This window comes from Pseudomonas sp. R3.Fl (genome assembly GCF_023516765.1).
Taxonomy (GTDB): domain Bacteria; phylum Pseudomonadota; class Gammaproteobacteria; order Pseudomonadales; family Pseudomonadaceae; genus Pseudomonas; species Pseudomonas citronellolis.
The window spans coordinates 1,308,441-1,362,464 of record NZ_JAMGSO010000001.1 but is presented as its reverse complement, the minus strand read 5'-3'; the positions used below and the strand labels follow the sequence as shown (position 1 = coordinate 1,362,464).

The 54,024-nt window shown below is 66.7% G+C and carries 54 protein-coding genes and 7 tRNA genes (2 of these 61 running past the window's edge); 37 read left to right on the top strand and 24 right to left on the bottom strand.

The features are described 5' to 3' along the window. The 5 genes in view from M8R19_RS05615 to M8R19_RS05595 are tightly spaced (at most 13 nt apart) and all read left to right on the top strand, a layout consistent with a single transcriptional unit that may run on beyond the window. On the top strand, nt 1–604 hold the 3' end of the coding sequence (locus M8R19_RS05615; RefSeq protein WP_249917262.1) for a nitrate reductase subunit alpha. The gene continues 3,161 nt to the left of window position 1, outside the view; the window shows 604 of its 3,765 coding nt (coding positions 3,162–3,765); its start codon lies beyond the left edge, outside the window; it ends in the stop codon at nt 602–604. Further along, nucleotides 601–2,157 (top strand): nitrate reductase subunit beta, encoded by a 1,557-nt coding sequence (gene narH / locus M8R19_RS05610; protein ID WP_249917261.1) that lies wholly within the window; start codon nt 601–603, stop codon nt 2,155–2,157. The genes M8R19_RS05615 and narH overlap by 4 nt, the downstream gene beginning before the upstream one ends. Next, complete coding sequence (narJ, locus tag M8R19_RS05605) at nt 2,150–2,911, top strand: nitrate reductase molybdenum cofactor assembly chaperone (RefSeq protein WP_249917260.1); 762 nt, start codon at nt 2,150–2,152, stop codon at nt 2,909–2,911. The genes narH and narJ overlap by 8 nt, the downstream gene beginning before the upstream one ends. 13 nt (nt 2,912–2,924) lie before the next feature. Continuing rightward, nucleotides 2,925–3,608 carry a respiratory nitrate reductase subunit gamma gene (gene narI / locus M8R19_RS05600; protein ID WP_249917259.1) on the top strand — a complete coding sequence of 228 codons (684 nt, stop codon included), beginning with the start codon at nt 2,925–2,927 and terminating at the stop codon, nt 3,606–3,608. A gap of 11 nt (nt 3,609–3,619) precedes the next feature. Next, nucleotides 3,620–4,441 (top strand): peptidylprolyl isomerase, encoded by an 822-nt coding sequence (locus tag M8R19_RS05595; protein ID WP_249917258.1) that lies wholly within the window; start codon nt 3,620–3,622, stop codon nt 4,439–4,441. 284 nt (nt 4,442–4,725) lie between these two features. Here M8R19_RS05595 and greB read toward each other — a convergent pair whose 3' ends face one another. From greB to M8R19_RS05580, 3 genes are read right to left on the bottom strand one after another with little or no spacing between them, the layout of a single operon-like run. Further along, nucleotides 4,726–5,223 carry a transcription elongation factor GreB gene (gene greB / locus M8R19_RS05590; RefSeq protein WP_074976940.1) on the bottom strand — a complete coding sequence of 166 codons (498 nt, stop codon included), beginning with the start codon at nt 5,221–5,223 and terminating at the stop codon, nt 4,726–4,728. A 37-nt stretch (nt 5,224–5,260) separates the two neighbouring features. After that, on the bottom strand, nt 5,261–7,753 hold the full coding sequence (locus tag M8R19_RS05585) for an ABC transporter permease (RefSeq protein WP_116423855.1): 2,493 nt from the start codon (nt 7,751–7,753) through the stop codon (nt 5,261–5,263). Between the two features lie 13 nt (nt 7,754–7,766). Continuing rightward, nucleotides 7,767–8,450: an ABC transporter ATP-binding protein gene (locus M8R19_RS05580; protein ID WP_009623509.1), complete on the bottom strand. Its 684-nt coding sequence runs from the start codon at nt 8,448–8,450 to the stop codon at nt 7,767–7,769. Nucleotides 8,451–8,460: 10 nt separating this feature from the next. Between M8R19_RS05580 and M8R19_RS05575 the strand changes: the two genes are divergently transcribed. From M8R19_RS05575 to M8R19_RS05565, 3 genes are all read left to right on the top strand, one after another. Beyond that, a complete protein-coding gene (locus tag M8R19_RS05575) occupies nt 8,461–9,066 on the top strand; it encodes an arylesterase (RefSeq protein ID WP_074976933.1) in 606 nt (201 codons plus the stop codon). 71 nt (nt 9,067–9,137) lie between these two features. After that, complete coding sequence (locus M8R19_RS05570) at nt 9,138–9,416, top strand: hypothetical protein (RefSeq protein WP_009623507.1); 279 nt, start codon at nt 9,138–9,140, stop codon at nt 9,414–9,416. 76 nt (nt 9,417–9,492) lie between these two features. Beyond that, nucleotides 9,493–10,467 carry a L,D-transpeptidase family protein gene (locus M8R19_RS05565; protein WP_009623505.1) on the top strand — a complete coding sequence of 325 codons (975 nt, stop codon included), beginning with the start codon at nt 9,493–9,495 and terminating at the stop codon, nt 10,465–10,467. A gap of 127 nt (nt 10,468–10,594) precedes the next feature. On the opposite strand, the gene oprI is transcribed toward M8R19_RS05565, so the two are convergent. Both oprI and M8R19_RS05555 read right to left on the bottom strand, forming a co-directional pair. After that, nucleotides 10,595–10,846: an outer membrane lipoprotei OprI gene (gene oprI / locus M8R19_RS05560; RefSeq protein WP_024128796.1), complete on the bottom strand. Its 252-nt coding sequence runs from the start codon at nt 10,844–10,846 to the stop codon at nt 10,595–10,597. Nucleotides 10,847–11,254: 408 nt separating this feature from the next. Beyond that, nucleotides 11,255–11,344, bottom strand: a tRNA-Ser gene (locus tag M8R19_RS05555). 161 nt (nt 11,345–11,505) lie between these two features. Here M8R19_RS05555 and earP point away from each other — a divergent pair. Then, nucleotides 11,506–12,636 (top strand): elongation factor P maturation arginine rhamnosyltransferase EarP, encoded by a 1,131-nt coding sequence (gene earP, locus M8R19_RS05550; protein ID WP_249917257.1) that lies wholly within the window; start codon nt 11,506–11,508, stop codon nt 12,634–12,636. 43 nt (nt 12,637–12,679) lie between these two features. Beyond that, nucleotides 12,680–13,246 (top strand): elongation factor P, encoded by a 567-nt coding sequence (efp, locus tag M8R19_RS05545; protein WP_009623501.1) that lies wholly within the window; start codon nt 12,680–12,682, stop codon nt 13,244–13,246. Nucleotides 13,247–13,832: 586 nt separating this feature from the next. Here efp and M8R19_RS05540 read toward each other — a convergent pair. From M8R19_RS05540 to M8R19_RS05525, 4 genes are all read right to left on the bottom strand, one after another. Then, entirely contained in the window at nt 13,833–14,852 is a 1,020-nt protein-coding gene (locus M8R19_RS05540) for an alpha/beta hydrolase (RefSeq protein WP_249917256.1), read from the bottom strand. 27 nt (nt 14,853–14,879) lie between these two features. Continuing rightward, complete coding sequence (locus M8R19_RS05535; RefSeq protein WP_116423655.1) at nt 14,880–15,308, bottom strand: organic hydroperoxide resistance protein; 429 nt, start codon at nt 15,306–15,308, stop codon at nt 14,880–14,882. 147 nt (nt 15,309–15,455) lie between these two features. Beyond that, on the bottom strand, nt 15,456–15,908 hold the full coding sequence (locus tag M8R19_RS05530; protein ID WP_249917255.1) for a MarR family winged helix-turn-helix transcriptional regulator: 453 nt from the start codon (nt 15,906–15,908) through the stop codon (nt 15,456–15,458). Between the two features lie 45 nt (nt 15,909–15,953). After that, nucleotides 15,954–16,925, bottom strand: a complete 972-nt coding sequence (locus M8R19_RS05525; protein ID WP_249917254.1) for a LysR family transcriptional regulator — start codon at nt 16,923–16,925, stop codon at nt 15,954–15,956. Nucleotides 16,926–17,027: 102 nt separating this feature from the next. Here M8R19_RS05525 and M8R19_RS05520 point away from each other — a divergent pair, with 102 nt between their 5' ends. Then, nucleotides 17,028–17,768: a sulfite exporter TauE/SafE family protein gene (locus M8R19_RS05520; protein WP_249917253.1), complete on the top strand. Its 741-nt coding sequence runs from the start codon at nt 17,028–17,030 to the stop codon at nt 17,766–17,768. A 6-nt stretch (nt 17,769–17,774) separates the two neighbouring features. On the opposite strand, the gene M8R19_RS05515 is transcribed toward M8R19_RS05520, so the two are convergent. After that, the gene (locus tag M8R19_RS05515) at nt 17,775–18,629 is read right to left on the bottom strand and encodes a LysR substrate-binding domain-containing protein (RefSeq protein ID WP_058070973.1); all 855 of its coding nucleotides are present in this window, start codon (nt 18,627–18,629) and stop codon (nt 17,775–17,777) included. Between the two features lie 97 nt (nt 18,630–18,726). Here M8R19_RS05515 and M8R19_RS05510 point away from each other — a divergent pair, with 97 nt between their 5' ends. The 3 genes from M8R19_RS05510 to M8R19_RS05500 all read left to right on the top strand — a co-directional run bounded on the left by M8R19_RS05510 (nt 18,727) and on the right by M8R19_RS05500 (nt 20,754). Continuing rightward, the gene (locus tag M8R19_RS05510; RefSeq protein WP_043267170.1) at nt 18,727–18,960 is read left to right on the top strand and encodes a DUF1127 domain-containing protein; all 234 of its coding nucleotides are present in this window, start codon (nt 18,727–18,729) and stop codon (nt 18,958–18,960) included. Between the two features lie 36 nt (nt 18,961–18,996). Then, a complete protein-coding gene (locus tag M8R19_RS05505) occupies nt 18,997–19,467 on the top strand; it encodes a DUF3291 domain-containing protein (protein ID WP_116423660.1) in 471 nt (156 codons plus the stop codon). 63 nt (nt 19,468–19,530) lie between these two features. Continuing rightward, the gene (locus M8R19_RS05500) at nt 19,531–20,754 is read left to right on the top strand and encodes a winged helix-turn-helix domain-containing protein (protein WP_074976917.1); all 1,224 of its coding nucleotides are present in this window, start codon (nt 19,531–19,533) and stop codon (nt 20,752–20,754) included. Nucleotides 20,755–20,757: 3 nt separating this feature from the next. Here M8R19_RS05500 and uspL read toward each other — a convergent pair whose 3' ends face one another. After that, nucleotides 20,758–21,621 carry a universal stress protein UspL gene (uspL, locus tag M8R19_RS05495; protein ID WP_009623480.1) on the bottom strand — a complete coding sequence of 288 codons (864 nt, stop codon included), beginning with the start codon at nt 21,619–21,621 and terminating at the stop codon, nt 20,758–20,760. 179 nt (nt 21,622–21,800) lie between these two features. On the opposite strand from uspL, the gene M8R19_RS05490 reads away from it, so the two are divergent. Next, nucleotides 21,801–22,406, top strand: a complete 606-nt coding sequence (locus M8R19_RS05490; RefSeq protein WP_249917252.1) for a MiaE family protein — start codon at nt 21,801–21,803, stop codon at nt 22,404–22,406. Nucleotides 22,407–22,838: 432 nt separating this feature from the next. Here M8R19_RS05490 and M8R19_RS05485 read toward each other — a convergent pair whose 3' ends face one another. From M8R19_RS05485 to M8R19_RS05475, 3 genes are all read right to left on the bottom strand, one after another. After that, nucleotides 22,839–23,048 (bottom strand): YgdI/YgdR family lipoprotein, encoded by a 210-nt coding sequence (locus tag M8R19_RS05485; protein ID WP_043267162.1) that lies wholly within the window; start codon nt 23,046–23,048, stop codon nt 22,839–22,841. A 73-nt stretch (nt 23,049–23,121) separates the two neighbouring features. Continuing rightward, the gene (gene lpxH, locus M8R19_RS05480) at nt 23,122–23,865 is read right to left on the bottom strand and encodes a UDP-2,3-diacylglucosamine diphosphatase (RefSeq protein WP_249917251.1); all 744 of its coding nucleotides are present in this window, start codon (nt 23,863–23,865) and stop codon (nt 23,122–23,124) included. 4 nt (nt 23,866–23,869) lie between these two features. Continuing rightward, nucleotides 23,870–24,364, bottom strand: coding sequence for a peptidylprolyl isomerase (locus tag M8R19_RS05475; RefSeq protein ID WP_009623469.1), 495 nt, complete (start codon nt 24,362–24,364; stop codon nt 23,870–23,872). 123 nt (nt 24,365–24,487) lie between these two features. On the opposite strand from M8R19_RS05475, the gene M8R19_RS05470 reads away from it, so the two are divergent. Together M8R19_RS05470 and cysS are read left to right on the top strand one after the other, a co-directional pair. After that, nucleotides 24,488–26,170 carry a glutamine--tRNA ligase/YqeY domain fusion protein gene (locus M8R19_RS05470; RefSeq protein ID WP_249917250.1) on the top strand — a complete coding sequence of 561 codons (1,683 nt, stop codon included), beginning with the start codon at nt 24,488–24,490 and terminating at the stop codon, nt 26,168–26,170. Continuing rightward, nucleotides 26,171–27,556, top strand: a complete 1,386-nt coding sequence (gene cysS, locus M8R19_RS05465; RefSeq protein WP_249917249.1) for a cysteine--tRNA ligase — start codon at nt 26,171–26,173, stop codon at nt 27,554–27,556. A gap of 342 nt (nt 27,557–27,898) precedes the next feature. Here the strand turns inward: cysS and folD are convergent, their stop codons facing one another. After that, complete coding sequence (folD, locus tag M8R19_RS05460) at nt 27,899–28,753, bottom strand: bifunctional methylenetetrahydrofolate dehydrogenase/methenyltetrahydrofolate cyclohydrolase FolD (protein WP_249917248.1); 855 nt, start codon at nt 28,751–28,753, stop codon at nt 27,899–27,901. A gap of 264 nt (nt 28,754–29,017) precedes the next feature. On the opposite strand from folD, the gene M8R19_RS05455 reads away from it, so the two are divergent. The 9 genes from M8R19_RS05455 (at nt 29,018) to M8R19_RS05415 (ending at nt 37,953) form a co-directional block, all read left to right on the top strand. Beyond that, nucleotides 29,018–29,094 (top strand) — tRNA-Arg (locus tag M8R19_RS05455). A 29-nt stretch (nt 29,095–29,123) separates the two neighbouring features. Then, a tRNA-His gene (locus tag M8R19_RS05450) sits at nt 29,124–29,199 on the top strand. Nucleotides 29,200–29,251: 52 nt separating this feature from the next. Beyond that, a tRNA-Leu gene (locus M8R19_RS05445) sits at nt 29,252–29,336 on the top strand. Between the two features lie 142 nt (nt 29,337–29,478). Further along, entirely contained in the window at nt 29,479–30,789 is a 1,311-nt protein-coding gene (gene tig / locus M8R19_RS05440) for a trigger factor (RefSeq protein ID WP_116423664.1), read from the top strand. A gap of 91 nt (nt 30,790–30,880) precedes the next feature. Continuing rightward, nucleotides 30,881–31,519, top strand: a complete 639-nt coding sequence (clpP, locus tag M8R19_RS05435; protein ID WP_009623460.1) for an ATP-dependent Clp endopeptidase proteolytic subunit ClpP — start codon at nt 30,881–30,883, stop codon at nt 31,517–31,519. A gap of 106 nt (nt 31,520–31,625) precedes the next feature. Further along, entirely contained in the window at nt 31,626–32,906 is a 1,281-nt protein-coding gene (clpX, locus tag M8R19_RS05430) for an ATP-dependent Clp protease ATP-binding subunit ClpX (RefSeq protein WP_009623458.1), read from the top strand. A 134-nt stretch (nt 32,907–33,040) separates the two neighbouring features. Next, the gene (gene lon / locus M8R19_RS05425; protein ID WP_069866442.1) at nt 33,041–35,437 is read left to right on the top strand and encodes an endopeptidase La; all 2,397 of its coding nucleotides are present in this window, start codon (nt 33,041–33,043) and stop codon (nt 35,435–35,437) included. A gap of 136 nt (nt 35,438–35,573) precedes the next feature. After that, nucleotides 35,574–35,846 carry a nucleoid-associated protein HU-beta gene (gene hupB / locus M8R19_RS05420; RefSeq protein WP_003087931.1) on the top strand — a complete coding sequence of 91 codons (273 nt, stop codon included), beginning with the start codon at nt 35,574–35,576 and terminating at the stop codon, nt 35,844–35,846. A gap of 229 nt (nt 35,847–36,075) precedes the next feature. Further along, nucleotides 36,076–37,953, top strand: coding sequence for a SurA N-terminal domain-containing protein (locus tag M8R19_RS05415; protein ID WP_074976905.1), 1,878 nt, complete (start codon nt 36,076–36,078; stop codon nt 37,951–37,953). A 523-nt stretch (nt 37,954–38,476) separates the two neighbouring features. On the opposite strand, the gene M8R19_RS05410 is transcribed toward M8R19_RS05415, so the two are convergent. Next, on the bottom strand, nt 38,477–39,247 hold the full coding sequence (locus M8R19_RS05410; protein WP_249917247.1) for a DODA-type extradiol aromatic ring-opening family dioxygenase: 771 nt from the start codon (nt 39,245–39,247) through the stop codon (nt 38,477–38,479). Nucleotides 39,248–39,583: 336 nt separating this feature from the next. On the opposite strand from M8R19_RS05410, the gene M8R19_RS05405 reads away from it, so the two are divergent. Both M8R19_RS05405 and M8R19_RS05400 read left to right on the top strand, forming a co-directional pair. Further along, nucleotides 39,584–39,775 carry a hypothetical protein gene (locus M8R19_RS05405; RefSeq protein ID WP_074976901.1) on the top strand — a complete coding sequence of 64 codons (192 nt, stop codon included), beginning with the start codon at nt 39,584–39,586 and terminating at the stop codon, nt 39,773–39,775. 98 nt (nt 39,776–39,873) lie between these two features. Then, a complete protein-coding gene (locus M8R19_RS05400; protein WP_249917246.1) occupies nt 39,874–40,527 on the top strand; it encodes a thiopurine S-methyltransferase in 654 nt (217 codons plus the stop codon). Between the two features lie 36 nt (nt 40,528–40,563). On the opposite strand, the gene htpX is transcribed toward M8R19_RS05400, so the two are convergent. From htpX to M8R19_RS05385, 3 genes are all read right to left on the bottom strand, one after another. Further along, a complete protein-coding gene (gene htpX / locus M8R19_RS05395; protein WP_009623413.1) occupies nt 40,564–41,451 on the bottom strand; it encodes a protease HtpX in 888 nt (295 codons plus the stop codon). A 144-nt stretch (nt 41,452–41,595) separates the two neighbouring features. Then, nucleotides 41,596–42,039: a hypothetical protein gene (locus tag M8R19_RS05390; RefSeq protein ID WP_249917245.1), complete on the bottom strand. Its 444-nt coding sequence runs from the start codon at nt 42,037–42,039 to the stop codon at nt 41,596–41,598. A 2-nt stretch (nt 42,040–42,041) separates the two neighbouring features. Then, the gene (locus M8R19_RS05385; RefSeq protein WP_009623409.1) at nt 42,042–43,253 is read right to left on the bottom strand and encodes a pyridoxal phosphate-dependent aminotransferase; all 1,212 of its coding nucleotides are present in this window, start codon (nt 43,251–43,253) and stop codon (nt 42,042–42,044) included. A gap of 302 nt (nt 43,254–43,555) precedes the next feature. Here M8R19_RS05385 and msrB point away from each other — a divergent pair, with 302 nt between their 5' ends. The 3 genes from msrB (at nt 43,556) to M8R19_RS05370 (ending at nt 45,017) form a co-directional block, all read left to right on the top strand. Beyond that, nucleotides 43,556–43,957 carry a peptide-methionine (R)-S-oxide reductase MsrB gene (gene msrB / locus M8R19_RS05380; RefSeq protein WP_043267144.1) on the top strand — a complete coding sequence of 134 codons (402 nt, stop codon included), beginning with the start codon at nt 43,556–43,558 and terminating at the stop codon, nt 43,955–43,957. 110 nt (nt 43,958–44,067) lie between these two features. Further along, nucleotides 44,068–44,553, top strand: a complete 486-nt coding sequence (locus M8R19_RS05375; RefSeq protein ID WP_074976895.1) for a glutathione peroxidase — start codon at nt 44,068–44,070, stop codon at nt 44,551–44,553. Then, nucleotides 44,550–45,017, top strand: coding sequence for a MarR family winged helix-turn-helix transcriptional regulator (locus M8R19_RS05370; RefSeq protein ID WP_043267141.1), 468 nt, complete (start codon nt 44,550–44,552; stop codon nt 45,015–45,017). The genes M8R19_RS05375 and M8R19_RS05370 overlap by 4 nt, the downstream gene beginning before the upstream one ends. 13 nt (nt 45,018–45,030) lie before the next feature. Here M8R19_RS05370 and M8R19_RS05365 read toward each other — a convergent pair whose 3' ends face one another. After that, on the bottom strand, nt 45,031–47,355 hold the full coding sequence (locus M8R19_RS05365) for a hybrid sensor histidine kinase/response regulator (RefSeq protein ID WP_074976893.1): 2,325 nt from the start codon (nt 47,353–47,355) through the stop codon (nt 45,031–45,033). Between the two features lie 141 nt (nt 47,356–47,496). Here M8R19_RS05365 and M8R19_RS05360 point away from each other — a divergent pair, with 141 nt between their 5' ends. Next, nucleotides 47,497–48,390: an ATP-binding protein gene (locus M8R19_RS05360; protein WP_009623402.1), complete on the top strand. Its 894-nt coding sequence runs from the start codon at nt 47,497–47,499 to the stop codon at nt 48,388–48,390. Further along, nucleotides 48,387–48,869, top strand: coding sequence for a free L-methionine (R)-S-oxide reductase MsrC (gene msrC / locus M8R19_RS05355; RefSeq protein WP_249917244.1), 483 nt, complete (start codon nt 48,387–48,389; stop codon nt 48,867–48,869). Before M8R19_RS05360 ends, msrC begins: the two co-directional genes overlap by 4 nt. A gap of 192 nt (nt 48,870–49,061) precedes the next feature. Here msrC and M8R19_RS05350 read toward each other — a convergent pair whose 3' ends face one another. Together M8R19_RS05350 and M8R19_RS05345 are read right to left on the bottom strand one after the other, a co-directional pair. After that, the gene (locus tag M8R19_RS05350) at nt 49,062–49,739 is read right to left on the bottom strand and encodes a glutathione S-transferase family protein (RefSeq protein WP_074976891.1); all 678 of its coding nucleotides are present in this window, start codon (nt 49,737–49,739) and stop codon (nt 49,062–49,064) included. A 10-nt stretch (nt 49,740–49,749) separates the two neighbouring features. Then, nucleotides 49,750–50,517 carry a hypothetical protein gene (locus tag M8R19_RS05345; protein ID WP_249917243.1) on the bottom strand — a complete coding sequence of 256 codons (768 nt, stop codon included), beginning with the start codon at nt 50,515–50,517 and terminating at the stop codon, nt 49,750–49,752. A 217-nt stretch (nt 50,518–50,734) separates the two neighbouring features. Between M8R19_RS05345 and M8R19_RS05340 the strand changes: the two genes are divergently transcribed. The 3 genes from M8R19_RS05340 to M8R19_RS05330 all read left to right on the top strand — a co-directional run bounded on the left by M8R19_RS05340 (nt 50,735) and on the right by M8R19_RS05330 (nt 51,049). Next, nucleotides 50,735–50,810 (top strand) — tRNA-Glu (locus M8R19_RS05340). Nucleotides 50,811–50,812: 2 nt separating this feature from the next. Continuing rightward, nucleotides 50,813–50,888: transfer RNA gene (locus tag M8R19_RS05335), tRNA-Gly, on the top strand. An 85-nt stretch (nt 50,889–50,973) separates the two neighbouring features. Then, nucleotides 50,974–51,049 (top strand) — tRNA-Gly (locus M8R19_RS05330). Nucleotides 51,050–51,091: 42 nt separating this feature from the next. Here M8R19_RS05330 and M8R19_RS05325 read toward each other — a convergent pair. Further along, nucleotides 51,092–51,688, bottom strand: a complete 597-nt coding sequence (locus M8R19_RS05325; protein WP_249917242.1) for a hypothetical protein — start codon at nt 51,686–51,688, stop codon at nt 51,092–51,094. A 290-nt stretch (nt 51,689–51,978) separates the two neighbouring features. Here M8R19_RS05325 and M8R19_RS05320 point away from each other — a divergent pair, with 290 nt between their 5' ends. Then, a complete protein-coding gene (locus M8R19_RS05320) occupies nt 51,979–53,340 on the top strand; it encodes an OmpA family protein (RefSeq protein ID WP_249917241.1) in 1,362 nt (453 codons plus the stop codon). A gap of 27 nt (nt 53,341–53,367) precedes the next feature. Here M8R19_RS05320 and ocd read toward each other — a convergent pair whose 3' ends face one another. Next, nucleotides 53,368–54,024, bottom strand: the 3' portion of a protein-coding gene (ocd, locus tag M8R19_RS05315; RefSeq protein ID WP_249917240.1) for an ornithine cyclodeaminase. It continues 390 nt past the right edge of the window; 657 of the gene's 1,047 nt are visible here — the last part of the coding sequence; the start codon falls outside the window, past its right edge; the stop codon is at nt 53,368–53,370.

Sequence of the window (54,024 nt, the reverse complement as noted above, 5' to 3'; positions counted from 1 at the left end):
GGACCACCCCTGGATGCGCGCCTTCGGCGAGAGCCTGATGGTCTACCGTCCGCCCATCGACACCAAGGCCGCGGCCAGCGTCGCCGAGCCGCGCGGCAACGGCAACCCGGAGATCGCCCTGAACTGGCTGACGCCGCACCAGAAGTGGGGCATCCACTCCACCTACAGCGACAACCTGCTGATGCAGACGCTGTCGCGCGGCGGGCCCATCGTCTGGATCAGCGAGGACGACGCGCGCGCCATCGGCGTGGTCGATAACGACTGGATCGAGCTCTACAACGCCAACGGCGCCATCGCCGCGCGGGCGGTGGTCAGCCAGCGGGTGCGCCCGGGCATGGCGATGATGTACCACGCCCAGGAGCGCATCCTGAACGTGCCCGGCTCCGAAGTGACGGGCACGCGCGGCGGCATCCACAACTCGGTGACGCGGGTGTGTCCCAAGCCGACCCACATGATCGGCGGCTACGCGCAGCTGTCCTACGGCTTCAACTACTACGGCACCGTCGGCTCCAACCGCGACGAGTTCGTCATCGTGCGCAAGATGAAGCGCATCGACTGGCTCGACGGCGAAGGCAACGACTACCAGCAGGAGGCGGTGAAATGAAGATCCGTTCCCAGGTCGGCATGGTCCTCAACCTCGACAAGTGCATCGGCTGCCACACCTGCTCGGTCACCTGCAAGAACGTCTGGACTAGCCGCGAAGGCATCGAGTACGCCTGGTACAACAACGTCGAGACCAAGCCCGGCATCGGCTACCCCAAGGAATGGGAGAACCAGAAGAAATGGAACGGCGGCTGGGTGCGCAATGCCGACGGTTCCATCAATCCGCGCATCGGCGGCAAGTGGCGGGTGCTGGCGAACATCTTCGCCAACCCCGACCTGCCGCAGATCGACGACTACTACGAACCCTTCACCTTCGACTACCAGCACCTGCACAGCGCCGCCCAGGGCGAGCACCAGCCGGTGGCGCGGCCGCGCTCGCTGATCAGCGGGCTGCGCATGGACAAGGTGGAGTGGGGGCCGAACTGGGAAGAACTGCTGGGCACCGAGTTCGCCAAGCGGCGCAAGGACATCAACTTCGAGCAGGTCCAGGCCGACATCTACGGGCAGTTCGAAAACACCTTCATGATGTACCTGCCGCGCCTGTGCGAGCACTGCCTGAACCCGGCGTGCGTGGCCTCGTGCCCCAGCGGCGCCATCTACAAGCGCGAGGAAGACGGCATCGTCCTGATCGACCAGGACAAGTGCCGCGGCTGGCGCATGTGCATCAGCGGCTGCCCGTACAAGAAGATCTACTACAACTGGAAGAGCGGCAAATCCGAGAAGTGCATCTTCTGCTACCCGCGCATCGAGACCGGCCAGCCGACGGTGTGCTCGGAGACCTGCGTGGGCCGCATCCGCTACCTCGGCGTGCTGCTCTACGATGCCGATCGCATCGAGGAAGTGGCCGCCTCGGCCGATGACCGCGACCTCTACCACCGCCAGTGCGAAATCTTCCTCGACCCCCACGACCCGCAAGTGATCGAGCAGGCGCGCAAGGACGGCGTGCCCGACAGCGTCATCGCCGCGGCCCAGGCCTCGCCCGTGTACAAGCTGGCCATCGACTGGCAGCTGGCGCTGCCGCTGCACCCGGAATACCGCACGCTGCCGATGGTCTGGTATGTGCCGCCGCTGTCGCCCATCCAGTCCGCCGCCGAGGCCGGCCACGTGGAATTCGACGGCGTGCTGCCGAAGATCGAATCGCTGCGCATCCCCGTGCGCTACCTGGCCAACATGCTCACCGCCGGCGAAGAGGCGCCGGTGGTGCTGGCCCTCAAGCGGCTGATGGCCATGCGCGTGTACATGCGCGCCAAGCATGTGGACGGCACCCTCGACAGCGAAGTGCTGCAGCAGGTCGGCCTGAGCCAGCGCCAGGTGGAAGAGATGTACCGCTACCTGGCCATCGCCAACTACGAGGACCGCTTCGTCATCCCCACCGGCCACCGCGAGGCCCTGCCCGACGCCTACGCCGAGCGCAGCGGCTGCGGCTTCAGCTTCGGCAACGGCTGCCACGGCGGCAACAGCGAGGTCAGCCTGTTCGGCGGCAGCAAGCAGACCACCACCCTGGTCAAGCCGGTGCAGACCTTCGACCCGGTCGAGGACAGCCGCCATGGATGAGCGCCAGCCCCAGGGCCTGCTGAGCCTGCGCGTGCTGGCCCGGCTGCTCGACTACCCCTGCGCCGAGCTGCAGGCGGCGGCCGGCGAACTGGCCGCCATCCTCGACGACGAGATGCGCCTGCCCGAGCCCCTGCGCAAGCGCCTGGGCCAGTGGTGCCAACGCCTGGCGCAGAGCGACCTGCTGGACCTGCAGGAAGCCTACGTCGAACTCTTCGACCGCGGCCGCTCGGTCTCGCTGCTGCTGTTCGAGCACGTCCACGGCGAATCCCGCGACCGCGGCCAGGCCATGGTCGACCTGCTGGCCGAGTACGAGGCCGCCGGCTTCCAGCTCGACGCCCGCGAGTTGCCCGACCACCTGCCGCTGTTCCTCGAATACCTCTCCACCCGCAGCCACGCCGAGATCGGCCAGTGGCTGGGCGACATCCAGCACATCCTCGCGCTGCTCGCCGCGCGCCTGGAAGAGCGCGGCGCCGACCACGCGCTGGTGCCCCACGCGCTGCTGGCGCTGATCGGCCGCAGCGAGCTGATCCAGCAGCAGCGCCCGGCGGTCGAGGGGGAAGCGCCGGATCACACCCCGCAGGCCCTGGACGCGGTGTGGGAAGAGGAAATCGTCCGCTTCAACGCCGAGACCGACCAGGACTGCAGCCTGCAGTCCGCCGAGGGCCGGCGCCTGGCCGAGCGCAAGTACCAGGCGGTGCCTCAGGTCGTCCAGGTCCTGCCCGCCACCCCGTCCCCCCTGGCGGACGGCCAATGAACGGAGGCTCACCATGTTAGAAGACTACGTTCTGCACCTGCTCTACGGTTACTACCCCTACCTGGCCGGCACCGTGTTCCTGCTCGGCAGCCTGCTGCGTTACGACTACGGCCAGTACACCTGGAAGACCGGCTCCAGCCAGCTGCTCTCCAGCCGCCACATGCGTCTGGCCAGCAACCTGTTCCACATCGGCATCCTGGCGATCTTCTTCGGCCACCTGGTCGGCCTGCTGACGCCGCACTGGGTCTACGAGCCGTTCCTCTCCGCCGGCCACAAGCAGCTCATGGCCATCCTCTTCGGCGGCGCGGCCGGGGTGCTCTGCGTGATCGGCGGCGGCATGCTGCTCTGGCGCCGGTTGTTCAACCCCAGGGTGCGCGCCTCGTCCAGCTTCATGGACAACCTGATCATCGCCCTGCTGCTGTTGCAGGCGAGCCTGGGGCTGATCACCATCTTCTTCTCGCTGCACCACCTGGACGGCGAAATGATGCTGGCCCTGGCCGGCTGGGCGCAGTCCATCGTGTTCTTCCGCGGTGATGCGGCCAGCTTCCTGATCGGTACGCCGCTGATCTTCAAGATCCACATCTTCATCGGCCTGACCATCATCCTGCTGTTCCCCTTCACACGCCTGGTGCACGTCTGGAGCATCCCCCTGGGCTACTTCGGGCGTAACTACCAGATCGTCCGCCGGCGCGGCTGAGGAGCGAAGCCATGGCCCAAATGATCGCCGTCGAGAACCTGCCGGCCGAACCCGCCGCGGTCATCCGCGTCGGCAGCGCCCGGCTCAGCGAAGCCGACATCGCCCGGGAAACCCCCTTCCACCCGGCCGCCTCCCTGGCCGAGGCGCAACTGCAGGCGGCCCGCGCCCTGGTGGTGCGCGAACTGCTCGGGCAAAGGGCCGCCAGCCTCGGCCTGCTGCCCGCGGGCGAACTGGCGGAGGAGGGCGCCGACCAGGCCGTGGCGGCGCTGCTGGAGCGCGAACTGCAAGTCCCCGAGCCAAACGAGGACGCCTGCCGGCGCTACTTCGAAGCCCACCGCGAACGCTTCGCCGAGCCGGCCAGGATCAAGGTCCGCCACATCCTCCTGCCCGCCGCCCCGGACGACGCCAGCGCCCGTGACGCCCACTATCACCTGGGCGAAAAACTGCTGCGCGAACTGCACCGCGACCCGCAACGCTTCACCGAACTCGCCCAACGCCACTCGGCCTGCCCGTCGAAAGAAGAAGGCGGCGACCTGGGCTGGCTGCGCGCCGGGCAGACCGTCGCCGAACTCGACCAGGCCCTGCACCGCCTGCCCCTGGGCCTGCATGACCGCCCCCTGGCCTCGCGCTACGGCTGGCACCTGGTCAGCATCGACCAACGCCAGGAAAGCCTCCCGCTGCCCTACGCCCAGGTCAGCACCCGCGTCCGCCACAGCCTGCGCGAAGAATCCACCCGCCAGGCCCTGCGCCAGTACCTGCTGGCGCTGGAGAAGGAAATCGGAGTGCAAGGCATCACCCTGGACGACAGCCCCGAGCATGGCGCCCGGTCGTGACGTGAGCGCCACCCGCACCATTCACCTGTAGGAGCGCGCCCTGCGCGCGAAATCGCGGGCAGGGCCCGCTCCTACAGGTTGCACGGTATTCCTCCCCCCGTAGGAGCAACTGTCTTGCGCCGAGGTGCTCTTTGTAGGATGGGTTGAGCACTTGCGAAACCCATGCGGTTGCGGTGATGGGTATCGCTTCGCTCAACGCCATCCTACGAAAAGCCGTGCTTCCTGGGACCGTAGGAGAGGGCCTTGTCCGCGATTGCGCCGGCAGGCGCTGCGCGGGGCAGCGCTCAGGGATAGTCGATCTCGACCACGAACCAGAGCTTCTCGCCCGCCGGCGTGCGCACCATGACTTCGGCGTCCAGCTCCTTGCCCACCAGGGCGCGGGCCAGGGGCGAGTCGATGCTGATCTGGTTGCTGCGCAGGTCCAGCTCGTCCGGGCCGACGATGCGGTAGCGGGCCTGTTCGCCGTCCTCGTCCTCCAGCGTCACCCAGGCGCCGAAGTAGACCTTGTGCGGGTCGCCCGGGCGGTCGCGCACCACCTTGAGGTTCTCCAGGCGCTTGCGCAGGAAGCGCACGCGGCTGTCGATCTCGCGCAGCATCTTCTTGCCGTAGATGTACTCGGCGTTCTCCGAGCGGTCGCCGAGCGCGGCCGCCTCGCTCACCGCCTGGGTCACCTGGGGGCGGCGCACGTTCCACAGTTCGTGCAGTTCGGCGCGCAGGCGCGCCTCGCCTTCGGGGGTGATCAACGGGGTTCCGGCGGTGCGCGGCGGGCGATAACGGCTCATGGGGTTCCGGCTGTGGCTGGGCGGGCCCTGGAGTCTATCAGCCTTCGCGGAGCAGGCGCAGCGGGCTCAGGGTCAGCGCCCGGCGCGTGCCGAACAGCCCGGCGCCGCCCACCAGCAACGCGCCCAGCAGCGGCAGGCCGAGCAGCCAGGGGTGCGGATGCCAGGGCAGCTGGAACACCAGGCTGTAGAGCAGGTAGCTGATCAGCTCGCAGCCCAGGGCCGCCAGCACGCCGCTGACCGCGCCGAGCAGGGCGAACTCGCTGCGCCGGGTGCGTTGCAGCAGCTCGCGCTCGGCGCCCAGGGCGCGCAGCAGGGCGCCCTGGCGCAGGCGCTCGTCGAGGGTGGCCTGCAGACCGGCGAAGAGCACTACGAAGCCGGCGGCGAGGACGAACACCAGCACGTATTCCACCGCCAGGGTGACCTGGTCGAGGATGCTGCGCAGCTGCGCCAGCAGCACGTCCACCGGCAGCAGGGTGACGGTGGGGAAGGCGCGGGCCAGCTCGATGGCGCTGCGCTGGTCGCTGGCGGGCAGGTAGAAGCTGGTCAGGTAGGTCACCGGCAGGTCGGCGAGGGTGCCGGGCTGGAAGACCATGAAGAAGTTCGGCTGGAAGTTGTCCCACTTCACCGAGCGCAGGCTCTGCACCTGCACCTCGCGGGTCTGCCCGGCGACGTTGAAGCTCAGGCGGTCGCCGAGCTTGATGCCGAGGTTGCCGGCGAGCTTTTCCTCCACCGAGACGCCGGGTAGTTCGCCGGCTGGCGCGTCGCCCCACCAACGCCCGGCCACCAGCTGGTTGCCGGCGGGCAGCTTCTGCGACCAGGTCAGGCCAAGGTCGCGCTGCAGGGCGCGCTCGCTGCGCACGTCTTCGCTGAGCGTCTGCACCGGCTGGCCGTTCACCGCCACCAGGCGCCCGGGGACCATGGGGAACAGCCCTTCGGCGTTGGGCGAGACCTTGCGCACGCGGGCTTCGAAGGCGTCCTTTTCCGCCGGCAGGATGTTCAGGGCGAAATAGTTGGGCGCGTTGGCCGGCAACTGGGCGTGCCAGGTGTCCAGCAGCTCGCCGCGCAGCAGGGCGATCAGCGCCATGGCCAGCAGGATCAGGCCGAAGGCCAGGCTCTGCCCGGCGGCGGCCAGCGGGTGGCGCAGCAACTGGCCCAGGCCCAGGCGCCAGGGCAGGCTGGCGCGCGACAGCAGGCGGCGCAGGCCGTTCAGGGCGAGCAGCAGCAGGGCGCCGAGGATGGCCGCGGCGACCACGCCGCCGCCCAGCAGGGCCAGGGTCAGGCGCAGGTCCAGGCTCAGCCGCCACATGATCAGGCCCAGCGCCAGCAGCGCGCAGCCGTAGGCCAGCCAACTGCGCATGGGCACCGGCAGCAGGTCGCTGCGCAGCACCCGCAACGGCGGCACCCGGCCCAGGGCGGCCAGCGGCGGCAGGGCGAAACCGGCGAGGGCGACCAGGCCGGTGGCCACGCCGGCCAGCGCCGGCACCGGCCCGGCCGGCGGAATCTGTGGCGGCAGCAGGTCGCCCAGCAGCGTCACCAGGCCGAGCTGCGCCAGGTAGCCGAGCAGCGCGCCGAGCAGGCTGGCGGCCAGGCCCAGGCTGAACAGCTGCAGGCCATAAAGAAGCAGTGCTTCGCGGCGCGTCAGGCCCAGGCAGCGGAGCAGGGCGCTGGCGTCGAAGCGGCGGGCGGCGAAGCGGTTGGCCGAGAGCGCCACCGCCACGCCGGCGAGGAGAATGGCCGCCAGGCTGGCGAGGTTCAGGTAGCGCTCGGCGCGCTCCAGGGCGTCGCCGATCTGGCGGTTGCCGTGGTGCGCGTCGAGCAGCCGTTGGTTCGCCGCAAGCCCCGGCTCCACCGCGCGGCGGTAGGCCTGCAGGGCCTGGCCGTCGCCTTCCCAGAGGTCGCGGTAGCGCACCCGGCTGCCGGGCTGGACCACGCCGGTGGCCTGCAGGTCGTGCAGGTTCATCATTACCCGCGGGGTGAGGCTGTAGAAGTCGCCGGCGCGGTCCGGCTCGTAGGTCAGCACGCGGGCGATGCGCAGGTCCTGGCGGCCGATCTCGATGCTGTCGCCGACCTTCAGGTCGAGGCTGGTGAGCAGCCGCGTCTCGACCCAGACTTCGCCGGGTTGCGGCCGGCCGCCGGCGCGTTCCGGCTCCAGGGGCGCCGCCGCGCTCTTCAGCTCGCCGCGCAGCGGGTAGCTGTCGTCCACCGCCTTGACGCTGCTGAGCTGGATGCCCTGGTCGGTGGCGATGACGCTGGAGAACTCGACGCTGTAGGCGTGCTTCAGGCCCAGGCGGTTGCCGCTGTCGATCTGCTGCGGGGCGGCCGGCTGGGTGCCGCTGAGGACCAGGTCGGCGCCGAGGAATTCCGAGGCGCGCACCAGCATGGCGCCGTTCAATCGCGCGCTGAAGTAGCCGATGGCGGAGCTGGCGGCCACCGCCACCAGCAGGGCGAAGAACAGCACGCGCAGCTCGCCGCTGCTCCACTCGCGCAGCAATTGGCGCAGGGCCAGGCCGAACAGGCGCGACAGCGGCAGCGATTTCATCGGCTCAGGGCTCCGCGTGGTCGATCAGGTGGCCGCTTTCCAGGCGGATCTGCCGCTGGCAGCGGTGCGCCAGGCGCTCGTCGTGGGTGACCAGGACCAGGGTGGTGCGGCGCTCGCGGTTGAGTTCGAAGAGCAGGTCGCTGATGCGCTCGCCGGTGGTGCTGTCGAGGTTGCCGGTGGGCTCGTCGGCGAACAGCACGTCGGGTTCGGCGGCGAAGGCGCGGGCGATGGCGACGCGCTGCTGCTCGCCGCCGGAGAGCTGGCGCGGGTAGTGGGTGAGGCGCTGGCCCAGGCCGACGCGCTCGAGCAGGGTGCGGGCGCGCTCGCGGGCGTCGCCGCGGCCCTCCAGCTCCAGGGGCAGCATGACGTTTTCCAGGGCGTCGAGGCTGTCGAGCAGCTGGAACGACTGGAAGACGAAGCCGACGTGGGCGGCGCGCACCCGTGCGCGCTGGTCCTCGTCGAGCTCGCCCAGGCGGTGCCCGGCCAGTTCCACGCTGCCGCCGCTGGGCTCGTCGAGCCCGGCCAGCAGGCCGAGCAGGGTGGACTTGCCGGAGCCGGAACTGCCGACGATGGCCAGGCTGTCGCCGCGCTGCAGGGCCAGGGAGAGGTCGTGGAGGATGGTCAGCTCGCCTTCCGCGCTGGGAACGACCTTGCTAAGGTTGCGCGCGGTGAGAATGCTTTCGCTCATGGAGGGTCCGATGCGTGCATGGCTATCGAGCGTCTGCCTGGCGTTGCTGCTGGTCGCCCAGCAAGCCGCGGCGCAGACGCTGCTGGTCGTCGGCGATAGTATCAGCGCCGGTTTGGGAGTGGATACCGGCCGCGGCTGGGTCAGCCTGCTGGAGCAGCGGCTGAAGGACGAGGGTTTCGACTACCGGGTGGTCAATGCCTCGGTCAGCGGCGACACCAGCGCCGGTGGCCTGGCGCGCCTGCCGGCGCTGCTTTCCGGGGAGAAACCCGGCGTCGTGGTGATCGAGCTGGGCGGCAACGACGGCCTGCGCGGGCAGGCGCCGCAGCAATTGCAACAGAATCTTGCTTCGATGGTCGCGGCCTCGCGCCAGGCCGGGGCCAAGGTGCTGTTGCTGGGCATGCGCCTGCCGCCCAACTATGGTGAACGCTATACCCAGGCTTTCGCCCGGGTGTTCCAGCAGGTCGCCGAGCAGGGCGGGGTGCCGCTGGTGCCGTTCTTCCTCGACGGCGTGGGCGGCGTGCCGCAGATGATGCAGGCCGACGGCATCCATCCGGCCGTGGCCGCGCAGCCGCGCCTGCTGGACAACGTCTGGCCGCAGCTCAAGCCGTTGCTCTGATCGCCGGGCTGTCGGAAGGCTTCCCCGCGCGGGGGCTTTCCGCTATGTTTGCGCACCCTTCAGGAGCCGCCATGTCCCGCCCCGCCTGGACCCTCTTCGCCTACCAGCTGATCGAACCCGATTCCCAGCTCGATCTGTTCGCCTGCCGCGAGGTGCGCGTGCATCTCGTCGCCCGGCAGCTGGAGCTCGGCTCCCCCGCGGACCGAACCCTGTGCGGCGGCCTGCTGCCGGCGCAACCGCTCTGGCGCGAGGCCCGGCGGCCGCAGCTGCGCGACCGGCGGCTGTGTCCGGAATGCCTGAAACGCCTGGAGCAGGAAAAACGCGGGCAACGATTTTCCTGGGTATTGTGAACTCTCCCGGAAAATAGGGTCTGAGTGGTACACTACCGCCCCCTCTGTCAACTGTGCTCTCGCCAAGGATCTCCGGATGTTGTCGCGTGTTATCGCCGCCTGCTCGCTGTCTTTTGCCGCGCTGCTCTCGGCCGGCCCCGTTTCCGCCCTCGAGCTGCCGCTGCCGGCGCCCGGCGAGGATATCGTCGGCCAGGTGCAGGTCATCAAGGCCAAGTACGAAGACACCTTCGCCGACCTCGGCCAGACCTATGACCTGGGCTACCAGGAAATGCTCGCCGCCAACCCGGGCGTCGACGCCTGGCTGCCCGGCGTGGGCACCGAGGTCATCATCCCGACGCGCTTCATCCTGCCGCCCGGCCCGCGCGAAGGCATCGTGATCAACATCGCCGAGTACCGCCTGTACTACTTCCCCAAAGGCAAGAACGTGGTCTACACCTACCCGCTGGGTATCGGCCGCGAGGGCTGGGGCTCGCCCATCGCCCACACCAGCATCGTCGCCAAGACCAAGGACCCGGCCTGGTACCCGCCGGCGTCGATCCGCGCCGAGCACGCCGCCGACGGCGACCCGCTGCCGACCGTGGTGCCGCCGGGGCCGGACAACCCGCTGGGCCCGTTCAAGATGTCGCTGGGCGTTCCCGGCTACCTGATCCACGGCTCGAACAAGAAGTTCGGCATCGGCACCCGCACCAGCCACGGCTGCTTCCGCATGTACAACGGCGACGTGACCGAGCTGTTCCCGATGGTGCCGGTGGGCACTTCGGTGCGCATCATCAACGAGCCGTACAAGTTCGGCCGCAGCGAAGGCAAGATCTACCTCGAGGCCCATACGCCGATCGACGACCACGGCAACCCCTCGGTCGTGGACAAGCACACCGCAGTGATCAACGCGCTGCTCAAGCGCGAAGACATCGCCAACCAGATGCAGATGGACTGGAACGTGGTGCGCGAAGTGGTGGCGGCCGAAGACGGCTTGCCGGTGGCCATCGCCATGCCGCAGCAGCCCGGTTCCTCGGTGGCTGCCAGCGAGAACACCACCGTGCAGATGCCCTGACGCCTGCGCCGTTGTGCCGAGCCCGCCGACCGCAAGGTCCGCGGGCTTTTCATTGCCCGGGAGAAAGTCCGGGCAATAAAAAAGCCGACCTCGAGAGGTCGGCTTTTCGAACAGATCCGAGGATCTATTACTTGCGGCTGGCTTTGTCCAGCATACGCAGAGCGCGCTCGTTAGCCTCGTCAGCAGTCTGCTGGGCTTTCTGAGCAGCGGCCAGAGCTTCGTCAGCGTGACGATAGGCTTCGTCAGCGCGGGCTTGGGCACGGGCAGCGGCGTCTTCAGTAGCGGTCAGACGGGCTTCGGTTTCTTTCGAGTGGCTGCTGCAACCGGTGGCCAGAACAGCAGCCAGAGCCAGAGCAGAGAATTTCAGAACGTTGTTCATCGTGTTCCCCTTAAGGTGGACATTTCCATTAAAGCAATTCCCCATGGGACTGGGAAATTAGCCGGACTACATAGTACTCATTACTTGTAGTAAGTAAACTGACCAAGCGCAAGTACGGCACTTTTTTTTCATGCCGGGGCGGCTTGAACTCTTAATTGCCCGATAGTTGTGCAAAAAATGTGCAAGTGTCCGCGACTGCCCTACAGCGGGGCTGTTGGGAGGAGCCGAGGCGAGGGCGGAATATCCGAGTATAGACGTCCGAAGTAATGCTAAAACGCGATAGGACGAAAGTCTGCTGGGAACTAATGGCGACTAACTGTGTCGCCAATTGCAAGGGTGCATTGCGAGTGCAACGCGCTGGAACGAAAAAGCCCGGCTAACTTCATCAGTCAGCCGGGCTTTTTGATCTGGCGGTGAGGGAGGGATTCGAACCCTCGATACGGTTTCCCGTATACACACTTTCCAGGCGTGCTCCTTCAACCGCTCGGACACCTCACCAGGGTTTCGACAGCGCTGTGTCTGTCGAGGCGCGCACTTTACTCAAAGGTTTTCCGAAAGGCAAATGTTTTTTCAACGGATTCATCGGCTTAAGGACGTCGCGGGGAAACCGGGGCGGCCCGCCTTGCTAAACTGGCGGCTTCCTTCGAAAGGCGAGTGCGATGGCGAGCTGGGACATCTTCTGCTGCGTGGTGGACAACTATGGCGACATCGGCGTGACCTGGCGCCTGGCCCGCCAGCTCGCCGGCGAGCACGGCCAGGCGGTGCGCCTGTGGGTGGACGACCTGAATGCCTTCGCGCGGCTGTGCCCCGGGGCCGATCCAGCGCTGCCCGGCCAGCGCCAGGCGGGCGTCGAAGTCCGCCACTGGCCTGCGCTGTGGGAAGACACGCCGGCCGCCGACGTGGTCATCGAGGCATTCGCCTGCCCGTTGCCGCCGGCTTATGTGGAGGCCATGCGCGAGCGCGCCGTGGCGCCGCTGTGGCTGAACCTGGAATACCTCAGCGCCGAGGACTGGGTGGCTTCCTGCCACGCCCTGCCTTCGCTGCAGGCCAACGGTCTGCAGAAGTACTTCTATTTCCCCGGGGCGCAGCCGGGCGTCGGCGGCCTGCTGCGGGAGGCGGGGCTGATCGAGCGGCGCCGGGCCTTCCAGGCGGACGATGCCAGTCGCCGGGCATTCCTGGCGTCCCTTGGTGTGGAAGTGGAGGGTAGGGAGCGTCTGATTTCCCTGTTCGCCTACGAGAACCCGGCGCTGGCGCCCTGGCTGGACGCGCTGGCGCAAGACGTGCAGCCGACGCTGCTGCTGGTGCCGGAAGGGCGCGTGCTGGGTGATGTCGCCGACTGGCTGGGCCTGCCGGGGCTGGCGCCGGGCGACCGCCATCGGCGCGGCAACCTGCGCCTGCAGGTATTGCCGTTCGTCCGCCAGGAGGACTACGACCTGCTGCTGTGGAGCTGCGACGTCAACGCGGTGCGCGGCGAGGATTCCTTCGTCCGCGCGCTCTGGGCGGGGCGGCCATTCGTCTGGCACATCTATGAGCAGGAGGAGGGCGTGCACCTGGAGAAGCTGGACGCCTTCCTCTCTATCTATACCGAGGGCATGGAGCCCGGGCTCGAGGCTGCCCTGCTGGCCTACTGGCACGCCTGGAACGGCCTTGGCGACGCGGCGACGGCCTGGATGGCATTGCAGCAGCGGGCCGGAGCCTGGCGGGAATGGGCGCTGCGCTGGAGCGAAAAGCATGCCGCACAGCCGGATCTCGCCGCGGGGCTGGTGCGTTTTTATACAAATTGGCTATGATACGTCCCCTGTTTTTTGTCTCCAATCCAAATCGGATATTCGTATGAAAACCGCTCAAGAGTTCCGCGCAGGCCAGGTTGCCAACATCAACGGCGCCCCCTGGGTCATCCAGAAGGCCGAGTTCAACAAGTCCGGCCGTAACAGCGCCGTCGTCAAGATGAAGCTGAAGAACCTGCTGACCGGCGCCGGCACCGAGACCGTGTTCAAGGCCGATGACAAGCTGGAACCGATCATTCTCGACCGCAAGGAAGTGACCTACTCCTACTTCGCGGACCCGCTGTACGTCTTCATGGACAACGAGTTCAACCAGTACGAGATCGAGAAGGGCGACCTGGAAGGCGTGCTGACCTTCATCGAAGACGGCATGACCGACGTCTGCGAAGCGGTTTTCTACAACGACAAGGTGATCTCCGTCGAACTGCCGACCACCATCGTTCGTGAAATCGTCTACACCGAGCCGGCTGTCCGTGGCGATACTTCTGGCAAGGTCATGAAGACCGCTCGCCTGAAGAACGGTGCTGAGCTGCAGGTTTCCGCGTTCTGCGAAATCGGCGACTCCATCGAGATCGATACCCGCACCGGCGAGTACAAGTCCCGCGTCAAGGCTTGAGCCTTCGCGTGATGTGAAAAGCCCGGCAGATGCCGTAGAGCTTTTCACTTAAGAAAGAATGCCGTTTCTCTCCATGGGAGAAACGGCATTTTTTCATTCGCGAACTCCCCGCCACGCAGGCCCGAACCAGGCGCCCCCGGGCGTAGGAGCAACTGTCTTGCCGGCTGCGCCGAGGTGCGCCTCAACGCATGGGTTGAGCCTTGGCGAAACCCATGCGGTCGTGGTGATGGGTATCGCTTCGCTCAACGCCATCCTGCGGGTCTTGTGTTCGCCGGAGGGGGTAGGAGCGGACCTTGTCCGCGATAGCCGGACGTATCGGCGCGTTTCGCGGATGAGATCCGCTCCTGCGCTGCCCCAGCCGCGCCACTCCCCCTGTAGGAGCGCGCCCTGCGCGCGAATCGCGGGCAGGGCCCGCTCCTACAAGTTGCCGGGAAGCATGGTATTCCTCCCTGTAGGAGCGGACTCCGTCCGCGATTGGAACCACCGGCCACGCCGGACGCCCCGGTGGCACGAACTGCCCCCTCTCCCTTCGGGAGAAGGCTGGGGTGAGGGGGCAGATGCCGGGCTTCTTCGTTTCTGGCGTCCGTTACTTCAGATGCACTTTCAGCTCCTCGCCAGCCTGGCGCATGGCTGCCTGTACGGCGGGCACCTTGGCCAGTGGGTTGAGCAGGCCGTAGTCGTGGATCATGCCGTTGTAGCGCGTGGCGGTGACGGCCACGCCGGCGGCGTCCAGCTTGCGGGCGTAGGCTTCGCCTTCGTCGCGCAGCACGTCGAACTCGGCGGTCTGCACCAGTGCCGGCGGCAGGCCTTTCAGTTGCTCGGTGCTGGCGCGCAGCGGCGAGGCGTAGATCTCGGCGCGCTGCTTGGCGTCGGTGGTGTAGCTGTCCCAGAACCACTGCATCATCGGCTTGGTGAGGAAGTGCCCCTGGGCGAACTGGCCGTATGAGCCGGTCTCGAAGCTGGCGTCGGTCACCGGCCACAGCAGGGCCTGGAAGCGCAGCTTCGGTGTGCCCTTGTCCTTGGCCATCAGTGCGACCACCGCGGCCATGTTGCCGCCGACGCTGTTGCCGGCCACCGCCAGGCGCGCGCCATCGACGTCGATTTCCTTGCCGTGCTCGGCCACCCACCTGGTGGCGGCGTAGGCCTGGTTGATCGCCACCGGGTAGTGGGCCTCGGGGGAGGGCGTGTAGTCGACGTACACCGCCACCGCGCCGGAGTTCACCACCAGGTCGCGGATCAGCCGGGCGTGGGTCGGGTAGTCGCCCAGCACCCAGCCGCCGCCGTGGAAGAACATGAAAGCGGGCAGGGTGCCCTTGGCGCCTGCCGGGCGGACGATGGTCAGCTTGATGCGCTGGCCGTCAGCCTGGATGGTCTTCTCGCTGACGTTGGTGCCGGAAAGGTCGACCTTCACCGAGGCCTGGGCGCCGGTCAGTACCGCGCGGGCGTCTTTCGGCGACAGGGTTTCCAGAGGTTTGCCGCCGCCGGCCTCCAGGGCTTCGAGGAAGGCCTGGGTGTCGTGCTGCACGCCGGGGCTGCCGGCGGCGAAGGCGTTGCCGATGGCCAGGGCGAGCAGGCCGCCTGCGAGGGTTTTGCTGAGCGCTTTCATGTTCGGGTCTCCTTGGGCTGGGTGGGGTCAGACGGCGATGTTCAGGCGCACGTCGATGTTGCCGCGGGTGGCGTTGGAGTACGGGCAGACCTGGTGGGCCGCGGCCACCAGTTCCTCGGCGATGGCGCGCTCCAGGCCCGGCAGGGTGATGTTCAGTTCCACTTCCAGGCCGAAGCCGCCGGGGATCTGGCCGATGCCGACCTTGCCGGTGATGGAGGCGTCGGCGGGCAGCTGGCGCTTGCTCTGACTGGCGACGAACTTCAGCGCGCCGATGAAGCAGGCCGAGTAGCCGGCGGCGAAGAGCTGCTCGGGGTTGGTCGCGGCGCCGCCCTGGCCGCCCAGTTCGCGCGGGGTGGTCAGTTTCACGTCGAGGTTGCCGTCGGAGGAAACGGCGCGGCCGTCGCGGCCTCCGGTAGCGGTGGCAGTGGCGGTGTAGAGGGCTTTGATGGTTTGCATGGCAGTGTCTCCGGATGTCAGTTTGCTCGTTAAAATTTTGCGCGCTAAGTAAGTGCGTGAAGCAGAAGTTAGTCCTGAGTTATCTTGCGCGCAAGATATTTATTGGAAGAGTTCGCGATAAGAGAGCTCGATGTAGGGAATAAGCCTCTAGTCCGAGACTTGCAGGCTGCCGCGCAGGTCCACCAGTTCGTTCTTCAGCCTGCCCAGTTCTTCGAGGGACAGGCCGCTGGCGGTGAGGATGCAGGCCGGGATGCTCTCGGCCTGCTGGCGCAGCTCCCGGCCCTTGTCGGTCAGGCGCAGTTCGACCACCCGCTCGTCGCTGGCGCTGCGCTTGCGGGTGATCAGGCCTTCGCCTTCCAGACGCTTGAGCAGCGGGGTGAGGGAGCCGGGGTCGGTGAGCATGCGCGCGCTGATCTCGCCGACGGTGATGCCGTCCTGTTCCCAGAGCACCAGCATGGCGATGTACTGCGGGTAGGTCAGGCCCAGTTGCTGGAGCAGGGGCTTGTACACCTTGGTCATCTGCAGCGAGGTGGAGTAGAGGGCGAAGCACAGCTGGTTGTCGAGCTTGAGCGATTCGCAGGCGTCCTTGGGTTGGCTCATGACGGGCCTCCGAATAGATGATTGCGCCTTAATTTAGCGCGCTGGCTATTTCTTCGCCAGTTCCTTGCCTGCCAGGTGCGCGGCGAGGGCGCTGTCCCAGGGTGGCGGGAAGCCGAAGCGCTCGACGAGGAAGGCCAGCAGGCGCTGGCTGCGCGGGTGGGTGCCGCGCTCCAGGCGCAGGGCGTGGATGCCGCCCGGTTCGGCTTCCGGCAGGCCCGGCTCGCAGAACAGCGGCTGCAGTTCGCCGCGCACCAGGTATTCGCTGCACAGCCAGGTCGGCAGGTGGGCCAGGCCGAGCCCCTGCAGGGCGCCTTCGACCAGGGTTTCCGCGTTGTTGGCGGTCAGCCGCAGGCGCCGCGGGCGCAGGTGCTGCAGGCGCCCGTCGACGGCGAAGCGCCAGGCCAGCGGCGGCGCCAGGCCTTCCCAGTCCAGGCCGACGTGCTCGGGCAACTGCAGCGGTGAGGTCGGCCGGCCGTGGCGGGCCAGGTAGTCGGCGCTGGCGCAGACGATGCGGCGCATGGGCGCCAGCGGCGTGGCCACCAGGCGGCTGTCCGGCAGCGGGCCGATGCGCAGCACCAGGTCGACCTGGCCGAGGTTGTCGCCCTGCAGGTCGGTGAAGCTGTCGATCAGGCGCAGCTGCACGTCCAGGCCGGGGTTGGCCTTGAGGAAGTCGGCGATGGCCGGTGCCAGGTGGCGGCGGCCGAAGGGCACGGGCGCGTCTATGCGGATCAGGCCTTCGGGCGCGGTGCTCAGCGACACCGCCTCGGCGCGGGCCTGGCGCAGTTCCTCGACTATGCGCCGGGCGCGCTCGGCGAAGGCCAGCCCGGCCGGCGTGGCGCGCACCACGTGGGTGCTGCGGGCCAGCAGCGGGCTACCGAGGCCGCGTTCGAGGGCATCCATGCGTCGCGCCACCGCCGAGGGCGTGAGCTGGCGCAGGCGCGCGGCGGCGGAAAAGCTGCCGTTGTCGAGCACGTCGAGGAACAGGTCCAACTGGTCTTCCAGGGCGGTGGGAGTCATGGTGCTTACCTATGCGTAAAGCGCAAAGCCATTGTGCTGGGCTTTGCGTTTCCCATCCAGCGGCGGTTTTCTAGCATGGCCTCGACGTATTTGGAGGTTCGCATGCTGGAGATGGGGCTGGATTTCGTCCTGGGGTTGGTTCTGGGTTGCCTGGGCGGGTTGTTCGGCATCGGCGGCGGCCTGCTGGCGATCCCGGCGCTGGGCGTGCTGTTCGGCCTCGACCAGCAACTGGCCCAGGGCACGGCATTGGTGATGGTGGTGCCCAACGTGCTGCTGGCGCTGCGCCGTTATCACCAGCGCAATCGTATCGATCCCGGCCAGGCGGCGGTGCTTGCGGTGACCGGCCTGCTCTGCGCCTTCCTCGCTTCCAGCCTGGCGCTTCGCATCGACGCGGCGCACATGCGCACGGCCTTCGTGGTGTTCCTGCTGGCCCTGGCCGGCTACCTGCTGCTGCGCCAGCGCAGCGAGGCGCAGCCGCGCGAGGAAACACCGGGCCTGCCCTGGTTCGCCGCCCTCGGCCTGGGCGCGGGTTCCCTGGGCGGGCTGTTCGGGGTGGGCGGCGGCGTGCTGGCCACGCCGGTGCTGACCTCGCTGTTCGGCTTCACCCAGGTGGTGGCCCAGGGGCTGGCCCTGGCGTTGGCCGCGCCGAGCACGGCGGTGGCGCTGGGTACCTATGCGCTGCATGGCCACGTCGACTGGCGCATGGGCGCTTGCCTCGCGGCCGGCGGCCTGCTGAGCATCTCCTGGGGCGTGAGGCTGGCCCATGCGCTGCCCGAGCGCGCCCTGCGCTTCGCCTTCAGCCTGTTCCTGGTGGGTTGCGCGCTGCTTCTGCTGCGCCAGTGAGCCGGCTCAGGCGGAGAAGCCTTCGACGATGTAGTCGGCCAGCTTGTCGGTGACCGGCGACTGCCGCGCCGGGTTGCGCAGCAGCACGATGCTCGCCGAGGGCAGGGCCGGCAGGCCTTCCTCCTCGCCGATGATGCGCAGGTTGCCGGTGAGCAGGCTGCGCAGCTGGGCGGTGACCGCCAGGCCCGCGCTGGCCACGGCGAACAGCGCCGAGAGGCTGGGGCTGCTGTAGGCGATGCGGTAGTCGATCTCCAGCGCTTCCAGGGCGTTGCAGGCCCAGGCGCGGCAGAAGCAGGTGGTGTTGAACATCGCCAGCGGCAGCGGGCGCTGTTCCTGCGGGCAGAAGCTTTCCGCGGCCATCCAGACGAAGGGCTCCTGGCGCAGCAGCTGGCCGATCTCGGTGCCCGGCTCGCGGGTGACTATGGTCAGGTCCAGGTCCTTGCGGGTGAGCAGTTGCGAGGAGCTCTCGCAATGCACTTCCACCTGCACCAGCGGGTAGGCCTGGGCGAAGCGCGAGAGGATTTCCGGGAGGAAGCGCATCACGTAGTCGTCCGGCGTGCCGATGCGCACCGCGCCGACCATGTGCGGTTGGCGCAGGGTGTTGAACACCTCGCCCTGCAGCCGCAGGATGCGCCGCGCGTAGCCCAGCAGCACCTGGCCTTCGGGCGTCAGGCGCACCTGGCGGCCGTCGCGCTCGAACAGGGTGCGTTCCAGCACGTCTTCCTCCAGGCGCTTCATCTGCATGCTCACCGCCGACTGGGTGCGGTTGACCACCTCGGCGGCGCGGGTGAAGCCGCCGTGGTCGGCGATGGCGACGAAGGTGCGCAGCAGTTCGCTGTCGATGCTGGGGAAGGCGCTCATACATCAATCTCCAAGATGGGATGCATAAGAATGATTCGTTGGATTGATCTTATGCCCGGCGCGAGACTGGCGCCAACCCCACAGGGAGGACGACACGATGAAAGCGCAATTCGGTTTCGTGATGACACCCTCGGTATTCACCCGCCGGCACGCCGGCGCGGCCTTCTGGCAGCGCCTGCTGGGCCGCATCCGCCGCTGGCGGGAACTGGCCCGGCAGCGCGAGCAGTTGGCCAGGCTCAGCGATGCGGCGCTCAAGGACATCGGCCTGAGCCGCGCCGACATCCTGCAGGAGGCAGAGAAGCCCTTCTGGATCGACCACCTGCGTCGCTGAACCCCTTCTATATTGCACGAGCACAAGGAAAGGCCCATGCCGCACCGCTACCACCTGGCCCAGGTCAACATCGCCCGGGCCAGGGCCCCTCTCGACCACCCGCTGATGCAGGATTTCGTCGACCAGCTGGCGCCCATCAACGCCCTGGCCGAGGCCAGTCCCGGCTTCGTCTGGCGCCTGCAGGACGAGGCGGGCGACGCCACCGGCATCCAGGCCTTCGCCGACCCGCGGATCATCGTCAACCTGTCGCTCTGGGAGTCCCTGGAGGCGCTGCGCGACTATGTCTATGGCGGCGAGCACCTGAGCGTGCTGCGCCGGCGCAAGGAATGGATGGAGAAGCTGCCGGGGCCGAGCCTGGCGCTCTGGTGGCTGCCGGCCGGGCAACTGCCGACCTTGGCCCAGGCCCGTGCGGCATTGCAGCGTCTGGCCGAACATGGGCCGAGCGCCGAGGCCTTCAGTATCGCCCGGCCGTTCCCCGCGCCCAGCGCGCAAGCGCTGCCGGCCTGATGTCGGCGCTGGCGGCTTTGGCGTAGGATCGAGGGCTTCGATCCCGCCAGCAGGAAGCGCCCCATGACCGACAGCCTGTCCCTCAAGCAAGCCCGCCGCCTGGCCCTGGCGGCCCAGGGCTTCGCCAGCCGGCGGCCGCGCAGCCAGGTGCAGCGCCGGCACCTGCAGCAGGTGCTGGAACGCCTGGGCGTGTTGCAGATCGACTCGGTCAACGCCCTGACCCGCTCGCACTACCTGCCGCTTTTCTCGCGCCTGGGCAGCTATCCGCAGGCCCTGCTGGACGAGGCGGCCTGGAGCGCCGGGCGCCACCGGCGAATGTTCGAGTACTGGGGGCACGAGGCGTCCCTGCTGCCGCTGGAACTCTATCCGCTGATGCGCTGGCGCATGCGCCGCGCGGCCGTGGGGCAGGGCATCTACAAGCAGTTGGCGCGCTTCGGCGAGGAACGCCGCGAAGTGATCGAGCGCGTGCTGCAGGCGGTCCGCGAGCAGGGCGCCCTGGGCGCCGGCAGCCTGACCACCCGCAGCGAGCGGGCCGGCCCCTGGTGGGACTGGAGCGACGAGAAGCACGCCCTGGAATGGCTGTTCGCCGCCGGCGAGGTGACTGTGGCCGGACGGCGTGGCTTCGAGCGGCTGTATGACCTGCCGGAGCGGGTGCTGCCCGCCGCCGTGCTGGATGCGCCCGAACTGGATGCCGAGCAGGCCCAGCGCGGCCTGCTGTTGCACGCCGCCAACGCCCTGGGCGTGGCCAGCGAGACCGACCTGCGCGACTACTTCCGCCTGGAGCCGGCGGACAGCAAGGCGCGCCTGGCCGAACTGGTCGAGGCCGGCGCGCTGCGCCAGGTGCGCGTGCAGGGCTGGTCGCAGGCGGCCTACGTCGCCGGCGAACCAGTCATTCCGCGCAAGGTGGCGGCCAGCGCACTGCTCTCACCCTTCGACTCCCTGGTGTGGGAGCGCACCCGCACCGAACGGCTGTTCGACTTCCGCTACCGCCTGGAGATCTACACCCCGCAGCACAAACGGGTCTACGGCTACTACGTGCTGCCCTTCCTGTTCGGCGAACGCCTGGCGGCGCGCATCGACCTGCGCGCCGAGCGGGCGGCGGGGCGCCTGGCGGTCCATGCCGTGCACGAGGAGCAGCGGCCGCTGGGCGAGGAGGGGATGCTGGCGCTGGCCGGCCAGTTGCGCGAAATGGCCACCTGGCTGGGCCTGGAGGGCGTGCATGTGAACTGCCGCAAGGCGGAGGGCGTCCGCCTGCGGGCGATGCTCGGCGCCGGGGCTGGCGCCTAGCTGTCAGGCCTTGGCCGCCAGTTCGTCGAGGTGGGCGATGACTTCGTCCGGCTTGAGCACCAGCACGTCGCTTTCCAGGGCATCGAGCACCACCTCGGCGGTGTTGCCGATCAGCGCGCCGGAGAAGCCGGTGCGCGCCACGGTGCCGATCACCGTCACCGCCGCGTCCAGCTGGTGCGCGGTACGCGGGATGAGCACGTCGGCCGGGCCTTCCTCGATGTGCAGGTGCTGGTCGTCCACCCCGTACTCGGCCTGGAATGCCTTGCAGGCCTCGCGGTAGCGAGCTTCGATGGTCTCGCTGAGCTGGAAGGTCGGGTCGGCGGCAGACAGCATCGGCGAGGGGTGGGCGCTGATCACGTGCAACTGGCCGTGGGTCAGCCCGGCGATGTCGTAGGCGTGGCTGACGATATTGGCGTGCAGCGCGTGGTGCTCGGCGTCGTTGTTGCCGACGTCGACCGCGGCGAGGATGTTGCGCCCGGCCCAGGGCGTGGCGCTCTTCACCAGCAGCACGGGAGCGGGGCAGTAGCGCAGCAGCTTCCAGTCGTCGGGGGTGAGCAGCGCCTTCTTCAGCGGGCTGTCGGGGTGGTGCTGCTTGACCACCAGGCCGCAGCCCTCGGCCTGCTGCTCGGCGATGATGGTGGCGTGTAGGCTGTCGTGCCAGGCCTGCCGGCAACTGCTGCTGTAGCCTTCCTCGCGCAGGCTGGCGGTCAGTTCCTCCAGCCGGGCGCCGGCGTCGCCTTGCTTGCTGCAGGCCAGCAGGTGCAGGTGGGATTGAGTGACGCTGGCGATCAGCTTGGCGCGCTTGAGCGCCAGGCCGTCGGGCTGGTCGGGGGCCACTACTACGAGAATGCTGCGGATGGCTTGCATGGTCGTCTCCCTTGGCACTTGCCGTTGCTTTGCAGCAACTGTAGACGCGATCCGGCCGAGCGGTTCTTGAGATGCATCAAGTGTGGCGCTGGCCGTGCGCCGCTGCATTCGTATAATGCTCCGCCTTTGGCCGCCGGCGAACCCTTTTGCGCGGCGGCGCTGAGTGACTGGAGCCCGTCATGTTGTCCGAAATCCGCGAATTCCTCGGTTGCGCCACGCCCGATGCCTGGGTCGAGGCCGCGTTGCGGGACCAGGAAGTGCTGCTGATCGACCACAAGAACAACGAGTTCAAGGCCGCCAGCACCGCCCTGGCGCTGATCGCCAAGTACAGCGCCCACGAGGAACTGGTGAACTTCATGTCGCGCCTGGCGCGCGAGGAACTGCGCCACCACGAGCAGGTGCTGGCGATCCTCAAGAAGCGCGGCATCGCCCTGCGGCCGATCTCCGCCGGCCGCTATGCCTCGGGCCTGCGCGCGGCGGTGCGCAACCACGAGCCGCACAAGCTGGTCGACACCCTGATCGTCGGCGCCTTCATCGAATGCCGCAGCTGCGAGCGCTTCGCCGCCCTGGTCGACCACCTGGATGCGGATCTGGCGAAGTTCTATGGTTCGCTGCTCAAGTCCGAGGCGCGGCACTTCCAGGGATACCTGGCATTGGCGCGGCGGTATGGTGACGAGGCCGATATCCAGCGGCGGGTGGAGGATATTCGTGAGGTCGAGGCGGGTCTCATCAGTTCGCCGGACGAGGAGTTCCGCTTTCATAGCGGTGTGCCACGGGTGGCTTGAGGCCTTTGGCTTTCAGGTTGGGGTGAAGGGGCTCGGTGCTACCGGATAACCCAGCTTGGCCGGCGGGCCCAATCGCGGACGGAGTCCGCTCCTACACCTCCGGGAAAGCACGGTTTTTCGTAGGATGGCGTTGAGCGAAGCGATACCCATCACCATGGCCCGATGGGTTTCGCAAGCTCAACCCATCCTACGAAAGGCACCCCGGCGCAGTCGGCAAGACAGTTGCTCCTACCTCACCGGTAAACACGACGCCGCGTAGGATGATGTTGAGCGAAGCGATACCCATCGTCACGACCGCATGGGTTTCGCCAAGGCTCAACCCATCCTACGAAGAGCGCCTCGGTGCAGCCGGCAAGACAGTTGCAAAGCACGGGCGTAGGAGCGGACTCCGTCCGCGATTGGTGGATAACGCCCCATGCAATGGGGGCGCCTTCAGCGCTCGATGATCTGCCGAATCTGCGACTGCGGAATCATCTGCTCCTTGCCCTCGGAATCCTCGAAGCGAATCATCCCGCTGGCCTTGTCCAGCTTCGGCTTGTTGTCGGTAGTGATCATCTGGCCATCGGCAGTGCTGATGATGTACTCGCTGGAACAACCGGCGAGGGCGAGCAGGCAAGCGGCGAGCAACAGGTGTTTTTTCATGGCGATCCCGGACGATGCGGCTATGGATGGATTGAGCATAGCTGCTGGCCCGGGGCCATGAAGTTGATCCGCGTCAGTGGCCGGACGGCTCCGCTTCGAGACTGAAGGGCGCCTGGTGCAGGCCGTTGGCGTCGGCCTGCAGGGCCCAGCCTTGACGGTCCCAGTCGCCGAGGACGATGCGCCGGGCCGGCTGGCCGTCTAGCTGCAACTCGTGCACCGCCGGGCGATGGGTGTGGCCGTGGATCAGGGTGCGCACGCCATGCTGGCGCATGACCTTCAGCACCTCGTCCGGCGTCACGTCGACGATCTCGCTGGCCTTCATGCGCGTCTGTGCGCGGCTTTCCTTGCGCAGCTTGCGCGCCAATTGGTGGCGCTTCGAAAGCGGCAGGTTGCGCAGGACGAACAGCGAGACCGGATTGCGCAGCCAGCGGCGCAGCTTCATGTAGCCGACGTCCAGGGTGCACAGGCTGTCGCCGTGCATCAGCAGCACTTTTTCGCCGTTCAGCTCGATGAGGCTGGGGTCGCGCAGCAGGGTGCAGCCGGCTTCGCGGCAGAATGCCTTGCCGATCAGGAAGTCGCGGTTGCCGTGCATCAGGTAGATGCGCGTACCGCTATCGGCCAGTTCGCGCAGGGCGCGGGCGATGGAATGCTGGAACTCGTCCATGCCGTCGTCGCCGATCCAGGCCTCGAAGAAGTCGCCGAGGATGTAGAGCGCTTCGGCCTGGCGGGCGCGGCTGCGCAGGAAATGCAAGAACGCCCGGGTGATGTCCGGGCGTTCCGCTTCGAGATGCAGGTCCGAGATGAACAGGACGCTCATCGACTCACTCGACGATCTCGGCCTTCTCGATGATCACGTCTTCGCTCGGCACGTCCTGGTGGCCGGCGCGCATGGTGGTGGCCACGCCCTTGATCTTGTTGACCACGTCCATGCCGTCCACTACCTGGCCGAACACGCAGTAGCCCCAGCCCTGCACGGTCGGCGCGCTGTGGTTGAGGAAGTCGTTGTCGGCGACGTTGATGAAGAACTGCGCGCTGGCCGAGTGCGGCTCCATGGTGCGGGCCATGGCCACGGTGCCGACCTTGTTGCCGACGCCGTTGTTGGCCTCGTTCTTGATCGGGGCGCGGGTGCTCTTCTGCTTCATGCCCGGTTCGAAACCGCCGCCCTGGATCATGAAGTTGTTGATCACGCGGTGGAAGATGGTGTTGTCGTAATGACCGCTCTTCACGTACTCCTTGAAGTTGGCCACGGTCTCCGGGGCCTTGTCTTCGAAGAGTTCCAGGGTGATGACGCCATGGTTGGTGTGCAGCTTGATCATGAGGGGATTCCACTCTGTCGGGAAAATCGAAGGCCTGTCAGGGGGTTGACAGCTTCGGCTATGATAAGCGCTTTGGTTTGGCCGGCCTACCCTGGCCGAACGTCAGTAACGATCAAGGACACCATGAGCAAGCCCACCGCCGATTCGAAAGAAGCCACTGTCGCCGCCAACTTCCTGCGCCCCATCGTCCAGGCAGACCTGGACAGCGGCAAGCACCAGAAGATCGTCACCCGCTTCCCGCCGGAGCCCAACGGTTACCTGCACATCGGCCACGCCAAGTCGATCTGCCTGAACTTCGGCCTGGCCCGTGACTTCGGCGGCGACTGCCACCTGCGCTTCGACGACACCAACCCGGCGAAGGAAGACCAGGAATACATCGACGCCATCGAGGCCGACGTGAAGTGGCTGGGCTTCCAGTGGGCCGGCCCGGTGCGCTTCGCCTCCGACTATTTCGACCAGTTGCATGCCTGGGCGGTGGACCTGATCAAGGCCGGCAAGGCCTTCGTCTGCGACCTCAATGCCGAAGAGATGCGCCAATACCGCGGCAGCCTGACCGAGCCGGGCAGGAACAGCCCGTTCCGCGAGCGCTCGGTGGAGGAGAACCTCGACCTGTTCGCGCGCATGAAGGCCGGCGAGTTCGCCGACGGCGCCAAGTCGCTGCGGGCGAAGATCGACATGGCTTCGCCGAACATCAACCTGCGCGACCCGATTCTCTACCGCATCCGCCACGCCCACCACCACCAGACCGGCGACAAGTGGTGCATCTACCCCAGCTACGACTTCACCCACGGGCAGTCGGACGCCATCGAGGGCATCACCCACTCCATCTGCACCCTGGAGTTCGAGGACCATCGCCCGCTGTACGAGTGGTTCCTGGCCAACCTGCCGGTGCCGGCGCAGCCGCGCCAGTACGAATTCGCCCGGCTGAACCTGAACTACACCATCACCAGCAAGCGCAAGCTCAAGCAACTGGTCGACGAAGGCCACGTGAGCGGCTGGGATGACCCGCGCATGTCGACCCTCTCCGGCTATCGCCGCCGCGGCTACACCCCGGCCTCGATCCGCAACTTCTGCGACATGATCGGCGTGAACCGCGCCGGTGGCGTGGTCGACATCGGCATGCTGGAATTCGCCATCCGCGACGACCTGGACGCCAACGCCGCGCGCGCCATGTGCGTGCTCAAGCCGCTGAAGGTGGTCATCACCAACTACCCCGAAGGCCAGGTCGAGAACCTCGAACTGCCGCGCCATCCGAAGCAGGACATGGGCGTGCGCGTGCTGCCGTTCAGCCGCGAGATCTACATCGACGCCGGCGACTTCGAGGAAGTCCCGCCGGCCGGCTACAAGCGCCTGATCCCCGGGGGCGAAGTGCGCCTGCGCGGCAGCTACGTGATCCGCGCCGACGAAGCCATCAAGGACGCCGCCGGCAACATCGTCGAACTGCGCTGCAGCTACGACGAGAACACCCTGGGCAAGAACCCGGAAGGCCGCAAGGTCAAGGGCGTGATCCACTGGGTGCCGGCCGCCGAGAGCGTGGAGTGCGAAGTGCGCTTGTACGACCGGCTGTTCCGCTCGGCCAACCCGGAGAAGGCCGAGGAAAGCGGCAGCTTCCTCGACAACATCAACCCCGACTCCCTGGTGGTGCTCAAGGGTTGCCGCGCCGAGCCGTCGCTGGCCAGCGCCGGCGCCGAGGAGCGCTTCCAGTTCGAGCGCGAAGGCTACTTCTGCGCCGACAGCAAGGATTCCAAGGCCGGCGCCCTGGTCTTCAACCGCACCGTGACCCTGCGCGATTCCTGGGGGCAGTAAATGGCGCTTTCCGTCTACAACACCCTGAGCAAGGTCAAGGAGCCGTTCCAGCCGCTGGTCGGCAACCAGGTGCGCATGTACGTGTGCGGGATGACCGTGTACGACTTCTGCCACATCGGCCACGCCCGCGTCATGGTCGCCTTCGACGTCATCGCCCGCTGGCTGCGCCAGCGCGGCTATGAGCTGACCTACGTGCGCAACATTACCGACATCGACGACAAGATCATCCGTCGCGCCCAGGAGAACGGCGAGCCCTTCGACGCCCTGACCGAACGCATGATCGCCGCGATGCACGAGGACGAGGCGCGCCTGTCGGTGCTGCGCCCGGACATCGAGCCGCGCGCCACCGGCCACATCGCCGGCATGCACGCGATGATCCAGACGCTGATCGACAAGGGCTTCGCCTACGCCCCGGGCAACGGCGACGTCTACTACCGCGTCGGCAAGTTCGTCGGCTACGGCAAGCTGTCGCGCAAGAAGATCGAAGACCTGCGCATCGGCGCGCGCATCGAGGTCGACGAATCCAAGGAAGACCCGCTGGACTTCGTCCTGTGGAAGGCGGCCAAGCCCGGCGAGCCGAGCTGGGAATCGCCCTGGGGCGCCGGGCGCCCGGGCTGGCACATCGAGTGCTCGGTGATGTCCACCTGCTGCCTGGGCGAGACCTTCGACATCCACGGCGGCGGCCCTGACCTGGTGTTCCCGCACCACGAGAACGAGATCGCCCAGAGCGAGGCGGCCACCGGCAAGCCCTACGCGGCCACCTGGATGCACGCCGGTGCGGTGCGCGTGGACGGCGAGAAGATGTCCAAGTCCCTGGGCAACTTCTTCACCATCCGCGAGGTGCTGGAGAAGTACCACCCCGAGGTGGTGCGCTTCCTGCTGGTGTCCAGCCACTACCGCAGCCCGATCAACTACTCCGAGGACAACCTCAAGGAAGCCAAGGGCGCGCTGGAACGCTTCTACACCGCGCTGCGTGGCCTGCCCGAGGTCGAGGCGGCCGGTGGCGAAGCCTTCGCCGAGCGTTTCGCGGAGGCCATGGACGATGACTTCAATACCCCGGAAGCCGTTGCCGTGCTGTTCGAGATGGCCCGCGAAGTGAACCGTCTGCGCGAGGCCGGCCTGCAGGCCGCAGCGACCCTGGCGGCGAAGCTTCGCGAACTGGCTGGCCTGCTGGGCGTGCTGCAGCTGGAGCCGGATGCCTTCCTTCAGGCCGGCGCCGCCGGCAAGGTCGACGCCGCCCAGGTGGAAGCGCTGATCCAGGCCCGCCTGGAAGCCCGCGCGGCGAAGAACTGGGCCGAGTCGGACCGCATCCGTGACGAGCTGACGGCCATGGGCGTGGTTCTGGAAGACGGCAAGGGTGGCACCACCTGGCGTTTGGCCGAGTGATCCACCGCTGAAAGGAAAGAAGGCCGCTGATGCGGCCTTTTTTCTGCCTCGCCGGTCGCACCAAAGTGCTCTTCGTAGGAGCGAGCTTGCTCGCGAATGAGCCCCGCTGCGGAGTCTGTTCGCGAGCAAGCTCGCTCCTACGAAAAGCCGGGCCCACCTGCAACGTAGGAGCGGACCTTGTCCGCGATGGCCGGACGTCCCAGCGCGCTATCCCCTGTAGGAGCGCGCCCTGCGCGCGAATCGCAGGCAGGGCCTGCTCCTACAGGTTGCCGGGAGGCAATGGTTTCGCCATGAAAAAAAGGCCGCGGATGCGGCCTTTTCCCGTCGGGGCAGGGCTGCCGGTCAGACGTGCAGCTCTTCCGCAGCGTACAGGGTGTTCTCCAGCAGGCAAGCGCGGGTCATCGGGCCTACGCCGCCCGGCACCGGAGTGATCCAACTGGCGCGCTCGGCCGCCACTTCATATTCCACGTCGCCCACCAGCCGGCCGTCGGCCTGGCGGTTGATGCCCACGTCGATGACGATGGCGCCTTCCTTGATCCACTCGCCCTTGACCAGGCCCGGCTTGCCGGCAGCCACCACCACCAGGTCGGCGCGGCGCACGTGGTCGGCCAGGTCGCGGGTGAAGCGGTGGGTGACGGTCACGGTGCAGCCGGCCAGCAGCAGCTCCAGGGCCATGGGGCGGCCGACGATGTTGGAGGCGCCCACCACCACCGCGTCCATGCCGTACAGGTCGGCGCCGGTGCTTTGCAGCAGGGTCATGATGCCTTTCGGGGTGCACGGGCGCAGCAGCGGGATGCGCTGGGCCAGGCGGCCGACGTTGAACGGGTGGAAGCCGTCCACGTCCTTGTCCGGGTTGATGCGCTCCAGCAGCTGCGAGGCGTCGAGGTGGGCGGGCAGGGGCAGCTGGACCAGGATGCCGTCGATCGCCGGGTCGGCGTTGAGGCGGTCGATCAAGCCCAGCAGTTCTTCCTGGGTGGTGCTTTCCGGCAGGTCGTAGGCCTGGGACAGGAAGCCCACTTCCTCGCAGTCCTTGCGCTTGTGCGCGACGTAGACTTGGGAAGCCGGATCGCTGCCGACCAGGATCACTGCCAGGCCGGGAATGCGCAGCCCCTGCTGGCGGCGCTCGGCGACGCGTTGGGCTATCTGCTGGCGGAGGCTGGCGGCGATCGCTTTGCCGTCGATCAGTTTTGCGGTCATGTCGGAGGAGCAACCATAGAGACGGGGAAAAAAGGACGCGCATTTTCGCACGCTGCTTTCATAAGGCAAAGGCGCGTCGTCCCCGATTTGCCGTAACCCCTTTATCTCTTTGAAATTTTTTTAAAAAAACCGTTGACGAGGGTAGGGCTCGTCGCTAACATGCGCCCCGCTTGCCGAGCACAGCCTGAAGCAAGAAAGCCAAGGCAGTGCAAACCGGTTCAGTGGTTTCCACTGATCTGCTTAGCAAGGGTTGCAGCCACTAAAGCGCCCGTAGCTCAGCTGGATAGAGCATCCGCCTTCTAAGCGGATGGTCGCAGGTTCGAGTCCTGCCGGGTGCGCCATACTGGCGTTCGGTGAAGCATGTAATATGGTGGGCGTAGCTCAGTTGGTAGAGCACAGGATTGTGGCTCCTGGTGTCGTGGGTTCGATTCCCATCGTCCACCCCATATTCCGAAGCGCCAGGCCCCGAGCCTGGCGTTTTCGTTTCTGCGGTTCCCTGCGGACGTGGTGAAATTGGTAGACACGCCGGATTTAGGTTCCGGTGGCGCAAGCTGTGAGAGTTCGAGTCTCTCCGTCCGCACCATTCTTTTCCAGAAGCTCTCGCAGCCCGAGTATTTCCGCCGCTTTCAGCCTGGGTGACTTCTGCATTTCTTGTGACTAGAATGCTTGCCCTTGATTCTGGGAGCCGGAAGGACCGGCTTACGTCTGTGCCACGAGGAATATCCATGCAAGTTTCCGTTGAAAGCACCTCCGCTCTTGAGCGCCGCATGACCGTTGGCGTGCCGGCCGAGCGCATCGAGACCGAAGTCAACAAGCGTCTGCAGCAGACCGCTCGTCGCGCCAAGGTTCCCGGCTTCCGTCCCGGCAAGGTGCCGATGAGCGTGATCCGCCAGCGCTACGAAGCCGCCGCTCGTCAGGAAGCCCTCGGTGACCTGATCCAGGAAACCTTCTACGAAGCCGTGGTCGAGCAGAAGCTGAACCCGGCTGGCGCTCCGTCCGTCGAGCCGAAAGTGTTCGAGAAGGAGAAGGGCCTGGAATACGTGGCCACCTTCGAAGTCTTCCCGGAATTCCAGGTTGCCGGCTTCGACGGCATCGAGGTCGAGCGCCTGCAGGCCGACGTGGCCGACGCCGACGTCGACAACATGCTGGAAATCCTGCGCAAGCAGAACACCCGCTTCGAGGCCGTCGAGCGCGCCGCGCAGAACGACGACCAGCTGAACATCGACTTCGTCGGCAAGATCGACGGCGAAGCCTTCGCCGGCGGTTCGGCCAAGGGCACCCTGCTGGTGCTGGGCTCCGGCCGCATGATCCCGGGCTTCGAAGAAGGCCTGGTCGGCGCCAAGGCCGGTGAAGAGCGCGTGCTCAACCTGAGCTTCCCCGAGGACTACCAGAACCTCGACCTGGCCGGCAAGGCCGCCGAGTTCACCGTCACCGTGAACACTGTCAGCGAGCCCAAGCTGCCGGAACTGAACGAAGAGTTCTTCGCCCTGTTCGGCATCAAGGAAAGCACCCTGGAAGGCTTCCGCGCCGAAGTGCGCAAGAACATGGAGCGCGAGCTGCGCCAGGCCATCAAGTCCAAGGTGAAGAACCAGGTGATGGAAGGCCTGGTGGGCGCCAACCCGATCGAAGTGCCCAAGGCCCTGATCGGCAACGAAGTGAACCGTCTGCGCGTGCAGGCCGTCCAGCAGTTCGGCGGCAACATCAAGCCCGAGCAACTGCCGGCCGAGCTGTTCGAAGAGCAGGCCAAGCGCCGCGTGGTCCTGGGCCTGATCGTCGCCGAGCTGGTCAAGCAGCACGAGCTGAAGGCCGACGAAGCCCGCGTTCGCGAGATGATCGAAGAGATGGCCTCGGCCTACCAGGAGCCCGAGCAAGTGGTCGCCTGGTACTACAAGAACGACCAGCAGTTGAACGAAGTGCGCTCGGTTGTACTGGAAGAACAAGTTGTAGATACTGTCCTGCAGAAGGCCAAAGTGACCGATAAGCAGGTATCCTACGAAGACGCGGTCAAGCCTGCTGAAGCTCCTGTAGCGGCCTGATCCAACCCTTCGTTCGATCGTCATAAGCCAGCCCTCGGGCTGGCTTATGTCTTTGAGACATATCTATTTCATTAGGGAGTGATCGTCGGACATGCCGAATACCTTCATGCCGCAAGTTCCGAACATCCAGGCCGCCGGTGGCCTGGTGCCGATGGTGGTGGAGCAGTCCGCCCGCGGTGAGCGTTCCTACGACATCTATTCGCGCCTGCTGAAGGAGCGGATCATCTTCCTGGTCGGCCAGGTCGAGGACTACATGGCCAACCTGGTGGTGGCCCAGCTGCTGTTCCTCGAAGCCGAGAACCCGGACAAGGACATCCACCTGTACATCAACTCGCCGGGCGGTTCGGTGACTGCCGGCATGTCGATCTACGACACCATGCAGTTCATCAAGCCGGACGTGTCGACCATCTGCGTCGGCCAGGCCTGCAGCATGGGCGCACTGCTCCTGGCGGGCGGCGCCGCCGGCAAGCGCTACTGCCTGCCGCACTCGCGGATGATGATCCACCAGCCGCTGGGCGGCTTCCAGGGCCAGGCCTCGGACATCGAGATCCACGCCAAGGAAATCCTCTTCATCAAGGAGCGCCTGAACCAGGTGCTGGCGCACCACACCGGCCAGCCGCTGGACGTCATCGCCCGCGACACCGACCGCGACCGCTTCATGAGCGGCGAGGAAGCGGTGCAATATGGTCTGATCGATCAGGTTTACACTCAGCGCCCCTCGGCCGCCTGAGTCTTTCCGCTCGAACACGGCCGGGCGACCGGCCGTTTCGCGGGCTTGAAAATGCCCGCATTTGCCTTCATCTTGTGTTTCAAGCCTATCCGACTGGAACGATCTAATGACTGACACCCGCAACGGCGAGGACAACGGCAAGCTGCTGTATTGCTCCTTCTGCGGCAAGAGCCAGCACGAAGTGCGCAAGTTGATTGCCGGCCCCTCGGTCTTTATCTGCGACGAGTGCGTCGACCTGTGCAACGACATCATCCGCGAGGAGGTGCAGGAAGCACAGGCGGAGAGTAGCGCGCACAAGCTTCCGGCGCCGAAAGAGATCCGTTCCATCCTCGATCAGTACGTGATCGGTCAGGAACGTGCCAAGAAAACCCTGGCGGTAGCGGTCTACAACCACTACAAGCGCCTGAATCAGCGCGACCGCAAGGACGATGTCGAGCTGGGCAAGAGCAACATCCTGCTGATCGGGCCGACCGGCTCGGGCAAGACGCTGCTCGCCGAGACCCTCGCGCGCCTGCTGAACGTGCCTTTCACCATCGCCGACGCCACCACCCTGACCGAAGCCGGCTACGTGGGCGAGGACGTCGAGAACATCATCCAGAAGCTGCTGCAGAAGTGCGACTACGACGTAGAGAAGGCCCAGATGGGCATCGTCTACATCGACGAGATCGACAAGATCTCGCGCAAGTCGGACAACCCGTCCATCACCCGTGACGTGTCCGGCGAAGGTGTGCAGCAGGCCCTGCTGAAGCTGATCGAAGGCACCGTCGCCTCGGTTCCGCCCCAGGGCGGCCGCAAGCACCCGCAGCAGGAGTTCCTGCAGGTCGATACCCGCAACATCCTGTTCATCTGCGGTGGCGCGTTCGCCGGCCTGGAAAAGGTCATCCAGAACCGTTCCACCAAGGGCGGCATCGGCTTCAGCGCCGAAGTGCGCAGCCAGGAGATGGGCAAGAAGGTCGGCGAGGCCCTGCGCGAAGTTGAGCCCGAAGACCTGGTCAAGTTCGGCCTGATCCCGGAATTCGTCGGCCGTCTGCCGATCATCGCCACCCTCGACGAGCTCGACGAGGCGGCGCTGATGCAGATCCTCACCGAGCCGAAGAACGCCCTCACCAAGCAGTACGCCCGGCTGTTCGAGATGGAAGGCGTGGACCTGGAGTTCCGCCCGGACGCCCTCAAGGCCGTCGCCCGCAGGGCCCTGGAGCGCAAGACCGGCGCCCGCGGCCTGCGCTCGATCCTCGAAGGCATCCTGCTCGACACCATGTACGAAATCCCCTCGCAGACCGAGGTCAGCAAGGTGGTCATCGACGAGAGCGTCATCGACGGCTCGTCCCAGCCACTGCTGATCTACGAGAACAGCGAGCAGCCTGCCAAGGCTGCGCCTGAGGCATAAAGAAAAGGGGGCCTTCGGGCCCCCTTTTTCCTTCCCGTCTACCGCGCTTGTTTTTTCCCTGGCCTAACCCCATCTTAGGCCCAAGGGTCTAACCCCATCTTTTTTGGCCAAGTGCCGCTGTAGAGCCGAATATCATGAAAACACTCGTCGAGTTGCCCCTGCTTCCCCTGCGTGACGTAGTGGTCTATCCGCACATGGTCATCCCCCTGTTCGTGGGGCGCGAGAAATCCATCGAGGCCCTGGAGGCCGCGATGACCAGCGACAAGCAGATCCTCCTGCTGGCGCAGAAGAACCCCGCCGACGACGACCCGGGCGAAGACGGCCTGTACCGCATGGGCACCGTGGCCACCGTGCTGCAACTGCTGAAGCTGCCCGACGGCACCGTGAAGGTCCTGGTGGAGGGCGAGCAGCGTGGCCATGTCGAGCGTTTCATCGACGAAGACGCCCATTGCCGCGCCGAAGTCTCGATCATCGACGAGGCGCCGGTCGGCGAGCGCGAGTCCGAGGTCTTCATCCGCAGCCTGCTGAGCCAGTTCGAGCAGTACGTGCAACTGGGCAAGAAGGTGCCGGCGGAAGTGCTGTCGTCGCTGAACAGCATCGACGAGCCGGGCCGCCTAGTCGACACCATGGCCGCGCACATGGCCCTGAAGATCGAGCAGAAGCAGGAAATCCTCGAAATCACCGAGCTGGCCGCCCGCGTCGAGCACGTGCTGGCCATGCTGGATGCCGAGATCGACCTGCTGCAGGTCGAGAAGCGCATCCGCGGCCGCGTGAAGAAGCAGATGGAGCGCAGCCAGCGCGAGTACTACCTGAACGAACAGATGAAGGCCATCCAGAAGGAGCTGGGCGACATCGACGAGGGCCACAACGAGGTCGAGGAGCTGAAGAAGCGCATCGACGCCGCCGGCCTGACCAAGGAGGCGCTGACCAAGGCCAATGCCGAGCTGAACAAGCTCAAGCAGATGTCGCCGATGTCCGCCGAGGCCACCGTGGTGCGCTCGTACATCGACTGGCTGGTGAACGTGCCGTGGAAGGCCGAGAGCAAGGTGCGCCACGACCTGGACAAGGCCGAGGACATCCTCGACACCGACCACTACGGTCTGGAAGAGGTCAAGGAACGCATCCTCGAATACCTCGCCGTGCAGAAGCGTGTGAAGAAGGTCAAGGGCCCGGTGCTCTGCCTGGTCGGCCCGCCCGGCGTGGGCAAGACCTCGCTGGCCGAGTCCATCGCCCGCGCCACCAACCGCAAGTTCGTGCGCATGGCCCTGGGCGGCGTGCGTGACGAGGCCGAGATCCGCGGCCACCGCCGTACCTACATCGGCTCCATGCCCGGCCGCCTGATCCAGAAGATGACCAAGGTGGGCGTGCGCAACCCGCTGTTCCTGCTCGACGAGATCGACAAGATGGGCAGCGACATGCGCGGCGACCCGGCCTCGGCGCTGCTGGAGGTACTGGACCCGGAGCAGAACCACAACTTCAACGACCACTACCTGGAAGTCGACTACGACCTCTCGGACGTGATGTTCCTCTGCACCGCCAACTCCATGAACATCCCGGCCCCGCTGCTGGACCGCATGGAAGTCATCCGCCTGCCGGGCTACACCGAGGACGAGAAGGTCAACATCGCCTCGAAATATCTTGTACCGAAGCAGACTGCGGCCAATGGTCTCAAGAAGGGCGAGCTGACCTTCGACGAAGCGGCCATCCGCGACATCATCCGCTACTACACCCGCGAGGCGGGCGTGCGCAGCCTGGAGCGGCAGATCGCCAAGGTCTGCCGCAAGGCGGTGAAGGAGGGGGCCAGGGCCAAGCGCATCGAGGCCAAGGTCACCACCGAGACCCTGGAGAACTACCTGGGCGTGCGCAAGTTCCGCTATGGCCTTGCCGAGCAGCAGGACCAGATCGGCCAGGTCACCGGGCTGGCCTGGACCCAGGTGGGCGGCGAACTACTGACCATCGAGTCGGCCATCGTCCCCGGCAAGGGCGCGCTGACCAAGACCGGTTCGCTGGGCGACGTGATGGCGGAGTCCATTACCGCTGCGCTGACCGTCGTTCGTAGTCGTGCGAAAAGTCTGGGAATTCCGGCGGACTTCCACGAAAAACACGATATCCATATCCACGTTCCGGAAGGCGCCACGCCCAAGGACGGCCCCAGCGCCGGCATCGGCATGTGCACCGCGCTGGTCTCGGCGATCACCCAGATCCCGGTGCGCGCGGACGTCGCCATGACCGGCGAGATCACCCTGCGCGGCCAGGTGCTGGCCATCGGCGGGCTCAAGGAAAAACTTCTGGCGGCCCACCGCGGGGGAATCAAAACCGTGATCATCCCCGAAGAAAATGTCCGTGATCTCAAGGAAATTCCGGATAACATTAAGGCAGATCTCGTTATTAAACCGGTTAAATGGATTGACGAGGTCCTGCAAATTGCGCTGCAATACACGCCGGAGCCCTTGCCCGATGCGGCTCCCGAGATGGTTGCAAAGGATGAAAAACGCGAGTCTGATTCCAAGGAGCGAATCAGCACGCATTAGCCGGGGGGCTTTCTTGACACTGTTTTTGGGCCCTTGTTATAAAGCGGCACTTGCTTTGTCAGTTGGCAAACCAGCACCTGCTTTTGCTTACACCTAACACATAGAAACATACTCAACAGAAATAAGGGGACTTAGAGTGAACAAGTCGGAACTGATCGATGCAATTGCCGCATCTGCTGATATCCCGAAAGCTGTTGCCGGTCGCGCTCTGGACGCGGTAATCGAGTCCGTCACTGGCGCCCTGAAGGCGGGTGACTCCGTCGTACTGGTTGGCTTCGGCACCTTCGCTGTCAAAGAGCGTGCTGCCCGCACCGGTCGCAACCCGCAAACCGGCAAGCCGATCAAGATCGCTGCCGCTAAGATCCCGGGCTTCAAAGCCGGTAAAGCCCTGAAGGATGCTGTCAACTAAGCGTCTTTCTGGACTTGACCTGTCCGGTCCGACCTAGCGTCGGATCGGCCGCGGAGCGGCGCTCGGGATGGGTTACCATCCCGCATCGCCGGGGGTCGCGGGCCTAGCCCGCTAGCTCCGCCAGTTGCGAGAAGGCGCATCCTCGGATGCGCCTTTCTCATATCCGCATCTTAAATACCCACGCCTCGCCGACACTGACGGCAGGTGCGTGGCCGCTTTTGGGGGCCGCATGCTGCAAAACATCAGGGACAATTCCCAGGGCTGGATCGCCAAGACCATCATCGGTGTCATCGTCGTGCTGATGGCGCTGACCGGTTTCGATGCCATCATCCGGGCTACCCATCATGAGAATGTCGCTGCCAAGGTCAATGGCGATGACATCAGCATCCCCGAGCTGCAGCAGGCTCAGGAAATGCAGCGCCGCCAGCTGCAGCAGCGCCTGGGCAAGGACTTCGACGCCTCGACCCTGGACGACAAGCTGCTCAAGGACGCCGCACTCAAGGGCCTGATCGAGCGCAAGCTGCTGCTCCAGGCCGCACAGAACGACAAGTTCGCCTTCACCCAGCAGCAGGTCGACCAACTGATCCTGCAGACTCCCGAATTCCTGGTCGACGGCAAGTTCAACGCCGACAAGTTCGACCAGGCGCTGCGCCAGAACGGCTACACCCGCATGCAGTTCCGCCAGATGCTCGAGCAGGAAATGCTCATCGGCCAACTGCGCGCCGGCATCGCCGGCTCCGGCTTCGTCACCGACAACGAGCTGCAGGCCTTCGCCCGCCTGGAGAAGCAGACCCGCGACTTCGCCACCCTGACTTTCAAGGCCGATCCGGCCAAGGCCAAGGTCGAGGACGCCGACATCAAGGCCTACTACGACGCCCACAAGGCCGAGTTCATGAGCCCGGACCAGGTGGTGATCGACTACATCGAGCTGAAGAAGTCGTCCTTCTTCAACCAGGTCGTCGCCAAGGACGAGGACCTGCAGGCCCAGTACCAGAAGGAAATCGCCGGTCTCTCCGAGCAGCGCGACGCCGCGCACATTCTCGTCGAGGTCAACGCCAAGCAGACCGATGCACAGGCCAAGGCCAAGATCGAAGAGATCAAGGCGCGCCTGGCCAAGGGCGAGGACTTCGCCAAGCTGGCCAAGGAGGAATCCAACGACGTCGGCTCCGCCAACAACGGCGGTGACCTGGGCTATGCCGGCCGTGGCGTCTACGATCCGGCCTTCGAGGACGCGCTCTACGGCCTGAAGGCCAAGGGCGATGTGTCGGAGCCGGTGCGTACCCAGTACGGCTGGCACCTGATCAAGCTGATGGGCGTGCAGGCGCCGGAAGTCCCGAGCTTCGCCAGCCTGAAGCCGAAGCTGGAACAGGACCTGAAGAGCCAACTGGTGGAGCAGCGCTTCGTCGACGCCACCAAGCAGCTGGAAAGCTCCGCCTACGAAGCCTCCGACCTGGCCCAACCGGCCCAGGAACTGGGCCTGAAGGTCGAGACCAGCAAGCCCTTCGGCCGCGAGGGCGGCGAGGGCGTCGCCGCCAACCGCCAGGTCGTCCAGGCTGCCTTCAGCACCGAGGTGCTGGAGGATGGCGCCAACAGTGGCGCCATCGAGCTGGATCCGGACACCGTGGTGGTGCTGCGCGTCAAGGAGCACCACAAGCCGCAGCAGCAGACCCTGGAGGAAGTGACCGCTTCCATCCGCGAAGTGCTGCAGCACCAGCATGCCGCCGATGCCGCCAAGGCACAGGGCGAAGCCCTGCTGGCAGGCCTGCGCGACGGCAAGACGCCGCTGGCCCAGGCCCAGAGCGGCCAGACCTGGAAAGTGGTGGAAGCCGCTTCCCGTGGCCAGGACGGCGTCGATCCGCAGCTGCTCCAGGAAGTGTTCCGCATGGCGCGCCCGGCCAAGGCCGAGCAACCGACCTTCGCCGGCGTGACCCTGGGCAATGGCGACTACGTGCTGATCCGCCTGAACGGCGTCAGCGAGCCGAGCGCCACCCTGAGCGACCAGGAGAAGGCCATGTATCGCCAGTTCCTCGCCTCGCGCAGCGGCCAGGAAGACTTCGCCGCCTTCCGTCGTCAACTGAGCGACAAGGCCGAGGTCGAGAAGTACTGATCCATCGGCTGTGAGAAAAGGCGGAGCAGGGTGACCTGCTCCGCCTTTTTTGTATCCGCCGCATACCGATGCCATCCCCATGTAGGAGCGCGCCCTGCGCCCTCGCCAAGATTGCTCTTCGTAGGATCGAGGGGGACGCCTAGTTCTTGCTCGCGAATGAGCCCCGCAGCGGAGTCTGTTCGCGAGCACGCTCGCTCCTACGAGAAGCCGTGCTCGTCTGCAACGGAGCGGACCTTGTCCGCGATAGCCAGAACCCCCCGGCGCGATTCGCGGATGAGATCCGCTCCTACGCTGCCCCACCCATGTCATTCCAATGTAGGAGCGCGCCCTGCGCGCGAATCGCGGGCAGGGCCCGCTCCTACAGGGTGCCTTGAAGCCCGGCATTCCCACCCGTAAGTCGATCAGCGGATAACGCCGCAGGTGTTATGCGCCCCACGGGGCCGCTACGTAGGATGGGTTGAGCGAAGCGATACCCACCGCCATAGCCGCATGGACTGCCCCATCCTTCCCGCCGTGGCGAGACTCAACCGAAGCGGTAGATATCCATCCCGAGCGCGCCCAGGGTGAAGCCAGCGTGCTCGATGTGCATGGCGGGGCCGCCGGCGCCGCGGGCGAAGTACAGCGGCAGCAGGTGTTCGTCGCTGGGGTGGTTTCGCGTTGCCGACGGCGCCTGCTGGCGATAGTCGAAAAGCGCGGCTTCGTCGTTGCTCGCCAGCTTCTCGACGATCCAGTCGCGGAAGGCCCGGGCCCAGGGTTCGACCACCTCGGGGCCGGCGTGCCAGTCCAGTTCGCCGAGGTTGTGGGTGATGCTGCCCGAGCCGATCAGCAGGATGCCTTCCTCGCGCAACTGGCGCAGGGCCTTGCCGACGTGGTCCTGCAGGCGCGGGCCGAGGCGGCTGGGCAGCGACAGCTGCAGCACCGGGATGTCCGCGGCCGGGTACATCAGGCTCAGCGGCACCCAGGCGCCGTGGTCCAGTGGCCGCTCGACGTCCAGGCTGGCCGGGATGTTCTGGCTGGCCAGCAGTTCGACGACGCGTTGGGCCAGCTCCGGGGCGCCGGGCGCGGGGTACTGGACCTCGTAGAGGGCGCGGGGGAAACCATAGAAGTCGTGCCAGGTCTCCGGCTGGGGATTGGCGGTGACGCGCAGGTCCGGCGTTTCCCAGTGCGCCGATACCACCAGGATCGCCTTCGGTCGGGGCAGTTCGCTGGCCAGGCGCTTGAGTGGCGCCGCACTGGCACCGGGTTCCAGCGCCAGCATGGGGGAGCCGTGGGATATGAACAGGGTAGGGAGCATGAAACACCTCCAGGGAATGGCGTTATGTTCCCGCTGGGATAAATCGAAATCCAGTATAGGTTTTCGACCATAACTATCCGTTAATTCGATTCCGCTAGGCTGTGTCCGAGCCGACGGTCGGGTGGAACCTGGATGGCCACTGGCCGCTCCAACCCATGACTGTTCTGGGTGGTGGCGGTTGCCGAGGTGTTTTTGCCGGCTGCGTCGCAAAGCCAACTATTCTCGGAAAAGAGCCACAGCAAGTTGCGGCCTGCGTCTCTTTGGCGGAGGAGCGGGGGCGAGGATACTGCGCGCCCCGCAGTGCAGTCGTCGTTTCCAGCGTTCGAGGTTCCATCCATGCAAGCCTTCAGGCAAGAGCTGATCCTTCGGGAAGGCGATCGTTTCGTGCTCGCCGACGGTACCGAACTCATCGTCCGCCGCATCCGTGCGGGGCGGGTGAGCCTGGGGGTGGTCGAGCAGCGCGAGCAGGCCGAACGCCATGGCTGGCTGCACTGGCCGCTGCGGCCGGCGTTGCTGCGCGGTCGCTAGCGGCAGACGCCCGGCTGGGCGATCATGGGCATCCGGCGGAGCCGCTCCGCCGATTCCGTGCAGGCAATCCGGCCTGCACCGCAGCAGGAATGGAGCCCATGCACGAAGACTTCTGGCAGGCGCGCTGGTCGCGCAACGAAATCGGTTTCCACCTCGCCGAGGTCAACCCCTACCTCGTTCGTCACTGGCCGGCGCTGGCCTTGCCGAGGGGCGCGCGCGTGCTGGTGCCGCTGTGCGGCAAGTCGCGTGACCTGGTCTGGCTGGCGGAGCAGGGCTACCGGGTTCTGGGGGTGGAGCTGGCCGAGCGTGCGGTTAAGGATTTCTTCGCCGAACAGGGCTGGCAGTCCGAAGTGGAGCAGCGGGGCGCGCTGCGCTGTTACCGGCATGGCGCCGTGGAAATCCTCCAGGGCGACTTCTTCGACCTGACGGCCGAGCACCTGGCCGATTGCCAGGCGCTCTACGACCGGGCTGCGCTCATTGCTTTGCCGCCGGACATGCGCGAGGACTACGCGCGGCACCTGTCCGCCATCCTGCCGCGGCCGCTGGATGGCCTGCTGGTCACCCTGGAATACTCTCAGGAGCAGATGTCCGGGCCGCCGTTCGCGGTGCTGGCGGATGAAGTGAGGGAGCGCTTCGCGCAGTGGCAGGTCGTGGAGCTGGAGCGCCTGGACGTGTTGGGCGAGAACTGGAAGTTCCTCGACCGCGGGGTGCAGCGCCTGGAAGAAGTGGTGTTCCGGTTGCACCGGGACTGAAAGAAGAAGGGCGGCCCTGGGGCCGCCCTTGTTTCATCAGCGCGCGTTGCGCAGCGCCTCGATGCGTTCTTCCAACGGCGGGTGGCTCATGAACAGGCCGGCGAGGCCGTGCTTGAGGCCGCCGTTGATGCCGAAGGCGGTCAGGCTGTCGGGCATGTGCACCGGCACGCCCTGCTCGGCGCGCAGGCGCTGCAGCGCGGCGATCATCGCATTGCTGCCGGCCAGGTGGGCGCCGGCGGCGTCGGCGCGGAACTCGCGGCGGCGCGAGAACCACATGACGATGATGCTGGCGAGGATGCCCAGCACCAGTTCCGCGACTATGGTCGCGATGTAGTAGGCCGGGCCGCGGCCTTCCTCGGTCTTGAACACCGCCTTGTCGACGAAGTTGCCGAAGATGCGCGCGAAGAACATGACGAAGGTGTTCACCACGCCCTGGATCAGCGCCAGGGTGACCATGTCGCCATTGGCCACGTGGCCGATCTCGTGGGCGAGCACCGCGCGCACTTCATCCGGCGAGAAGCGCTCGAGCAGGCCCTGGCTGACGGCCACCAGGGCGTCGTTGCGGTTCCAGCCGGTGGCGAAGGCGTTGGCCTCGTAGGCCGGGAAGATCCCCACCTCGGGCATCTTGATGCCGGCTTCGCGCGAGAGCTGCTCGACGGTCTGCAGCAGCCACTGCTCGTGGCGGGTGCGCGGCTGGCTGATGATTTCCGTGCCGGTGGTGGTCTTGGCCATCCACTTGGACAGGAACAGCGAGATGATCGAGCCGGCGAAGCCGAAGACGGCACAGTAGACCAGCAGCGCTTGCAGGTTGAGGTCGACGCCGTTGGCGGCCATGACCCCGTTGAAGCCGAGCAGGCTCAGGGTGATGCTGGCGACGAGCACGACCGCCAGGTTGGTGGCCAGGAACAGCAGGATGCGCATCATGGGTAAGACTTCTCCTCGCGACTTGGGCGCACGGCGCGCAGGGGCGCGCCGGTGCCCCGGGCGTGCGCGCTCCGGGGCCGGGCTGGATTATGCGGGGTATATACGGTCGGCCCCTAGGCGATTCAACGTGGGGACTATTTCAAACTATGTCTCTTTTTCCACGCCAGCACATTCGAAGAGTAGCCGGGCCAGGCGCGAGATGCGTTCGCTGTGCGCATCGGCCAGCGCGTCGCGCAGTTGCTGCGCGAGGGTGGCCTGCTGGCGCCGCACGCTGGCGGGCAGTTGCGCGTCGTCGGCGCCGTGGGGCAGGGCGCGGCTCAGGCGCAGGAAGCCTTTTTCGCTGAGCACGGCCTGGTCCAGGGCTTCGTGGCGGATGCAACTGTCGTAGCGCAGGTAGCCTTCCTCGGCCAGCCACAGCAGCGCGCCCAGGCAGGCCTGGTGACGCTTGCTGGGCAGGCCGAACTCGTCATGCTCCTCGCGGCCGATGAGGTCTTCCACGTACAGGGCGATCTTGCGCGGGAAGGCCTGGTAGAGCAGGAGCATCCCGGCGGCGGCGTCCTTGTAGAAGTCGTCGATCTGCATGTCCATGGTTACTGACGATAGCTGCCGAGGAAGTTGCCGATGCGCCCGATGGCCTGCTCCAGGTCGTCGACGCGGGGCAGGGTGACCACGCGGAAGTGGTCCGGCCACGGCCAGTTGAAGGCGGTGCCCTGGACGATCAGCAGCTTCTCCGAAAGCAGCAGGTCGAGGACGAACTTCTCGTCGTTGTGGATCGGGCAGACCTTGGGGTCGATGCGCGGGAAGGCGTAGAGCGCGCCCATGGGCTTGACGCAGCTGACCCCGGGGATGTCGTTGAGCAGCTCCCAGGCGCGGTTGCGCTGTTCCAGCAGGCGGCCGCCGGGCAGCACCAGGTCGTTGATGCTCTGGTAGCCGCCCAGGGCGGTCTGGATGGCGTGCTGGCTGGGCACGTTGGCGCACAGGCGCATGTTGGCCAGGATGTCCAGGCCCTCGATGTAGCTCTGCGCCTTGTGCTTGGGCCCGGAGATGGCGATCCAGCCGGAGCGGAAGCCGGCCACCCGGTACGCCTTGGACAGGCCGTTGAAGGTCAGGCAGAGCACGTCCGGCGCCAGGGAGGCGGTGGAGATGTGCACGGCCTCGTCGTAGAGGATCTTGTCGTAGATCTCGTCGGAGAAGATCACCAGGTTGTGCTGGCGCGCCAGTTCGACGATGTCCAGCAGCACTTCCTTCGAGTAGACCGCGCCGGTGGGGTTGTTCGGGTTGATCAGCACCAGCGCCTTGGTGTTGCTGGTGATCTTGGCCTTCATGTCGGCGATGTCCGGGAACCAGTTGGACTGTTCGTCGCACAGGTAATGCACCGGCTTGCCGCCAGCCAGCGATACCGAGGCGGTCCACAGCGGGTAGTCGGGTGCCGGGATCAGCACTTCGTCGCCGTTGTTGAGCAGCGCCTGCAGGGCCATGACGATCAGCTCGGAAACGCCGTTGCCCAGGTAGATGTCCTCGATGCCGACGCCTTCCACCTGCTTCTGCTGGTAGTACTGCATCACTGCCTTGCGCGCGCTGAACAGGCCCTTGGAGTCGCTGTAGCCCTGGGCCGTGGGCAGGTTGCGGATGACGTCCTGGAGGATTTCGTCAGGGGCTTCGAAACCGAACGGCGCCGGGTTGCCGATGTTCAGCTTGAGGATGCGATGGCCTTCCTCTTCCAGGCGTTTGGCGTGCTTGAGCACCGGCCCGCGGATGTCGTAGCAGACGTTGGCGAGCTTGTTCGATTTGCTGACCTGCATGATGTGGCGTTCCCGAAATGAAGGTTCCCGCGCTCCGGCCCTGGCTTGGCAGGCTGTAACGCGGGTGACAGACTGGCGTCTATACGAGGTGCGGAATGTCGCGCGTCCTGGCGGTGAAACTGAAAAAACGCCTGGTTGACGGAGAAACGAACGAAAAAAAGCCCATAAAAAGGCTTTTTTATCGTCGATGATCCCTTGTGCGGCAGATTCTGCATCCAACGATGACGTCACGCATCATACGTGCGGCCCGTTTCCCGCGAAAGGGCGCGGACGGGCTTTTTTCAAGCTTGCGAGGTACAGCGATGGAAAAGATCGAGAAGCCCCTGGAAAGCTGGCGCGAGGAGCTCGACGAACAGCAGTTCCACATCTGCCGCCTGGGCGGCACCGAGCGCGCCTTCACCGGCGAGTACTACGCGACCAAGACCCCCGGCATCTATCACTGCGTGTGCTGCGGCGCGGCGCTGTTCGACTCGGACGCCAAGTACGATTCCGGCAGCGGCTGGCCGAGCTACTTCCAGCCGGTGTCGAAGCAGGCCATCGCCGAGCTGGAAGACTTCAGCCACGGCATGCACCGCATCGAGGTGCGCTGCGCGGCTTGCGAAGCCCACCTGGGCCACGTGTTCCCCGACGGGCCGCGGCCGACCGGGCTGCGCTACTGCATCAACTCGGCGTCGCTGAAGCTGGTGCCGCGCGACGGGGCCTGAGTGACGCGAGGCCCGCCGGTCGCTGGCGGGCCTTTTTTCGATGGAAATAAATTGTGTGCAATTTAATTGCGAGCTATCTTGATCGCTCCCACTTTCCTGGAGTCGGTTCCATGAGCGACGCATTGCTGGATATCCCCTGCACGACCATCAAGGGCGAGCAGAAGACCCTGGCCGATTTCGGCGGCAAGGCCCTGCTGGTGGTGAACACCGCCAGCCAGTGTGGCTTCACCCCGCAGTACAAGGGCCTGGAGGCGCTGTGGGAGAAGTACCGCGACAAGGGCCTGGTGGTGCTGGGCTTCCCCTGCAACCAGTTCGGCAAGCAGGAGCCGGGCGACGAAGGCGAGATCTCGCAGTTCTGCGAGCTGAACTTCGGCGTCAGCTTCCCGCTGTTCAAGAAGATCGACGTCAACGGCGCCGGCGCCCACCCGCTCTACGTGCAGTTGAAGAAGCGCGCGCCGGGCGTGCTGGGCAGCCAGGGCATCAAGTGGAACTTCACCAAGTTCCTGGTCAGCCGCGACGGCAGCCAGGTCAAGCGCTTCGCCCCGCTGACCAAGCCGGAGGAACTCGCCGCCGAGATCGAAGCGCTGCTGCGATGAGCCGCCGGGAACCGGAACAGGCGCTGCTGCTGGACAACCAGCTGTGCTTCCGCCTGTACGCCGCCTCGCGGGCGATCATCCGCGGCTACCGGCCGATGCTCGACGCGCTTGGCCTGACCTACCCGCAGTACCTGGTGATGCTGGTGCTGTGGGAATGGCAGGACAAGCCGCCCGCGCAGCCGACCGTGAAGGCCCTGGGCGAGCGCCTGATGCTCGATTCCGGCACCCTGACGCCGCTGCTCAAGCGCCTGGAGCAGCTCGGCCTGGTGCAGCGCCGGCGGGCGCGGCAGGACGAGCGCGAGGTGCACCTGGGCCTGAGCGGGGAGGGCATCGCCTTGCGCGAGAAGGTGGCGCCGCTGCGCGAGGCGCTGCTGTGTGCCAGCGGCCTGGACCTCAATGCGATGGATGAGCTGCGCGGACGCCTGGACGACCTGCTCGGGCAACTGCTGGCGCTGGAGCCGTAAGGCGCCGCCGGCCTCAGGCATCCAGCCGGGGCTGCGCCCAGCGCTCCAGCATCGCCGCCATCTCGTCGCGGTGGAAGGGCTTGGCCAGGTAGTCGTCCATGCCGGCCAGGCGGCAGCGCTCGCGCTCGTCGGGCAAGGCGTTGGCGGTCAGGGCGATCACCGGCAGATCCTTCCAGCGCGGCGCCTGGCGAATCCGGCGGGTCGCCTCGTAGCCGTCCATCACCGGCATGTTGCAGTCCATCAGCACGAGCTCGAAGTCTTCCTCGGCCAGGGCATCCAGGGCCTCCTGGCCATCCGCGGCGACCCTCACCCGGCAGCCGAGCTTCTGCAGCAGGCCCCTGGCCACCAGTTGGTTGACCGGGTTGTCTTCCACCAGCAGCACGCGCGCGGCGAACTGCTCCGGGGCCTCGCCCGGCAACTGACGCTGGGCCGGTGTGGCCGGGCGGCGGAGGGCCTGCTGCAGGGCCTGGTGCAGGGTGGCGCGGCTGAGCGGGCGGGCCAGCTGGCGCAGGGGCGCCAACTGCTGCGCCAGTTCGGCTTCGACGAAGCTGCCGTAGGCGGTGACCAGCAGCACCGGGCGGTCCTTGAGATGTTGGCGCAGGCCGACCAGGCAGTCCGGGCAGTCGGACAGCAACACGTCCAGCTCCACGCCCAGCAGGCTGGCGTCGGTGTCCAGGCGCCGGTAGTCCAGGCCCCAGCGCGGCAGCCAGGTCTGCAGCAGTTCGGCCAGGCCGCTGCCGGCCGGGCACTGCGCCACCACCTTGCCGCTCAACGGCTCCAGCGTTTGCGCGGGGCCCAGGGCGTGTAGCGGCAGGGTCGCGGCGAACTCGCTGCCCAGGCCCGGTTGCGAGCTGACGCTCAGTTCGCCTTGCATGGCCTCGCACAGCTTGCGCGTCAGAGCCAGGCCCAGGCCGGTGCCGCCGAACTGGCGGGTGATGCCGGCGTCGGCCTGGGTGAAGGGCTGGAAGATGCGCTGCAGGGCGTCGGCGGCGATGCCGATGCCGGTGTCGCGGACGCTGATGCGCACGCCGTCCTCCCAGGGTTCGACGCGCAGGTCGACGCGGCCCAGGCGGGTGAACTTGAGGGCGTTGGACAGCAGGTTGCTGACGATCTGCCGCACCCGCGTCGGGTCGCCTTCCAGCTGTGCAGGCAAGTCGGGGCTGACCAGGCAGGTCAGCTCCACCGCCGGGGCGGCGTTCTGTGACAGCAGGCTGGCGGTGTCCTCCACCAGGGTGGCGAGGTCGAAGGGGATTTTCTCCAGCTCCAGTTGGCCGGACTCGAACTTGGACAGGTCGAGCACGTCGTTGAGCAGGTCCACCAGCACCTTGCCCGAGTCGTGGGCGATGGACAGCTGCTGGCGCTGTTCCGGGCTCAGCGGGCCGTCCAGGGCCAGGCCGAGCATGCCCAGCAGGCCGTTGAGCGGGGTGCGGATCTCGTGGCTCATGTTGGCCAGGAAGGTGGCGCGGGCCTGGGCCATGTCCAGGGCGTTGAGGCGGGCGCGCTCCAGTTGCTGGTTGGACTGCGTCAGGCGGGCGTTGGCCGCCTTCAGCTCGGCGGTGCGCGCCGCCACTATGTTCTCCAACTCGGCCAGGTAGCGGGTCAGGCGGTCCTCGGCCTCGCGGCGCTGTTCCATCTCCACGGCGATGTGGCTGAGCTGGCGGTTGGTCACCTCCACCAGCACGCCGATCTCGTCGCGCTCGTGGCCGCTGGGGCAGGGCAGGCGCAGGCGTGTGGGCGAGCGTGGGTCGTGGCGGGCGAGCACTTCGATCAGGCTCACCAGTGGCTTGGTCAGCAGGCCGTAGAACAGCACCAGGAGGATCAGCGACAGCAGCAGGCTGCGGACGAAGCCGGAGATCAGCGTCATGCCGGCGCGGCGCAGGAAGTCGTTGCCGAAGACGAAGGTGTCGATCTCCAGGCGCAGCACGCCGAGGGATTCCTTGGGTTGGTGCTCTATATACAGCGGCTCCTCGTAGACGCGCATGTGCCCGAAGAGGAAGTCGCTGAGCGGGCGCAGGCGGCTTTCCGCCGGCGGCCGGCCGGCGCTGGCCAGGGCCACGTCGGCGCTGTCGATGATTTCCGCGCGAATCACCGCCGGCGAGCGCAGCAGGCCCACCACCAGTTCCTGGGCCAGTTCGGCGTCGATGTTGTAGGCGATGCGCGCCGCCGGGTTGTGGCTGACGTCCAGCAGGGCGCGTACTTCGCGGTTGATGGAGGCGTCCTGGCTGGCATAATCGACGCCCACCTGGATGAGGCTGAGCAGGGTGCCGAGGATGAAGGCGACCAGCACCGTCAGGCTGGCCTGCTTGAACGAGAGGCGATGGGTGAGCGCAATATCCATGAGGTGCGGTACTTCGCCTCGAGAATGCTTTCCAGGCGCGTAGCATAGCCCAAGCCGGCAGGCTGTCGGCAGAGGCGATGCCATCCATGTGACATGACCGAACCTCAGCCTCCGTACGCTGAAGATCCCTGGGAGAAAGCCGTGGATTCCCGTCTGAATGATTTCCTGGCCCGCGCCGAAAGCGTGCTGGCCCGGCTGGAGCCGTTGCTCCCGGCGCTGCGCGAGCCCATCGACTGGCAGCGCTGCCTGGCCGCCCGCTGGCACCGCGATGGCCGCAGCGGCTACCTGCAGGCGCTGCAGGTGAGCCTCGACCTGCGCCTGGACGACCTGCTCGGCGTCGACAAGCAGCGCGAACAACTGGCCCGCAACACCCGCCAGTTCGTCGCCGGCAGGCCGGCCAACCACGCCTTGCTGTGGGGCGCTCGCGGCACCGGCAAGTCCTCGCTGGTGCGCGCGCTGCTGGCCGAGCTGGCCGGCGACGGCCTGCGCCTGATCGAGATCGAGCGCGACCACCTGGCCGACCTGCCGCGGGTGGTGGAGCAGTTGCACGGCCTGCCGCAGCGCTTCGTGCTGTTCTGCGACGACCTCTCGTTCGACGCCGGCGAGGGCGACTACCGGGTGCTCAAGAGCGTGCTCGACGGCTCGCTGGAGCAGGCTCCGGACAACGTCCTGCTGTACGCCACCTCGAACCGCCGCCACCTGGTCTCGGAGAAGCAGAGCGACAACGAGAACTGGAAGATGGTCGACGGCGAGCTGCACCCCAGCGAGGCGGTGGAGGACAAGATTGCCCTGTCCGACCGTTTCGGCCTGTGGCTGTCGTTCTACCCCTTCACCCAGGAGCACTTCCTGGACGTGGTGCGGCACTGGGTGGAAGTGCTGGCCGGCCGTTCGGGGCTGGCCTTCACCTGGGACGAGCCGTTGGAGAAGGAAGCCATCCGCTGGGCCCTCGGCCGCGGCAACCGCAACGGCCGCTGCGCCTATCAATTCGCCCGCCAGTGGGTGGGCCGTCAATTGCTCGAAGGAGAAGAACCATGATCGACCTGCAACAGACCGGCGCCGGGCTGGGTGGCTACGCGCTGCTGGCGGCGCAGGCCGAAGCGCTGTTCGCCGACGAGCGCGACTTCATCGCCAACGCCTCGCAGTTCGCCGCCTTGCTGTTCCACGAACTGGGCGACCTGAACTGGGCCGGTTTCTACCTGAACAAGGACGAGGAACTGGTGCTGGGCCCGTTCCAGGGCAAGGTGGCCTGCGTGCGTATTCCCTTCGCCAAGGGTGTGTGCGGCGCCGCGGCGCGCACCCGCCAGACGCAGCGGGTGGAAGACGTGCACGCCTTCCCCGGGCACATCGCCTGCGACAGTGCCTCCTACAGCGAGCTGGTGGTGCCGCTGGTCAAGGACGGCCGGCTGATCGGCGTGCTCGATCTGGACAGCCCGAGCATCGGCCGCTTCAGCGCCGAGGACCAGGCCGGCATCGAGCGCCTGGCCGAGATCTTCCTGCGCCTGACCGATTGCTGAGGCACGAATTGTAGGAGCGGGCCCTGCCCGCGAAATCGCGCGCAGGGCGCGCTCCTACAAGGGAATGGCGCGGGTGGGGCGGCGTAGGAGCGGATCTCATCCGCGAACCGCGCCGATACCTCCGGCTATCGCGGACAAGGTCCACTCCTACGGGGGATGTACGCCGTGCTCCGACCGACGGCGTCTTTCTATTCAGGCCGGCGCCTGGGCGATGCGTGTGCGAATCTTCTCGACGACCCGCTGTTCACCCTCGAGAACCGCTTGCAGGGCAGGGCGCTGCAGCATGCGCTGGAAGTGCGCGGCCAGACGCGGCCAGCGCCCGGCATCCAATACTTCCCCGCCGTGGCGCATGTTCACCAGTTGGCTGGCCACGGCGATGTCCGCCAGGCTGAAGCGGTCGTCGACGAAATACTCGGCTCCGCCCAGGCAGCCTTCCAGGTAGTCGAAGTGCGGCGGCAGTTTCTCCTGCAGCGCGGCCTCTACCGCCGCCTCGTCGCACGGCTTGCCCAGCAGCGGCTTGAGCAGGCGGTTGCGGAACACGGTGAAGGTGGCCAGGGGCGCCACTTCGTAGTCGGCGTATTTTTCCAGCCAGTTGATCCGCGCGCGGGCCAGGGCGTTGCCGCCGCACAGGGGCGTGGCCTGGGGATCGCGGTCGTCCAGGTAGTGGCAGATGACGCTGGAGTCGGCCAGGGTGACGTCGCCGTCGCGCAGGGCGGGGATGCGCCGCAGCGGGTTGAGGTCGGCGTACCAGTCCGGCTGGTTGAACGGGTCGACGTTCTCCAGTTGGTAGTCCAGGCCCTTCTCCGCCAGGCACAGGCGGGCCTTGCGGACGAAGGGGGATAGGGCGGCGCCGTAGAGGGTCAGGCTCATGCAGGTCTCCTCAGTCGTAGAGATTCTTCTTCTTCCAGATGTCGTCTTCGTCCAGCGCCTTCAGGCCTTCGGTCAGCTCGGTGTTCTCCTCGGCGGAGGGCTTGCTGCTTTCCAGGACCAGGGCGTTGGCGCGTTCGAGCTGTTGTTCCAGTTGCTTCAACTGGGCCTGGTAGCGGCCGAGGTCGGCCTGCTTCTGCAGGTACTGCACGCCGCGCTCGAAGGCCAGGCGGGCCTGGCGGGGCTGGTTCTGCTGCAGCGCCTGCTGGCCGATGTTGGTGAAGAACTCTATATGCAGCTGGGTGAGCAGGTGGCGGATTTCCTTCAGCCAGCGCTGGGCGTCGTTGCGCGGCAGCAGGCCATCCTGGGCGAAGCGGTTGATCTGGGCGTGCAGGCCCTCGAAAAGGAAGCGGACTTCCTTGGCCTTGGCTTCGGTGAGGATCAGTTGCGGGGCGTTGCGCACTTCCATGGCGCTGCCCTGGCCCACCAGGCGGTTGAGTTCGGCGACGCGCTCGGCGACCTGGGGCGTCTTCTCCAGCTTGAGCAGGCGCTCGCCCAGGCTGAGTTCGAAACGGCTGAGCAGCAGCTTGAGGTCCGCGGAGATGAACTGACCGGGCAGGCTCTCGGCGATGGCGCCGCAGCGGCGGAAGCGATCCTGCAGGTCGGCCTTCTCCCGGGCCTTCTCCAGCTTGCGGTTTTCCAACTGCTGGTTGATGAAGACGATGGCGATCAGAATGACGATGCCGGCGACGACCAGGGCGGTGATGACGAGTGGCGACACCTTGGAAACTCCCTGAAGGATTTTTCCCGAGTGTAATGGCTCGCTGACACCGGTCATAGCGGCGGCGCAAAATTTGACCAGAAGTCTTTGATTTAAAAAATTTTTTCTGGAAGGGTTGACGCCCCTCCAAAGGCTCCATAGAATGCGCGCCACTTCGACGCGAAAGCCGAAAGGCAGAGCGAAGAAGCCGGAAAGAATGTTGTAAGTTCCGGGCCGCGTCCCCTTCGTCTAGTGGCCTAGGACACCGCCCTTTCACGGCGGTAACAGGGGTTCGAGTCCCCTAGGGGACGCCATTGCGGGAATAGCTCAGTTGGTAGAGCACGACCTTGCCAAGGTCGGGGTCGCGAGTTCGAGTCTCGTTTCCCGCTCCAAATTCTCGGTCATCGCCCCGGCGGTGAACGGAAAGCGAAATGGCGTTACCCTCCGGCCGAAAGCTGGAGGTTGCAACAAGTTGATGCGGGAATAGCTCAGTTGGTAGAGCACGACCTTGCCAAGGTCGGGGTCGCGAGTTCGAGTCTCGTTTCCCGCTCCAATCCGGATCGCCCCTCGCGGTGATCCACACAAAAAGGCTGCCTCAGGGCAGCCTTTTTGCGTTTCCGCCCCCTCGCTTATCCGCAGGCGCCGGCTCGCTGCCCCGCGTTTCCCGCTCCAGCGCCTGGCGCAGGCTGGGCATGGCCGGTTGCGCGAGGTCGTCCAGGCGCCAGGCTCCCCCACGCCTGACCAGGCGCAGCAGCACGCCGCGGCGCCACTGCTCGTGCACCAGGATCACCCTGGCCGTGGCCCGGCCCTCGCCGGCCAGGTTGACGTGCAGTTGCTCCAGCTCCAGGCCTGGCGAACGCCGGCAGACGCAGAGCGGGTCGTTCTCCAGCAGCCCCGCGCCTTCATGGCGGGCTGCGCGGTAGGCCTTCAACGCCCGTGCCAGCGCGGGGCTCAGCCAGCGCCGGGCGCGCGCCTCGCCGATATCGCCGGAGAGCGCTCCGGGGCCTTCGTCGCCATACAGCCGGCGCACGAAGCTTTCCACCTCGACCTTCGCCGTTCGCTGCCCGCCCTGGCTCTGGCCCTGGCTGCTGGGCGCCAGGCTCGCCAGCAGCACCAGCAACAGGGCGAGGATGCTGCCCGAGCGTAGCCGCAGCCCTCCATGGCTGGTGGTCATCGGTGGGAGATGCGGCATGGGGAGGTCCTGAGATAACGCCTTGGCGAAGTATTCCCGCCAGCTTGGCAAGGCTTGCCCGGCCGGTGGAATAAGGCGCAGGCGCGGGCGCCGGTGAGACGTTTCCTCGCCCCCCGGCAATGCCGGCGCCGGGCAGCGAATTCGGATTGCCCTTATTTGGTCCGCCGGGGGGATTTGCTCTGATAGCGCCGGCTTCCCCGGCGCGCATCGGCGCCTGGGCAGCATTGCAGGGACCGTGTGGCCGCAATGCCTGGCACGGGTCGATGGATATTCTCCGAGTAGTTCTTCATATGTATGACGATTTCATTGGGCGGCTCCTGGAGACGCTCGTCCGCCGCTTCGGCCTGGCGCCGGAAAATGCCGGGAAGCTCCTGGGCCTGCTGGCTCACCTGGTGCTCGACGAGCAGCGCGGCGGCTGGACCGGTTTCGTCCAGCACCTGCGCCGGCAGGGACTGGGCGCCTGGCTGCAGGGCGGCCCCCATGCGCAGGCGCCCGACCGCGCCCAGCTGGAGCAGGTGTTCGACGCCGGCACGCTGGGCCGCTTCGCCCGGCACCTGGGGCTGTCCGACGAGGGGCTGGAAGAGGCGGTCGCCGCCTGCCTGCCGGAGCTGCTGGCCGGACTCGACGCTGCCGGTGGCGCGGCGCAGGCCGGGGCCGAGGGGCTGACGGTGCTGATGGCCGACACCGCCGAATTGTTGCCGGCGCTGCGGCCGGAGGCGATCAGCGAGCCGGCCGGGCCGCGGCCGGGTGCGAAGCGGGGGCTGGCGCCCTGGCTGGGCGCGCTGCTGGTGCTGTCGTTGCTCACCATGGTGCTGTCGTTTCGCCATTGCTCGTCCACGCCCGTGGCCCAGGCGCGGGTGGCGGCAGCCGTGGAGGTGGTCCCGCAGCCCGAGGCCAGCCCGGTGGTGGAGGCGCCGCGCTTCATGCTCGAACTGCGCGAGGGCAAGGTCCGCATCAATGGCCAGCTCACCAGCATCGACGAGCGCGCGGCGCTGCTGGGGCGGCTGAAGGAGGTCTTCGGCGCGGAGCGCCTGCGGGGCGACATCTTGGTCAAGCGGCAAACCAGCCCCGCGGCCTGGCTCGACGGCCTGCTGGAGCTGCTGCCGGAACTGAAGGTCGAGGGGCTCAAGCTGGGCTTCAACGGCGAGCGCATCCGCATGGATTCCACCGCGCTGAGCCAGGGGCAGCGCATCGAGCTGTCGCAGAAATTGCGCGAGACCTTCGGCGGCTTCGAATTCCTGGGGCTGTGGAACCGCACCCTGGCCGCCCTCAACGGCCTGCCGCCGGGCTCCGGCGCCCGGCAACTGGCCGATGCCCTGACCCAGTTGGGGATTCGCTTCGACAACCGCTCGAGCACCATCAGCCGCGACAGCGACGAGGTGCTGGCCGAAGCCGCCGAAGCCATCCGCCAGGCGCCGCCGGGCACCCTCGTGGAAGTGGGCGGACACACCGACGACAGCGACGATTCGCAAAGCAGCCAGCAGGCCTCCCGCGTTCGGGCCGAGGCCGTGGTGGCGCGCCTGGTGGAACTGGGCGTGGCGCCCGACCGTCTGCAGGCCAAGGGCTACGGGCGCAGCCAGCCGCTCTTCAGCAACGCCACCGAGGCGGGCAGGGCGCGCAACCAGCGCATCGAGTTCAACGTGCTGGAGTGAGCCGGCCCTTGCCCTGGCGCGCCAGGCTCAGCGCACGGCGCGCAGGGCCTGGCCCTGGGGCTGCCGGACCAGGCCGAACAGGTCCTTCGGGTCCTGCGGCCGCGGCACCAGTTCGATGTCGCGGCCGATGCCGCGTTCGCGCGCCGCGTCGTGCAGCCAGCGCAGGGCGGAGAAGTCTTCCAGGGCGAAGCCCACCGAGTCGAATACGGTGATCTGCTCGGCGTTCTGCCGGCCCTCGGCGGCGCCGGCGAGGATGCGTTGGAACTCGATCACCGGGAAATCCGCCGGCATCTGCTGGATGTCGCCCTCGACGCGGGTCTGCGGTTCGAACTCGACTATCACCCGCGCGCGCTCCAGCACTTCGGCCTGCAGCTCGGTCTTGCCCGGGCAGTCGCCGCCCACGGCGTTGATGTGCATGCCCGGTTCGAGCATGTCGGCAGTGAGGATGGTGGCGTTGGTCTTGTCGGCGGTGACCGTGGTGACGATATCGGCGCCGCGCACCGCTTCACGCACCGAGCTGGCGACCACCAATTTCAGGCCGGGGAGGCCGGCGAGGTTGCGCTGCAGCTTGGCGGTGGCCGCCGGGTCGATGTCGAACAGGCGGATTTCCTCGATGCCCAGCAGCTCGTGGAAGGCGATGGCCTGGAACTCGCTCTGCGCGCCGTTGCCGATCAGCGCCATGCT

Coding starts and splice junctions, on each gene's coding strand:
- earP (WP_249917257.1), top strand. CDS start 11,506: ATGGCGAGCTGGGACATCTTCTGCTGCGTGGTGGACAACTATGGCGAC.
- M8R19_RS05320 (WP_249917241.1), top strand. CDS start 51,979: ATGTATGACGATTTCATTGGGCGGCTCCTGGAGACGCTCGTCCGCCGC.
- M8R19_RS05375 (WP_074976895.1), top strand. CDS start 44,068: ATGAGCGACGCATTGCTGGATATCCCCTGCACGACCATCAAGGGCGAG.
- M8R19_RS05370 (WP_043267141.1), top strand. CDS start 44,550: ATGAGCCGCCGGGAACCGGAACAGGCGCTGCTGCTGGACAACCAGCTG.
- htpX (WP_009623413.1), bottom strand. CDS start 41,451: ATGATGCGCATCCTGCTGTTCCTGGCCACCAACCTGGCGGTCGTGCTC.
- M8R19_RS05470 (WP_249917250.1), top strand. CDS start 24,488: ATGAGCAAGCCCACCGCCGATTCGAAAGAAGCCACTGTCGCCGCCAAC.
- efp (WP_009623501.1), top strand. CDS start 12,680: ATGAAAACCGCTCAAGAGTTCCGCGCAGGCCAGGTTGCCAACATCAAC.
- M8R19_RS05400 (WP_249917246.1), top strand. CDS start 39,874: ATGCACGAAGACTTCTGGCAGGCGCGCTGGTCGCGCAACGAAATCGGT.
- folD (WP_249917248.1), bottom strand. CDS start 28,753: ATGACCGCAAAACTGATCGACGGCAAAGCGATCGCCGCCAGCCTCCGC.
- M8R19_RS05325 (WP_249917242.1), bottom strand. CDS start 51,688: ATGCCGCATCTCCCACCGATGACCACCAGCCATGGAGGGCTGCGGCTA.
- M8R19_RS05365 (WP_074976893.1), bottom strand. CDS start 47,355: ATGGATATTGCGCTCACCCATCGCCTCTCGTTCAAGCAGGCCAGCCTG.
- narJ (WP_249917260.1), top strand. CDS start 2,150: ATGGATGAGCGCCAGCCCCAGGGCCTGCTGAGCCTGCGCGTGCTGGCC.
- narI (WP_249917259.1), top strand. CDS start 2,925: ATGTTAGAAGACTACGTTCTGCACCTGCTCTACGGTTACTACCCCTAC.
- clpX (WP_009623458.1), top strand. CDS start 31,626: ATGACTGACACCCGCAACGGCGAGGACAACGGCAAGCTGCTGTATTGC.
- msrB (WP_043267144.1), top strand. CDS start 43,556: ATGGAAAAGATCGAGAAGCCCCTGGAAAGCTGGCGCGAGGAGCTCGAC.
- oprI (WP_024128796.1), bottom strand. CDS start 10,846: ATGAACAACGTTCTGAAATTCTCTGCTCTGGCTCTGGCTGCTGTTCTG.
- M8R19_RS05530 (WP_249917255.1), bottom strand. CDS start 15,908: ATGAGCCAACCCAAGGACGCCTGCGAATCGCTCAAGCTCGACAACCAG.
- lpxH (WP_249917251.1), bottom strand. CDS start 23,865: ATGAGCGTCCTGTTCATCTCGGACCTGCATCTCGAAGCGGAACGCCCG.
- M8R19_RS05350 (WP_074976891.1), bottom strand. CDS start 49,739: ATGAGCCTGACCCTCTACGGCGCCGCCCTATCCCCCTTCGTCCGCAAG.
- M8R19_RS05565 (WP_009623505.1), top strand. CDS start 9,493: ATGTTGTCGCGTGTTATCGCCGCCTGCTCGCTGTCTTTTGCCGCGCTG.
- narH (WP_249917261.1), top strand. CDS start 601: ATGAAGATCCGTTCCCAGGTCGGCATGGTCCTCAACCTCGACAAGTGC.
- M8R19_RS05570 (WP_009623507.1), top strand. CDS start 9,138: ATGTCCCGCCCCGCCTGGACCCTCTTCGCCTACCAGCTGATCGAACCC.
- M8R19_RS05485 (WP_043267162.1), bottom strand. CDS start 23,048: ATGAAAAAACACCTGTTGCTCGCCGCTTGCCTGCTCGCCCTCGCCGGT.
- M8R19_RS05410 (WP_249917247.1), bottom strand. CDS start 39,247: ATGCTCCCTACCCTGTTCATATCCCACGGCTCCCCCATGCTGGCGCTG.
- uspL (WP_009623480.1), bottom strand. CDS start 21,621: ATGCAAGCCATCCGCAGCATTCTCGTAGTAGTGGCCCCCGACCAGCCC.
- M8R19_RS05390 (WP_249917245.1), bottom strand. CDS start 42,039: ATGGACATGCAGATCGACGACTTCTACAAGGACGCCGCCGCCGGGATG.
- M8R19_RS05415 (WP_074976905.1), top strand. CDS start 36,076: ATGCTGCAAAACATCAGGGACAATTCCCAGGGCTGGATCGCCAAGACC.
- M8R19_RS05520 (WP_249917253.1), top strand. CDS start 17,028: ATGCTGGAGATGGGGCTGGATTTCGTCCTGGGGTTGGTTCTGGGTTGC.
- M8R19_RS05540 (WP_249917256.1), bottom strand. CDS start 14,852: ATGAAAGCGCTCAGCAAAACCCTCGCAGGCGGCCTGCTCGCCCTGGCC.
- msrC (WP_249917244.1), top strand. CDS start 48,387: ATGATCGACCTGCAACAGACCGGCGCCGGGCTGGGTGGCTACGCGCTG.
- M8R19_RS05500 (WP_074976917.1), top strand. CDS start 19,531: ATGACCGACAGCCTGTCCCTCAAGCAAGCCCGCCGCCTGGCCCTGGCG.
- M8R19_RS05595 (WP_249917258.1), top strand. CDS start 3,620: ATGGCCCAAATGATCGCCGTCGAGAACCTGCCGGCCGAACCCGCCGCG.
- M8R19_RS05490 (WP_249917252.1), top strand. CDS start 21,801: ATGTTGTCCGAAATCCGCGAATTCCTCGGTTGCGCCACGCCCGATGCC.
- greB (WP_074976940.1), bottom strand. CDS start 5,223: ATGAGCCGTTATCGCCCGCCGCGCACCGCCGGAACCCCGTTGATCACC.
- M8R19_RS05575 (WP_074976933.1), top strand. CDS start 8,461: ATGCGTGCATGGCTATCGAGCGTCTGCCTGGCGTTGCTGCTGGTCGCC.
- tig (WP_116423664.1), top strand. CDS start 29,479: ATGCAAGTTTCCGTTGAAAGCACCTCCGCTCTTGAGCGCCGCATGACC.
- M8R19_RS05580 (WP_009623509.1), bottom strand. CDS start 8,450: ATGAGCGAAAGCATTCTCACCGCGCGCAACCTTAGCAAGGTCGTTCCC.
- M8R19_RS05535 (WP_116423655.1), bottom strand. CDS start 15,308: ATGCAAACCATCAAAGCCCTCTACACCGCCACTGCCACCGCTACCGGA.
- M8R19_RS05510 (WP_043267170.1), top strand. CDS start 18,727: ATGAAAGCGCAATTCGGTTTCGTGATGACACCCTCGGTATTCACCCGC.
- M8R19_RS05405 (WP_074976901.1), top strand. CDS start 39,584: ATGCAAGCCTTCAGGCAAGAGCTGATCCTTCGGGAAGGCGATCGTTTC.
- M8R19_RS05505 (WP_116423660.1), top strand. CDS start 18,997: ATGCCGCACCGCTACCACCTGGCCCAGGTCAACATCGCCCGGGCCAGG.
- M8R19_RS05385 (WP_009623409.1), bottom strand. CDS start 43,253: ATGCAGGTCAGCAAATCGAACAAGCTCGCCAACGTCTGCTACGACATC.
- lon (WP_069866442.1), top strand. CDS start 33,041: ATGAAAACACTCGTCGAGTTGCCCCTGCTTCCCCTGCGTGACGTAGTG.
- M8R19_RS05515 (WP_058070973.1), bottom strand. CDS start 18,629: ATGAGCGCCTTCCCCAGCATCGACAGCGAACTGCTGCGCACCTTCGTC.
- M8R19_RS05525 (WP_249917254.1), bottom strand. CDS start 16,925: ATGACTCCCACCGCCCTGGAAGACCAGTTGGACCTGTTCCTCGACGTG.
- cysS (WP_249917249.1), top strand. CDS start 26,171: ATGGCGCTTTCCGTCTACAACACCCTGAGCAAGGTCAAGGAGCCGTTC.
- clpP (WP_009623460.1), top strand. CDS start 30,881: ATGCCGAATACCTTCATGCCGCAAGTTCCGAACATCCAGGCCGCCGGT.
- M8R19_RS05475 (WP_009623469.1), bottom strand. CDS start 24,364: ATGATCAAGCTGCACACCAACCATGGCGTCATCACCCTGGAACTCTTC.